This window comes from Mesorhizobium sp. LSJC285A00, from assembly GCF_000503155.1.
GTDB lineage: Bacteria > Pseudomonadota > Alphaproteobacteria > Rhizobiales > Rhizobiaceae > Mesorhizobium.
The window spans coordinates 1-56,804 of the sequence record NZ_AYVK01000002.1 but is presented as its reverse complement, the minus strand read 5'-3'; the positions used below and the strand labels follow the sequence as shown (position 1 = coordinate 56,804).

The following is a 56,804-nucleotide window of genomic DNA, read 5'->3' as shown; positions in this document are numbered from 1 at the left end:
GGCGCCCGCATTCATCGATAGCTCGCTGCACAAGCGACCGCGCGAAGATTTCGTCCGAGATGTCGCCGGGTGCGAGCACCGCCTTGCGCCCCGCTTCCTCGACCAAGCGCGCCGTCTCCTGCGCATCTTCGTCCTCTTCAAGATAGGAGATCATGACGTCGGCGCCTTCGCGTGCAAACGCGATAGCCACCGCCCGGCCGATGCCCGAGTCCGCGCCGGTGATCAGCGCGACGCGGTCCGTCAGCTTACCGCTGCCGCGATAGCTCTCCTCTCCGTGGTCGGGCCGTGGATCCATCTCGTCGGTGTAGCCGGGCATGTCCTGCTGCTGTTCGGGAAGCGGCGGCCGAGGATATTTCTGCTGGGCATCCTGCATGTCAGCTCCTTTTTTGGCTGGAGTTGCGGTTGTGTCGATCCGGTTCCGTGATCGATCCCTTGGCGGCTTTCGAGCCACCGCCCCATTCCTCGGACTCGCACGCTTGGTCGCCGCCCATGAGGTCCGGCGAACCGCGATTTGCGGTGCCGCTGTCCGTCTTCTTCAACTCGTGCTCCTTCTTGCGTGGCTCGTCATTCTTTCTCGCCAGCGGTAATCATCGACCTCAGCGGCTCTTGCGCCACATTCGCCTCGATTTCCGCGCGTCCGGGGGTATCCGGTAGCGCCTTGCGGAAATTTTTCGCATAATCCGGCGGCATCTTCGGTGGCATCATCGGTTCGTACGGGTCGACCACGGCCTCGATGACCACCGGACCCTCAGCAGCCAGGGCAGCGTCGAGAACGCCTTCCACCTCCTCGGAGCGAGAGACGCTGTAGCCAATGCCGCCCATGGCTTCGGCGGCCATGGCGAAGTCGATGGGCTGGAGTTCGCAGGCGAATTGCGGGTTACCGAGGAACATCATCTGCTCCCAGGCGATCTGATTGAGCATGCCGTTCTTGAGCACGAGCACCTTGAGTGGGACCCGGTACCGAACTGCCGTCGAGAACTCTCCGAGCTGCATCGCGAGACCGCCGTCGCCGACGACCGCAAAGACCGGCCGGCCGGGAAAGGCCAGGCCCGCGGCGATCGCGTAGGGCAGTCCGCATGCCATCGAGGCCAGCGCGCCCGAGACGCCGAAGGCCTGCCCGTCACGCAGTTCGATATGGCGGGCCGCCATCTCGGTGTTCTGGCCGGAATCGGCAACCAGGATCGCCTCATCGGGCAATCGTTTCCCAAATGCGCGTGTGACCACCTGGGGCTTGAGCGAAGTGGCGGCCTTTTGCTCCGACTGCGCCATCATCTCGCGCCAGCGTCGCATGCCCGCCTGCGCCTTCTCGAGGAAGCTGCGATCATCCTTGCGCTTCAGGCGCTTGTTCAGCAATCGCAGCGTCACGGCGGCATCGCCGGCAAGGCCGGCCTCAACGGGATAGCGCAGGCCGATGCGCTGCGGGTCGCGCTCGATCTGCACCCCGCGCGCCTGTCCCGGCTTCGGGTAGTATTCGATGTAGGGAAAGGTCGAGCCGACGACGAGCAGCGCGTCACATTCCTCCATGATTTCCTGCGACGGCAGCGTGCCGAGAATTCCGATGCCGCCAGTCGTCAGCGGGTGATCGTCGGGCAAGGCAGCCTTACCGAGTAAGGCCTTTGCGACGGGGGCACCAACCAGCTCCGCCGTCTCTTCCAACTCGTGCCTGGCACCAAGCGCGCCCCGACCGGCGAGGATCGCGACCTTCGTCGCCCCGTTCAGGATCTCGGCGGCTTTCGCAAGTTGTTCTTCGTCGGGAAGCCTGCTTCCTTCGAACCAACGATCCGGCGTATGCGACGGTTTGTTGCGCTTCGAGCGCTTGGCTTGGTAGAGCGTGTGCTCCTGCACATCGCTGGCGATCGACAGATGCGCAACGCCGCGACGTGCCAGCGCCGACCTGCAGGCGAGACCGGCCAGGCTTTCCATATGCGCCGCGTCGGAGACCTGCGCGTTGAAGACGGCGACATCGCTGAAGACGCGCGTCAAGTCGACATCCTGCTGGGTGAAGGTCTCGATGAGGTCGTGGAACTGCATGCCGGTAATGGCGAGCACCGGCGCTTGGTCGAGCTTGGCATCGTAGAGTCCAGTCAGGAGGTGTGTGCCGCCAGGGCCGGAAGTTGCGAGGCAGACACCGAGCTTGCCTGTCCATTTTGAATAGGCGCACGCCATGAACGCCGCGGATTCCTCGTGCCGCACCTGAATGAAGCGGATGCGGTCCTGCCGCTTGCGCAGCGCCTCCATGATGCCATTGATGCCGTCGCCCGGCAGGCCAAAGATGATATCGACGTTCCAGTCGATCAGCGTCTCGATGAGGATGTCCGCGGCGGTCGGCATGTCTCAGTCCTTACCGCGATGCGGATCCCGCCGCCTGGCTGCTCTTGTTCGCGGTCTTGTCAGTCTTACGCTGGTCTTTGTTGCCGCCGCGATTGCCGCCATGCAACTCGTCGGAAGATTGAGCGGTCTTGCCGTCTTCCAAATTAGTGGCCATGCGCAAAGCTCCCTTCATCCGGCCTGCCTAACCAGAAAGTCGGTGAGATGTTCCGTGCCCGAAGGCAAGGCCGCCTACTCAGGTGCCCAAGGGAAACGTGTCAGGTATTACCACTCGATGAGGCGTGTTCGGCAGTCAGCGGCTGAACAGGCGAGGTGCGATCGAACCAGACGAAGGCATCGAACTGTTGCGAGGCCGAGGATTGCACGTAGTGGCCGAGGCTGCCTGATCGCCAAAAGCGCTCGCGGCAGAGCTGGCCGATGTTCAGGTCGCGTCTTCGCAGGTCCCTATAGCCAGAGCGCAACGCCGCCCGGACCGTCCCCATAGGCGAACTCCTCGCACCCCTCGTCGACGAATTTCCCGCGCGGGATTCCGCCTCAGTGGCGAAAGGACTCGTTCGTCGCGCACACCGCGGCGGGCGATGTGTGCCTCGACCATGCGGTGCCTGGCGTGCCGGTAGTCTGGCATGGCTCCTCGATAGCCTTGAAGACGACAGGCTTAGTCGTCCTGCCTGCGCTTGTGGTGCTCGCTCTCCTGGTTTTCGCCGCGGATCATCTGGCGATCATCCTTGTCGGTCAATTCCACGCCCTCGTCGCGCAGATTGGCGCCGTCTTGCCGCGCCTCGCGCTCCTGCTTGGTTCTCTTCAGCTCATCCTCGGCATTGAAATCGTCGCCGGCATTGCTGGTGTTCTCGCGCTTTTCGATGATGCGCAGCTGCTGCTCGTGGGTCTTCCGGCCGGCCATGGCAAGGCGCCTCCTACTTGTTCGTGCGTCCGGTCTGGTCAGGATTGATGCCGCCCTGAGGCGTCACATCGTTCTCGACATCGCCTTCGAACGTATTGTCCCCATCGAGAGCATCGTTCTCGTCGAGCATATCGCCGCCCTTGACCGCGCCCTTCGAGGTGCCGATTCCCGGGTTGTCTCGCAGATCCTTGTCCGTGGGCTGTTTAGTCTTGGGGTGTTGGTTGGTCATGGAATTTCTCAGCGCTGGTTGAGCTTGGACGAACGACGGTCCTGGCGCTGTCCAACTTCAACGTGGAGAAAATGTTCCGGAACATATTCGCTTGTCAGGTGCGCGTAAGCGGCCAGGCGGCCGCCGTCTCGGCTAGCGAAACTCCAGGCATGCCACATTACATCCCATTCCGAGGCGAATTGGCGGGCTAAAGTGAAAATCGAGACGGTCGAAAGCTTGCAAGGAGTGGGTGCTCTGTTCCGGTGGCGATCTCGGTTGCAAGCAGTTCGCCGGCAATCAAGCCAAGTGTTGCGCCGCTGTGGCTGAAGGCGACGTAATACCCCTCGATCTCCCGCAACTGGCCGAAGACCGGCTCGCCGTCTCCGGGGATCGGCTTGGGCCCGACACCGTAGCTCTCCAATTCCAATTTCGGATGACCGTCGAGAACATTCGACGCTTCGTCGAGAAGCCCCTGGATGGTCGATGCTTTTACGCGATAAGTCCCGTCCGGATTGACTACCACCTCTTCTTCCGACCAGGCAGAATCGAGCGCGAGGGCGCCATCAGGCGTCGGCCGGATGGCGACGCGCGGCGTGTTGAGCACGGCGCGTAGCGGCAAGTCGACTGGCTTGGTCCTGACCAGCAGCGCGATCGGTGTCCCATCGGCAATACGCTGACCGGCCACGGCGACCATTCGCGGCACATCCGCACCGGTCGCCAGAAGCACCGCGTTGGCGGCGAAGCTGATCCCGCTGGTGGTGGTGACGCCGGTGGCGCGGCCGTTGGCGACGGTGACGGTAGCGCGTCCGGCCTCGGTGACCACCTGGCCGCCCCGCTCCACGAATTCCGCGATCAATATTTCGATCAGCGACGGCAGGTCGACCCAGCCCTCACCCGCGTTGAAGATCGCGCCTTGAGGCGTGACAGCGCTTGCGCAGACACCCGGCGCGACCAACCTTATGGCGTCCGCGGACAGATGCTGCGCATCATAGCCGAGACGTTTTTCGTGAGCGAAGACATCGGCGATCTCGTTTGAGGCATCGTCCGCATCCCACGTCAGGCCACCGTCGAAACGCAGCCAGGCGGCATCCGGGCATCGCGCCGACAAACTGCGGTAGCGGTCGATACCGATCATGCGCAGGCGATGATATTCAGCCGAGCGCCTGCGCGCCGAATTGATCCAGGCGAGCGAGCGGCCGGAAGCTCCCTTGGCGAGCGGTCCATCATTGACCAGCACGGTCTCGATGCCGAGCCTTGCAAGATGAACGGCCGAGGAGACGCCAAAAATGCCGCCGCCGACAACAACGACCTTGGAAACCTGATGTGATGCAGCCATGAGATATCTTTCACTGGTGGAGGTTGGTTTGGGCGGCCGTCTTGAAGGGCTCATGCGTGATCAAAGCACTTCGGCAAGGAAGTGCTTCAGACGTGGGCTTTTCGGCGTGTCGAAAATCGCTGCAGGCGTGCCGGCCTCGATGATGCGGCCTTCATCCATGAAGACGACCTGATCGGCGACCTTGCGGGCGAAGCCCATTTCATGTGTCACCACGACCATTGTCATGCCGCGCCGGCCGAGATCCGCCATGAGGTTGAGCACGCCCTTCACCAGTTCGGGATCGAGTGCGCTTGTTACCTCATCGAACAAGATGACCTCCGGGTCCATCGCCAATGCACGAGCGATTGCCACACGCTGCTGCTGGCCACCGGAAAGGCTCCCTGGACGATGGTGTTTGCGGGTCGCAAGCCCGACGTCGGCAAGGCGCGCCTCGGCGATGCGCTCAGCTTCCTGTACAGGGAGCCCCTTTACCTTGGTCAGCGACAGCATGACGTTTTCGAGCGCGGTGTGGTCGGGAAACAGATTGAACTGCTGGAAAACCATCCCGACACGCCGGCGCAGTTTTTCAGGCTTCATCGCCAGGATGCTCGCACCATCGAGCAACACCTCACCGCCCTTGGGCTCGACCAGGCGGTTGAGGCAGCGCAGCAGGGTCGACTTGCCCGAACCTGATGGGCCGATCACGCATGTGACCGTGCCAGGCTTGACTGCCAGGCTGACGCCTTTGAGAACATCGAGGTCGCCATAGGCCATGTCGAGATCGGTGATGGCGAGACTGCCGCCCTTGAAGCGGGGCAGCGCTGAGCGGGCATCAGAGCCGGCCTCCGAAGGTGCACTGCCGGTGGCGCCCTCCAGTTCGCTCACTTCGGCCAGGCCGCTGATGACGAGGCCGGCCTTTTGCTTTCCGACCCGCAGCGAGTTGTCGATGTAGTTGACCACATGGGTCAACGGCACGGTGATGACGAGATAGAACACGCCGGCCAGAAGCAATGGCGAGAGGTTTCCGGTGACCACTGCCTGGTCCTGACCGACACGGAAGATCTCGCGCTCCGAGGCGAGCAGACCGAGGAAGTAGACAAGGCTTGAATCCTTGACGTTGCCGATGAACTGGTTGACGAGGGCCGGCAAGACGCGGCGGATGCCTTGCGGGATCACGATCAGGCGCATGCCTTGGCCGTAGCTCATGCTGAGCGCCCTGCAGGCCTCCATCTGCCCGCGCTCGACGCTCTGGATGCCCGAGCGGAATATTTCGCCGATATAGGCGCCGGCGATCAGGCTCAGCGCAAGAATGCCGAGCGGAAAGGGCGAAGGGCCGAAGATTTCACGGCCGATGCGGGCAAAGCCCTGGCCTATCAGCAGGATGGTGACGATCGCCGGCAGCCCACGGAATATATCCGTGTAGACCCGCGCCGGAATGCGCAGCCAGCGCGATTGCGAGATGCCCATGACCGCCAGGATCATGCCGAGAATGACACCCAGCACCGTCGACGCGGCGGCGAGGATCAACGTGTTCTTCAATCCGATGGTGATCATGCTGGGCAGCACGTCCGCCATGGCCTGCCAGTCGAGGAAACTGCGCCGCAGGTTTTCGAGCCAGTTCATTTGCCCCCCTTTCGGTTGCGCTATTCACATCGTCCGCATCAAGGACGGCTGCGTAATCCGGCCGCCGGCATGAGAGCCAGCGGCCGGGTACGGTCTACTTCTTGGGAAGATACTGGTCGGGCATCGGCGAGCCGGGGAACCACTTTTCGTAAAGCGTTTTCCAGGTGCCGTCCTGCATGGCCGCGTGAAGGGCGGTGTTCAGCGCATTGCCGAGCTTGTCGTTGCCCTTGCGCAGGACGAAGCCGGCCGGCGCGTCGAAGGAAGGAATATTGACCGCGATCTTCAGGTTCGGATAGCGAACGCCATAGTCCTTGGCAGCCTCGTAATCGAGGAAGTGGGCATCCACGGTTCCGTTGTTAAGCGCCGAAACGGCGGAGTTGTTGTCGGGGAATTTGACGAGATCGGTTCCGACAAAATTCTTCGCCGCGTAGATTTCTTGGAGCGTGCCTTGCACGACGCCGAGACGTTTGCCCTTGAGCCCGTCCGCCGACGTGATCGACTTGTCGGCGGTAAGCACGGAGAGATAGCCTGCGATATACCCGTCGGAAAAGTCGACGGTCTTCTTGCGTGCTTCAGTCGTGCCGATTGCCGCGACCGCGACATCGAAGCGCTCGTTTGCAACCGAAGGCATCAGCGCCGAGAATTCCTGGCCGGTGAAGATCACCTGGTCGGGCTTGAATCCAAGGCGGCTCGCGACGTTGCGGAACAATTCGATGTCGAAGCCGGTGAACGACCCATCGGCCTGGGTGAAAGCGTAGGGTTTGGCATCGCCCATGGTTCCGACGCTGATGACCTTCGCATCAATAAGGCCATAGGGATTGTCATCCGCGGCGGCCGCTCCTGAAACCAGCCCGGCGCCGAGGCACATCGCCATAAGAGCCATTGCGCCGGTTCTGACCGGGCACATCAACGACTTGAGAATTTCTTTGCTGCTCATGTCTTTCTCCACTCTGAAGGTCTGTTCTTCTTGGTATTTCCGTCGAGCCGCCATCTGGCGCCCCGACATGCCCTTGCCGAGATCACGGTCCGTCACGCCTCTCGGCTCCACTCCCTCTAAAGAGACCGGTCTCATATTGTGTGAGACCGGTCTCTTTGCTAAACGTTATCGCCACGTTGACCACCCGTCAACAACTCTTGTAGTCGTCATCTGATGAAAAGAACCGCCCCCAAGACCCCGTCGATAACGGTCAGCGACGTCGCCCGTGCGGCCAATGTTTCGAAAGCGACAGCCGCGCGCGTGCTCGGCGGATACGGCGTCGTCAGCGACATGATCCGCGCGGAAGTCATGGCCGCGGCCAAGGCCTTGGACTATCGTGCGAACGAGCTCGCCCGCAGCATGACGACCGGCCGCTCCGGCATCATCGGCGTGGTTGTCGGCGACATCGAGAACCCGTTCTTCAGCCTCGCGGTACGCGGCATCAGCGACGCGGCAAAGGCAGCCGGGTTCAACGTCATCCTGGCCAATTCCGGCGAGAAGATCGAGGCGGAAAAGGCGGCCGTGAAACTGCTCATCGGCAAGCGCGTCGACGGGCTGATCGTCACGCCGTCGGAATCGCGCGACATCGCGCACCTGCGCGATATCCACCGCTCGGGCCGACCGCTTGCCCTGCTGGATAGGGCGCTGGCAGATCTGGATGTCGATACGGTCACGACCGACGATCGCGGCATCGCCATGCTGGCGACCCGCTTTCTAGCCGATGCCGGCCACCGCAACATCGCCTATGTGACCGCGGTCGACGCCGAAGGGCACGAGTACCGCGATCTCGGGCAGATCTACACCTCGTCGGTCCGTGAGCGCATCGACGGTTTCCTCACCGTGTGCCGAGAGGCCGGACTTGATCGGCCAGAACGCTTTGTTCGCCTTGGCGCGACAAGCCCCACCGAAACGCGCAGGGTTGCCGGCGAGATGCTGTCGGCGCCGGATCGGCCGACGGCGATCCTCGCCTCCGACAGCGTCATTGCGCTGGAGATCTTCAAGGTGACCCGCGAGCGGGGCCTGCGGGTTCCCGACGACATTTCGCTCATCACTTTCCATGATGCGGACTGGACGAGCGTCACCACGCCGCCCATCACCGTTATCGACCAGCCCGTCTACGCGCTTGGCAAGAGCGTCGCGGAATTGCTCATCCGGCGATTGAAGGGAGATTCCCGCCCGGCGGAAAGGCTCGTTTTGCCGACCGCCATCATTGCACGCGGATCCGTTGGCCCGCCCTCGGATGGAAAGCCGCAAGTGCGCCAAGCATAGGCCTGGCGGCGGTACGGCCCACATGAATACGTTAGAACAAGGTCGACGCACTCCGCTTTAAGAATGTACGTCGATCAACCCAGCAAACACCCTGATCGCAATGCCGCGTCCACCGTCATCGGGACGGCACGTGCCGGCGCATGGTTTGAAGAGCGTGACGATGAGCCAGATGCCCGGCTACTTCTTGCGCCTGCCTGGCTTCAGGGCCGCCAAAAGACTGCTGATCCTGCCGGCCTTGCGGTTGCGGATCTCGGCCTCGTTCTTGCGGCGCACCGCGGCGCGGACAAGTCTGGCGCCGAGATAACGCAAAGGCTCGGGCGGCAGCGACATGCGCCGCTCGATGCCGACCAGACCGCTTTCGCTCCAGCGATCCTTTCGCTCGAGCACCAGGCTCGCCAGAATGCGTCCGGCTATCGGCGTCTGCGCGATGCCGGTGCCGTTAAATCCCATGCCGTAGAAGATATTGGGATGATCGCGCAGGTGGTCGAAGACAGGAACGTGTTCAGGCACGCAGTCGATCGGCCCCGACCAGTCATATTCGATCGCCACACCGCGCAGCGACGGGTAGACCCGATGCAGCTCTCGCATATTGTCGCGGCCGTGCTCCGGGCTGCGGTTGAAGCTGGCGCCGAAATTTCCACTGAAGGCGACGTTGCCGCTGCCACGACCGAAGACCACCCTGCCCCCGATGGTGCGCTGGTAGTAGAGCACCTGGGCCTGGGAATCGCAGATCGAGGCACCGTCGCGCCAGCCGATGCTGTCGAGCAGTTCGGGAACGGCGGCAGTCGCAATCACCTCGCTGCCGACCACATAAAGATGCCGCCGCAGTTCCGGCAGCGCGGAAAGCCAGGCGTTGGCGGCAAGCACGATTTTGTCAGCCCGTACCGCGCCATGCGCCGTGCGCACCGTGCATGTCATGCCGGGTTCGATGGCGAGGACCGGGCTGCGCTCGTGGATGATGACGCCGCGTGCCAGTGCCAGCTTGCGCAATCCGATGGCAAGTTTGGCGGGATGGACCGTGCCGGCAGTGGTCTCGACCACGCCGACATAGGAGGCCGATGAACCGGTGCGGCGTTGAATGTCCTCGGCTGTCAGCGGGCTGAAACGGTTTTCTCCAACAGCCGCCGTCAAGGCCACGGCGGTCTCCCAGGCGCCTTCCTGCGCCATGGAGCTTGCTGTCCACAGCCATCCGTCCAGCCTCAGGTCCATGTCTATGGTGCCGTTTTGCTGCAGCGCCTTCAGCTCCGCGATCGATGCCACCGTGTCGGCGCACAGCAGGCGCGCTTCCTCGAGACCGACGACCGCACTGATCTGGTCGATTTCGGCGAACCATGAATGGACCTGACCGCCGTTGCGCCCCGAGGCCCCCGATCCGCACAGATCGGCTTCAAGGATCACCACCCGCGTTTGCGGCGCCAGTTCAAGGATCCGCAGCGCCGTCCACAGACCGGTATAGCCGCCACCGACGATCACCACGTCGGCGCGCTCGTCGCCTCGCAATGGCTCGGTCGCAGGGGCGGCGGCAATGTCCTGCAGCCAAAACGACCGGTCAGATGCAAGCGCGACCGCAGGCTGCCGCAAACGAATTTTACTCACGCTTGGGCTCCCTGCGCATCGACAATGAAGCTGGCATATTTGGCTGGCAGCCAATCGGGTATCGGACGCGGTCTCTGGGGAAACCCGCCAAGATGGGTGCAGGTCTGCGCCGCCGCGATCGACGCCCTGTGCAATGCCTCCAGGGCGCCGAGGCCGCCGAAATGGAAGCCGGCGAGGAAAGTGGCAATGAAACTGTCGCCGGCGCCACACGTATCCACGACGTCGACAAGGGTCGCCGGCGCATGCACGACATTCGTGCTATCGTCGAAGTAGGAGCCGCGTCGACCACAGGTCAAAACTACCTGCCTTGCGCCGGCCGCCCTGAGCGCGCCCAGCGATGGCTCGATGGGAACATCGACATCGTCCGGTCCGGACGCAAACACAAGCGGGACACCGTCGAGCGGCAGCGCCATATGGGCAGTCGATAGATCGATGCTGAACGGCACATGGTCCGCCACCAATCGTTGAACAAGGTGCTTGTTGGCGTTGGTGCCGAGATGCACCCAGTCGGCCGCGGCGATGACCGCATAATGCGCGGGCGCCGGCATGTAGTTTTCGCCCACACCGAAGGATTCGTGCAGGAACTTCCGGTCGCCGGATTCATCGCGCAGCAAGGTGACGGCCGTATCGCCGCGACGCCGTTCGACGTCGTCCGGGGATAGGCCGGCACCTTGCAGTTCGGCAAGCACCACGTCGCCTTCGGGATCGTTCCCGACGGCGCCGAAATAGCGCGCGGACCAGCCGTTGCGCCGCCATTGCGCCGCGACATTCAAGGCGTTGCCGCCCACCGTCATCAAGTTGTTGGTCAAATAGGCATCAAGGCAATTGTCCCCGACCGCGATAAGCTTCTTCAACGTCATGCCGGCACCGTTGCGCGATTGAGGTATGGCGCGATGGCGCCAAGGCAGCGTGTCCAGGCTTTTACCGGATCGAGCGCGTAGGAGCCGTTGCCGAACGGCTCGAAGGTGAACTTTCCGGCATAGCCCAGGCGCGCGAGTTCGCTGACGTAGTGGCCGAGCGGCAGCGTGCCCTCCCCCCACACCAGATGCCCGCCTGGTGTGCCGTCGACCAGATGGACATGCGCCAGACGCGAGCCGAACAGGTCGACATAGCCGGCCACGGTGTCGCCGGCCGTGGCCATGGCGACAGTGTCCAGCACGACGTCGATGTTTTCAGCGCCCACCTCGTGCAGCATTTGGCGCAGGCCTGCCGCATCATTGACGAGGTTGCTCTCGAACCGCTGCAACGGCTCGAGCAGGCAGCGCACCCCGTTTGCGGCGGCGCGCCGGGCGATCTCGCCGATCGAACCGACCGCGCGGTCCCATGCCGGTTGCCGGGGTTCGCTCTCGTAGCCCCGGCCGGGCGTCAGGAAGAGATAGCGGGCGCCAAGCGCCGCGCAGATGTCGGCTGCACGGCAAAACCGCTCGATGCTGTCCTGGCGCAGTGCGGCGTCGCCGGAGGCAATGTTGATTGGATACAACACCTGCTCAGGCGTAAAGCACCAGGCCGACAGCTCGTTGTCGGCGAGTACCCGGCGAACGGATTCGACACGCGCGTCCGTGGCGTGGAACAGGTCCAGATGCTGGGCAATCCCCCACAGTTCGATCTCGCGCAGGCCAAAGCCTCGGATCGTCCTGGCGACCTCATCGAAGGGGAAGTGCTGGAAGCTGAAATTGGCTCCGATCAGCTGATGAGCAGCGAGCTGCGGCATGAAGGCTCCTTTCGGGAATTGTTATTTGCCGATGCCTTCGGCCAAGCCACGGATGAAGTAGCGTTGCGCGGCAAAGAACACGATCACGATAGGCAGCGCCGAGATCGTCATGGCCGCGAACACCACGGCATAGTTGGTCCCGTGGGTTGCCATGATCGACGTCAGTCCGACCGGCAGCGTCTGCACATCCGAGCCGCTCGTGAAGATCATGGCGAAGAGATATTCGTTCCAGGCGAACAGGACGTGCAGGATGACGCAGGAAATGATGATCGGCCGGCACAGCGGCAAGGTGATGCGCCAGAATATCTGACCCTCGCTGGCGCCATCCATCGTCGCCGCCTCGTCGATGTCTTCAGGCAGATCCAGCATGTAGGCGCGGATGAGGAAGGTGGTGAACGGCACACGGAACGCCGTGTAGAGAATGATCAGTGCCCAGTAGGTGTTGTAGAGACCGAGCGCCTGCAACATCTTCACCAGTGGAATGATCGCCACGGTGGGGCTCAGCATCAAGCCGCCCAGAACGATGGCAACAACCAGCGGCTTTGCCGGCATCTTGGTGCGGGTCAGGCCGAAGGCCGTCCAGGCGCTGATCAGCACGGTGCATATAGCCGAAGCGACGGTCACCAGCACCGAGACTGTCACGTAGCCACGCACGCCCTGGTTCCACGCTTGCAGGTAATTGTTCCACGACCAACGGGTGGGCAGGGCGAAGGGATCGCCGAAGATCTGTGCATTGTCCTTGAAGCCGCTCAGCGCCATCCAGATCAGCGGATAGATGACGACGACACCGAGGCAGACCAGGAACGAATAGAGCAATGTCCTGGCTATGACCGACCACACATTGACGTGCCGGCTGCGACCGGCTGCGACCATCGCACTCATAGCTGCACCCGGCGCCGCTTGGTGTACCAGAGCTGTGCCGCGCCTGTGAGCATGGTCAACATGAAGATGACGGCGGCGATCGCCGCGCCATAGCCGAAATTGTCCTCGATGAAGGCCTTCTGGTAGAGCCACGTGCCCAGCACCTGGCTGCTGTTGTTGGGCCCGCCCGCGGTCATCACCATGATCTCGTTGAACACCTGGAACGCGCCCGTGATGGTGACGATGATCATCAACCCCGTCATTTCCCGGGTGAGCGGAAAGGTGATGCTCCACAGGCGGCGAAGAGGACCCGCGCCGTCGATCGTTGCGGCATCGTAGAGGTCGCGCGGGATCTTCTGGATGGCGATGGCGAACAGCAGCGTCGAATAGCCAAAACCCTGCCATTGGCTCATGGCGATGATGGCATAGATGGCGGTGTGCTCATTGCCGAGCCAAGGCATAACGAGCTGGCTCAGTCCAACACGGCTGAGCGCGGCATCCAGCAAGCCGATCTGCGGCTGGTAGATGAAATAAAACAGCAGGCCGGTCACCGTGATCGAGATTGCCGACGGCACGAAATAGACGGCGCGCCACAGCCGGCGCCAGCTTTCGCTTTTCAGGTCCTCGATAATGGCCGCCAGCAGGAACGCGCCGAAGACCTGGAAGATGACGGAGATGAGAGCGTAGAGGCAGTTGTTCCACAGCGCCAGCAGCACGACCGGGTCGTGTAGCAGCAGCCGGTCGTAATTGGCGAGGCCGACATTGGTGACCTCGCCGGTGTAGATGTCCTGGTCGGTGGTGCTGACGATGAAATTGTCGACGATCGGATAATAGACGAACCAGCCGATGAGGATGAGCGCGATCGCCGCCCATCGCAATGACAACAGGTTGGCGAAGGGCGCCCGCCGGCTCTTTGGCCGTTGCGGCCTGGCGACGCCGATGTCGGCGCCGCTGTCCACTGTGTCCGAGGCCCTTGCCATGCTCGCCTGCTTTATTTGGCCGCGGATGCGGCATTGCGCACCTCGTCCATCACTTGCTCGGGCGTCATCGAGCCGCTCGCCAGCGCCTGCAGGCTGGACAGCCAGACGGCGGCGACGCGCGGTGGGTTGGCCGTATCCAGCCAGGGCATGAGGTATGAGGCGGCGTTGATATCCTTGAGGCCATCGACCACAGCCGCGCTCATGTTCGATTCCGAGGCGCCGCCGATGGTGGCGCTCGGCTGGCCATAGGGTGGCGCAGACAGCACCTGCGCATTTTCCTTGGAAGTCACGAACTTCATGAAATCGATCGCCAGCGGGATGTTCTTCGATGCCGCATTGATCATGTAGCCCTCCGGCGCGCCCTCGATCGACCTGGCGTCACCCTTTGCGCCAGCGGGCACCGGCAGCCGGAAGAATCCGAAATCGGCGGGCTTTAACGCCGACTCCGGCGTGGCGGCCTGATCGAACTCGATGATTTCCTGGTAGTACATAGCCGACTGGGCGTTGGTGAAGGCCTGGAGAGCCGAAGCATAGGATGTGCCGTTGACGCCGGCGCCATCGGTGCAGCGCTCGACAAGCTGGCTGAACTGCTTGAGTGCTGCGACGTAGCCTGGATCGCTGTATTGGGCGGTGGCCGGATCGAAGTCGCGTTCCAGCGTTGCCTGCGGCACGTTGTAGGCGAGCAGCTGGCCTGCAAAGTGGATTGCCGGCCAGGCCTCCTTGTTGCCGAAGGAGATCGGTGTCACGCCGGATTTGCGGATGGCGTCGCAGCTGGTCAGCAATTCCTCGAAAGTGGCGGGTGCCTTGAGGCTGAGCTTGGCGAAGATCTGCTTGTTGTAGCCCATGAACTTGGCATCCTGGTAAAGCGGAATGCCATAGAACTTGCCGTTGTACTGGAACGCCTTGACGGCGGCTGGAGACAGCGACTTGCCCCACTCGGTATCGGCAGCAATGACAGGCGTGAGATCAACGGCGCGATTGCCGCGCACGAAATTGCCACCCCAGCTGCCTGTCCAGGAGAAATAGATATCGGGCAGCGAGTTGGAAGCGACCAGCGTCTTGGTCTTGCCCTTCACGCTGTCGTCGCTCTCCTGGATAAGTTCGACCTTCACATCCGGATGGAGCTTCTCATAGGCCTGTGCCAGGTTGACGAAATAGGGCGACAGCTGTTGCAGCCCGAACTTCGTCAGGACCGAAAGCGTGCCGGTGTATTCCACCTTGGCGTTGGGGTCGGCCGTGACAGCCGGCGAAACGGCGGAACTGCCGCTTATCGACAACCCCAATGATGATACCGCGGCCACCGTGACCGCCACGATTTGCAGCGAACGTTTCATGGATAGCTCCTTCAGAGGTGAGAGGGGATCAATATTCCACGCGTTTGTAGTAGCGACGGGTGGTCAGCGGGTGGTTGCGCAGCACCTCGAGATGGGCGCTCAGCCGCTCGAGCAAGGTGGCGAGCAGAACCGGCGAGATCATGCCGCGGACCTTTGCGGGGATGCCCGGCAACTTGACCGAGGCCGCATCCAGCGTGCGAACGCGGTCCGTGTAGCGCTTGGCGAAGTTCTCGACCCGGTCGGCCAGGGGCCGAAGGGCATCTTCGCCCTTGAACACGAAAACGCTGACGCCCGGCTCGACCAACTCGAGCGTACCGTGGAAGAAGTCGGCGGCGTGCACCGGGCGGGTGCGAATCCACTGCATCTCTTCGAGGATGCACATGCCGTAATAGTGTGCCTCCGGCCACACCGAGCCGGCGCCGGTGAAGATGTGATAGGTATCGTCCTTGATTGTCTGGGCCAGTTCGGCCGCCCTGTCCTCAAAGGCAGCCTTGGCGTCGGCAAGCAGATCCGGCAGCAGTTTGAGTTCGGCGACAGTGCCATCAAAATCATCATATTCGCCGCGCTCTTCCAGCAGGGCCAGGACGATCAGCAGCGTCTGCAGGTAGAAGGATTCCGACGAGGTGTCGTCTTCGGCGAAGTTCGTGAAATTGTGGTCAGCCTCCCGTGCGATTGGCGTATCCGAATGGCCGGTGAGCGAAATCGTGCGCACACCACGTTTTTTCAGAAAGGCCATGAGCTCGACGCCTTCCTTGGTCGTGCCCGACAAGGACGGGATGACCACCACGGCCTTGCTGTCGAGACCGGCGGGCGGATCGATCACGACCTGCGCCGGATAGGCACCGCTCACCGGGAAGGTGGAACAGCGCTGCGCCAACTCGATCGCGGGCAAGGTTAGAAGCTGCACGCCGCCGGTGCCCATGAAAAACAGCCGCTCGACGCCATCTGCCAGCAGTGTGCGCATCAGTGAGCGAACCTCACCTGCGACGGCGACGGCCCCGCTTTGGATCTTCACGAAGCGGTCCCTATCGAAGTTCAGCATGACGTTTTCCTTGTATTTCGCATGTTACAGGCCTCTAGCCCGCCTTAGGCGTCGGTGGGCCGTCTAGCTCGTTTTCCCGATGTGAGATCGATCTCACAAGCAATAATGGGCACGCAATTTCGCCAATGGCAAGTCCTTTATACGAAATTCTCCGAAATCGAGGGGTTTGCTCTTTAGCGCACAGCGCGCCGGGCAACCGATCCGCGTACGATCAAGCGGGTCTGAAATCGGGTACGGCGCGGTGCAACCTTTTTGCCGGCAAGCCGCTCCAGCAGGTATCTGGCGGCGAGCGGTCCGATCTCGGAGATGGGTTGCGCCACGACCGTTATCTGCGGATCGGTGAACGTGGCGAGGTTGAAGTCATCGAAGCCAACCACCGACACGTCATGCGGAATCGAGAGCCCCATTGAACGCAGGCCAAGAAGCGCGCCTTGCGTCATGAGGCTGTCCACCGTGAACAGTGCGGTGGGGCGATTGCGCCGGCTGAACAGGCGGATCGTGGCTTCGATGGCGTGCTCGACGGTCGAGCGCGATACGCCGATTAGCGCTTCATCGATTGCGATCCCATGCGAGTGGAGCGAGTTTTCGTAGCCAGCCAAGCGTTCCTGTGCCGTAAAGATGCGTGACTCGTCGCGCAAAAGACCGATCCGGTGGTGACCGTTGCCAACCAGATAGTCCACTGCCTCGCGTGCCCCGCCCTCGTTGTCGACGACGACGCTGTCGCATTGCAGGTCCTTTACCACGCGGTCGATGAGCACGATCGGTGCGCCTTCGCGGGCCAGTTGCACAATATGCTGGCTGTCGGTTGCAGACGTTGGGGCAAGGATGAAGCCGCGAATGCTGAGCGAGCGAAGGCTCTCAAGCAGTTCTTTCTCCTGTTCTACATTCTCCTCGCTGCTGGCAATCAGAAGATTGTGGCGGTGCTTGCGCAGTTCCACCTCTATGTCGTGCGCGATTCGGGCGAAGAACGGATTCTGGATATCGCCGGGCACGAAGCCTATGATCGGCAATTGTCCGCTGCGCAGCGCCTGCGCGACGAGGTTGGCCCGATAGCCCAGCCTTTCGGCTGCCTCAACCACGCGGAGCGCCGTCTCGTCGCCAACGTAACCATAGCTGTTGAGCGCCCGGGCGGCCGTGGCGCGCGACACCTTAGCCGCTGCGGCAACGTCCTTTAGTGTGATTCCTTTCTGGGCCACAGGTAACCGTCCTTCTTGGATCTGAACATTGCGTCAGATCATTCTCGGCTCGTCTTGCGGGCATCGTTGTGCGGCATATCGGACGATTCTCAAACTGCGAACATAGCTTTCGCAACTCCTTGCCACCTAATCGAGATACGCGCGCTGTTTGGCTATCTGGAAATTTGATCCACGAATGCACCTACATGTTGTGCAGTCAGTTCATTGCCTTGCACTGCCAGCATACGGCAATGAGTTCACGCCATGGTCCAGGCGGCCTCCCTGGCATCGATCATAACACCGATGGAGACGACTAGCCTTGCCGCCAAACTCGTCCAGCGATTGGAGGCGAGCTTTCAAAAAGGTCGAGCCAGACGCTCAAGGCCCGCTGCACGGAGAGCCACAGGCCGGGGGACTCTGAGCAAATCGGGAATCTGGGTCGCTTGCTCTGAACCGTCGGCATCATGCTGCTAACCGGTTTTGATCCTCCGGGGCTCCGCATTGGCAATAGCGACGAAAATGCTGTCGAGCAGACCCTTGTCGCGGAAGGAACTTGCCAAGCAAGGGCACCTCGGCCAAGTACGCAAACAACGCCCGGAGACAAGGCGCATCCGGCAGCACCCTTTTGGGGCCAGATAGAGACTCAGAAACCCAAAGCTTTCATCTTCCCGCTATTGAAAACAGAGGGACTCGATCGTGACGCGTGCGCCCGGCCATCGCCAACGGTGGGCTCCAAACTGATCGAAACTTCTCGTCGACCTTTGCAAGGTGCTTGATCATCGGGGAGACCAAAGCCGAAACGCTGGGGTTGGTGTCTCCAGCGACGCTGAACGAAGCTTCAGGGAAAATCTCAAACCTGCCGATTTCCCTGGCGCTGTCATTGCAACGATCGAGACAATAAGGGAGACCGGACCGGAGGCACGAGAGGCCGCGTCCTTTTCGTGGGATCGCTCCTCCAAACCGTTTGCCGCAATTTAGAGATGTTGCCTTGACCCCGCACTAGCGTCTACTGCATCTGCTAGTAGGAGCGTCACGAATGGCGAGAAAGTCTGTCCGACGCAAGTCAACGATTTATGACATCGCGGTGGCGGCAAAGTTGTCCCCGACAGCGGTTAGTCTCGTCCTCAATGGCTCGTGGCAACAGCACCGGATCAAGGCGGAAACCGCAGCGACCATCCTCGATTGGGCTGAGCGGCTTGGCTATGCTGTCAACCTCAAGGCACGAGGATTGCGGCTTTCCCGATCCGGGCTCGCTGGAATGATCTTGCCACATTACCGCAATCGCTTCTTCGCCGGATTGGCCGAAGCCTTTGAAGCGGAATCCCGCGTCCACCGCTTGTGCCCGATCGTCGTCAGCACCCATCGCAATCCTGATAACGAGTTGAGTGTGACGGAAACCCTGCTGGCCCAGCAGGTGGAATTTCTCTTCCTTGCGGGCGTTCGTGACCCCGATCCGCTGAATGATCTGTGCCGGGCAGCGGGCGTCCGGTGCATCAACATCGATCTGCCAGGCCGCCGGGCTCCCTCAGTTGTTTCTGACAACTACGGGGGTGCCAAGGCGCTCACAGAGATCATTGTTCAGAAATTGAAAGAACGAGGGGGCTCCACCGAAGATCTCTTCTTCTTTGGCGGGGTCAGCGATGATGACGCAACACGTAGCCGTTTGCTGGGTTTTCACGATGCGCTGGCAGCGCATGGGATTGTTACGGGCCCGGGCACGATTGACTGCTGCGGCTACGCACCGACCAACGCTGCTCGGTCTCTCGCTGCACGATACGCTCAGCTTGGGCATCTGCCCTCAGGTATGTTCGTCAACGGCGTGACCGCTCTTGAAGGAACATTGCGGTTCACTTCGACACTAGCCTCAAGTGAGCTTGGACGGGTTGTTGTCGGAAGCTTCGACTGGGATCCATTCGCGGCGCATTTGCCCTTCGATGTGACCATGGTCCGACAGAATGTCGAGGTGATGATTGCTGAAGGATTTTCGCTTCTGGAGAATTATTCGATAGACCACTTTCCGCTGGTGACCGTACCGACCAGCTTTGGGCGAACCGGAGAGCATGACGGCGCCCAAGAAGATTGGGATTCGGCATCCAAATCGAGCATCGACCACTAGCAATTCTTTGTCGCAAGACATCGTTGCAGAAGTTCAACTCCGTTCATCAGCACCTCGGATCTGGGTAGCATCGCCTCCACCCAAGGCTGGCGGGGGATCGCATGTCGTTTCCACGGGTGCAGCCTGAGTGCGAAAGGGCGGATCGTTTACATCAATCGACAAATGTTTTTAGACGCCGGTGGCGTGACCGCCTTGCTAAATCTATTTAGCACCTTGACCGGCCGGCATTCAAAGTCTTTTATGGCGCGTTCTGGGAGGAATGCGGCGCCGAGTGCGTCAATGCCGTCGGGCACAAAGGGGTGGGCCAAACAAAGCCGACATGGGCAATAGGCAACCCAAAAACTCGTCAATCAGGGAGGAATTAAATGTTAGCAAAAACTATACTCGCGGCAGCGTTCGGCGCAGCCCTTTCGGTCGCCACAATGAATGCTGCGCTGGCAAAGGACGTCAAGGTTGGAGTCGTCGTGAAGATCGGCGGCATTCCCTGGTTCAATGCCATGGAAACGGGAATAAAGGAAAAGTCGAAAGAGCTTGGCGACGACGGCTTCATGGTCGGGCCGACCAGCGCCGACCCGGCACTTCAGGTCCGCGCGATCGAAGACCTGATAGCTCAGGGCGTCAGCGTAATTGGCGTCGTGCCGAATGATGCAAACGTTCTCGAGCCGGTTCTAAAAAAGGCGCGCGACACGGGCATCAAGGTCATAACTCATGAATCGCCGGACCAGGTGAACGCTGATTGGGACTTCGAAATGGTCTCGGCCGTTGGTTTCGGTGAGGCCCATGCCAAGCTATTTGCCGAGAAAATGGGCGGCAAAGGCAAGTACGTGGTGTACGTGGGTTCTCTTACCGTGCCCGCACACAATGCCTGGGCCGATGCTGCAATCGCCTACCTGAAGAAGAACTTTCCCGACATGCAGATGGTTGGCGACAGATATGGCGTGGCCGAAAGCGCCGATGACAGCCGGAAGACGGCTCTGGATGTGCTTGCCGCCAATCCTGACCTCGGCGGCTTCCTGACGTTCGGCAGTCAGGGACCGATCGGCGCCGGACGCGCGATCGAGGAGCAGAAGCTTGGTGACAAGGTGGTTCTTGTCGGTTCATTCTCGCCTAGCCAAGGCAGCGCAATGCTCAAATCCGGCATTATTGACGGCGGCTATATGTGGAATCCTCTGGAAGCGGGCAAAGTATTCGTAACGATGGCTGATTTTCTGGCGGGCGGCGGTGAAATCACCGACGGCATGACGATCGAAGGTCTGGGTGTCGTTCACCCTGACTTCAAAACCGGCACCATCATCGTGGACGCTGTGCAGCCTATCACGGTCGAAACGGTCGATGGTCTTGCAGCCCTAGGGCTTTAGATGGCGGACCATGGCTGGCGTGCCGGGGTGGCAGATCAATCCCGGCACGCCCCATCCTTGTCATTTCAGAAGGGCCCGCCGTGAACCTCGTCGCGTCTACGACGCAGGACCTCCCATCGGTTCTGTCGTTTAGCAACATAAACGTCACATTTGGTGGCGTTAGAGCCCTCCAGGATGTCGCCTTCGAGGTTCTCCCGGGTGAAGTGCAATGCATCGCCGGTGAGAACGGCAGCGGCAAGAGCACCCTGATCAAGGTAATCACCGGCGTTTGTCAGCCGCTAGCCGGCGCAAACATGTCGATCGCCGGAAAGTCTGTCGACATCATGTCGCCGGCTGCGGCGCGCAGCGCCGGGGTGGAAGTCATCTGGCAGGACCTCGCACTGTTTCCTGAAATGACAGTCGCGGAAAATATCGGGATCAGAACTGTCCTCGGCAACATGCCTCGGCTCGTCGATCATTCGCGCATTCGCGAGGTGGCGCGAGGGCTGTTGGCGCGGCTTGGCGCCGACCTCAATGTCGACGCGCCTCTGCGTAGCTTTGCAATCGCCCAACGTCAGATCGTCGCCATCGCCCGGGCGCTCGCCGGCGATGCGAAGGTTATTTTCATGGACGAGCCCACATCGTCGCTTACTCAATCGGAAACAGACCGGTTGCTCGCGATCGTTCGAACACTCTCGAATGAAGGCATGGCCATCGTCTTCGTCAGCCATCGCCTTGCGGAAGTTCTGGAGATCTCAAGTCGCGTCACCGTTCTGCGCGACGGTAAGGTCGTTGGGGTGTTCCCGACCGCCGGAATGACCCAATCACGCCTCACCGAACTGATGACCGGCAAGACGTTCGACCAAACCGTGAGCACGAGAAACCTTAGTGGATCACCCGTCGTGTTGAAGATCGACCGATTGACCCGCGCAGGCGACTATGACGACGTTTCGCTGACAATACGGCGAGGTGAAACGCTTGGCCTGACCGGGCTACTCGGCGCCGGTCGCACAGAACTCGCGCTTTCTATTTTCGGCATGCTGCGCCCAGACCGCGGCAGCATCGCACTCAACGGGACGGTTCTTCATCTGAACTCCAACCGCGACGCAATCCGCGCGGGTATTGGATATCTCTCCGAAGACCGCTTGTCCCTTGGTCTCATACAAGCTCAGTCCATCGCCGACAACGCCGTTATCCCGGTGCTCGACAAGATCCTTGATCGAGGGCTGATCTCCTCGGAGAAGAAGGACGCGCTCGTCAATCATTGGATCGAGGAATTGGCGATAAAAGTCGGGCGGCAGACCGATGCGATTTCCACGCTCTCGGGCGGCAACCAGCAAAGGGTGGCCATCGCCAAATGGCTGGCGGTCGGCCTGAAACTGATCATTCTTGATTCGCCAACCGTGGGGGTGGACGTTGGCGCGCGGGCCGGCATCTTCGAGATTGTCGCCAAGCTCGCTGCCGAAGGCCTGGCGATTCTGCTGATATCCGATGAAGTGCCGGAGGTCTATTTCAACGCCGATCGTATCCTTCATATGGCTGCGGGCAAGATAGTCGCCGAATACGATCCGCACGCCATCCCGCTCGGCGACCTGGAAGCTGCCGTCTATGCGTAACCGCGGCAAGCTCTTCCGGGCTCATCCCACCGAGACATGGCTCGTTGTGGTTCTTCTCATCATGAGCGCAGGTCTCTCCGTTGCGAGCGACAAATTCTTCACCATTGCCAATCTCTTCAATCTGCTCAACACAAGCTCGACAAATCTGATCTTCGCGGTTGGGCTGCTGGTGGTGTTGATCGCTGGGGGCATCGACATCTCCTTCGCTGTGGCCGCGTCAGTGGTTCAATACGTTGTGGCGCTGGCTCTAGCCCAAATGGGAGGTGGTGATTGGTTCATCGGCCTCACCTTGGCGGCAATTGTCGGGATCGCCCTGGGTGCGGTGAACGCCGGCCTCATCTACTATTTCCAGATCATTTCAATCGTTGTCACCATCGCCACCTTCAATATTTTTTTCGGCCTGCTGATGTTCTTCACGCACGGTGTATCGATCTACAATCTGCCTGCATGGTGGACGCATCGCACTGTGCTTTTCGAGTTCCAACAGGCGAATGGCAATTGGGCCGAGCTAACACTGCCGGTTGCGATCATGGCGGTCTGCGTCGCCGCCACCTGGGGGCTTATCCGGTATACCACCACGGGACGGCAGCTATACGCTTTTGGCGATAACCCGGAGGGCGCCCGTCGCCTCGGTATCAACATCGCGGCGATGCACTTCATTGCCTTCGGCTGGCTTGGTTTGATGGCCGGGATCGCGGGACTTGTGCAGGTGCACTATTCCCAGGAAGTCGTGCCCAACGCATTGGTGGGGCGCGAGCTGGACGTGCTGGCAGCTGTTGTCCTTGGCGGTGCCAGGCTGGGTGGCGGGCGCGGCACCGTGCTCGGTTGCATCCTTGGCGTGTTTCTTGTGTCGGTGACGCAAAACGGGCTGAACCTCCTCGGCATCTCTCCCTATGCTTTCAAGATGATCGTCGGGGCGATCATCTTGATTGCCATCACGCTGTCCAACGCGCCGCTCGGGCATATCCTCGCGGGCTTGCGGCAGAGGATGGGTACATGACGCAGCGCGTGCTCGAAACTGGAGCGCTACGGCACGGATTCTTGCGCCGTCTTGCCGGCACGTTGGGCGCCGAGAATATCGGACTTTTGCTGGCATTGATTTTGGTGATTGCATTCTTCGGATCTCTCTCGCCGCGATTCCTGTCCAAAGCTACCTTTGAATCGGTGGCCTTCCAGTTGCCTGAACTTGGACTGCTTACGCTCGCGATGTTGATGCCGATCATCTCGGGCGGCATCAATCTCGCCGTGACGTTCACGGCCAATCTCTGTGGCCTCACGCTCGCCTGGGTTCTTCAGGCCAACGGAGGACCGGACGCAAGCATCTATGCCTTTCTACTCGGTTCCGTTCTTGCGGTCGGCGTTGGCACGGCAAGCGGCTTGGTCATGGGCCCGGTGATAGCCTATACCGGCGCGCACCCCATCCTCGTTTCGCTCTCGGTGATGATTTTCCTGCGCGGCCTTGGCGAGTTTCTGACCCGCGGCGCCGATATTTCGGGCTTTCCCGAATTCATCCAGCCCCTGGGTCACGGCAGCATCGTCGGCATTCCTGTCCCGCTGCTGATACTGCTCGGCGCAGTCATCGTCTGGCATGTCTTGATGACCCGAACCAGGCTTGGCTTTTCAAACTATATGGTCGGCTCCAACATCGAGGCGACGCGCTATTCCGGCATCTCGACGCGACGCGTGATCATTCTGATCTACGCGCTGTCTGGCGCCATGTGTGCGTTGGCCGGCATTATCATGATGGCACGATTCAATTCCGTCCGTGTCGGCCATGGCGAGTCCTATGTGCTGATTACGGTGCTTGCCTGCTTCTTGGGCGGGGTGAATCCGTTTGGCGGCTTCGGCAAGGTCGTTTCGGTCTTCCTAGCCCTCATCGTTTTGCAGTTGCTTTCTTCGGGACTGAATCTCTTGGGCGCCAGCCAGCACCTGGCCACAGCCATTTGGGGCATCATGCTGATCGGCGTCATGATCTTGCGGTGGGCTGCCGGGCAGCTCAATTTCATGAGGATAACACGATGAAGGGTTTTGGCGTTCATACGAGCATGTGGACGAGTGGTTGGTCCGTAGAGGGCGCCGAGCACACTGTAGCGGCGGTGAAAAAATACGATCTCGATTTCATTGAAATTTCGCTGGCCGATCCATTTTCTTGCGATGCCGATCACACCCGCAAGCTGCTGGCGGCAAATGGCATGCAGGCGGTGTGCTCGCTAGGGTTGCCCGAATATGCGTGGGCATCGCGCCACCCACAGGAGGCGATTGACTTTCTCAAGGTGGCTATCGACAAGACGGCCGACATCGGAGCCCAGGCGCTATGCGGCGTAATCTATGGCGGCATCGGCGAGCGTACTGGCGTGCCACCTACGCAGGACGAACTTGATAACATTGCGAAAGTGATGACGTCCGCCGCCGCGCAAGCCAAGTCTCGCGGCATCGAACTCGGTGTTGAAGCCGTGAACCGCTACGAGAACCACATCATCAACACCGCGGCTCAGGCGGTGGCACTAATCGAGAGAGTCGGCGCCGACAATATGTTCGTGCACCTTGATACCTATCACATGAACATAGAGGAGAAAGGTATGGGCAACGGTATTATCGTCGCCCGCGATTACCTCAAATATATCCACCTCTCCGAGTCTGATCGCGGCACCCCAGGCGAGGGCAATTGCAATTGGGATGAGACGTTCGCAACGCTGGCCGCGATCCGCTTCAAGGGCGGGCTCGCGATGGAGAGCTTCATCAACATGGATCCGCGTCTGGCGTTTGGCCTCAGCGTGTGGCGTCCGGTGGCCGAGAGTGAAGCGGTTGTAATGGGCAACGGTCTGCCGTTCTTGCGCAACAAGGCACGGCAGTACGGGCTGATCGCATAAGTTACATCGCCATGCGAGATCGAAACTCGGCACATCATGAGCCGACTGCATCGACATTGCGGCGACTGCCTTCGAAGCAGGAGCCGCTCGAGAGGCAATATTGCGGCGTTTTAGATCCCGGCCTTCGGCTGCCCCCCCGGGCGCAAGCAGCCAACCGGTCGGCGATCGCAACTGCCGTGAACAACCTATTTCACCGGCTCGGGCATCACAGCCTACCCTCGGCGGTTGCGAGCCGGCCCCGCATCAATTCGCGGCGCTTTCGAAACTCTGTGTATTCCTGGTCGGCCAGTACCCCGATCTGGATCACCGATCCACTCACGGCAAAGTTGAGTGAGGAGGGAATGCCTAGAAGATTGACAAGGTTCTGAAGCACCTGCAGCAAGATCGTTCCAAGCACCACACCAATGATTGACCCTTCCCCGCCCCGCACGAGAACCCTCCAAGGACGGCGGCGGCGATCGCGTAGAGCTCGTAGAAATTGCCGTGCGAGCTTGGCAGGATGGAGCGTGTGTACATTGCGAGAAAGATGGATGACAGCGCCGTCAGCCCGGCGCAGATCACATAGGCGCAGATGATCACCCGGCCGGTACGGATTCCCGAAAACCGCGCGGCCTCTTCATTTTTGCCGACGGCGTAGAGGTATAGTCCGAAGGCGGTACGGTGCAGAACGACCAACATCACCGCCGCCAGGACAAGCAGGAAGACAAAAGAATGAGGAATGGGAATGGAGGTAGGCATTGTTGGTAAGAACCGAAACCAGATTCAGATCCTCGAAGCGGGTTTCGTAGGGAAAGCCTGCCGTCGCATCTTGCGTGTTGCCCTGCTGCTCGCCGGCATGAAGATCGCCCGCACCATCCTGCGTCAGCCGGCCCTGCAGGCGGTGATCGCCGAGGAGCTGTCGCCGGGCGGGGCCGCCGACCTTTCCGATCAGTCCATAACAGACCACATCCTCGAACATGCCGAGACGGTCTATCACCCCTGCGGCACCTGCCGGATGGGTAGCGATGACCAAGCGGTGGTCGACCCGCAATTGCGCGTGCGCGGCGTGCCGCGCCTACGCATCTGCGACGCCTCGATCATGCCGCGTCTCATCAGCGGCAACACCAACGCGCCGGTGATCATGATCGCCGACCGCTGCGCCGATTTCATCCTCGGCAGCGCTTAGCGAGAAACGGGCAGCCCAGAGAAATCCAGGCTGTTTTGAGACGGTGTATCTGTCCAGCGCATGCAGCGACTTGTCGCGACCGAAACCGGACAGCTTGACGCCGCCGGGCGGCACGGTGATGTCGGCGCCGCCATACATTGCATAGGTCCTATCAAATCGAGACTGGGATAGCGATGCCAACGCGCTGCTGTTGGCCGCCAGAAAGCTGGTGCGGATACGCCTGGAGAAATTCAGGCGATGCAGGCAGCTTCACCAGACGCAGCAGTTCCAGCAGCATCCATGACGGCGCCGAAGTCGCGCCCGGCTTCCAGATCATCGCTGCGCCGGCCACACGCCCGGCCACTCGGTCTACCTCGCAAACTACGGCAAGGAACAGCGCATGATTTCGGCCGACACGATGTATGTGCCAGCGCTGCTGGCGCCGCATCCGGAGTGGCAAGGCAGCTACGACCAGGACGGGCCGATGGCGATCACCACGCGGCACAAGCTGATCGATCGCGTGATCGCCGACAATATCCGGATCTCGGGCGGGGGCTCTCAGAGAGGTTCCTGCTATTGCTGCTGCAGGCCGGTGATCATGGCAATGATCTCGTTCTTATCGGTCTTCGCGGTCTCGCGAATTCCAATCTGCTTGCCACGCCTGAGAACACAGATGCGGTCGGAGAGCTTGAAGACCTGGTCGAGGCTGTGGCTGATGATCAGGATGCCGACATTGCGCTGCTTCAGCGACTGGACGATAGCCTCCACCCGGGCGGTTTCGGCAACGCCCAGCGCCGCCGTCGGCTCATCCAGCAGGATCAGCTTGCTTGCCCAATGCGTGGCGCGCGCGATCGCAACGCCCTGGCGCTGGCCGCCGGAGAGATCGCGGATAGTGGCGTGGGCGGAGGGGATGCGCACGTCCAGTTCCTTCACCAGTTTCTCGGTCTCGTCGATCATGCGGCGGCGGTCGAGCAAACCGAGGCGGTTCAGCGGCTCGCGGCCGAGGAACATGTTCATGTAGACCGTCTGCTGGTCGGCCAGCGCCAGGTCCTGGTAGACGACCTCGATGCCGTGCGCGCGCCCCATGGTGGCATTCGACATCGTCACCGGTTTTCCTTCGATGACGATGGTGCCGGACGAGGGCGGGTGGACGCCCGAGACGATCTTGACCAGCGTCGACTTTCCGGCGCCGTTGTCGCCGACAAGTGCAACGATCTCGCCCGGGAAAACCTCGAGCGAAAAACTCTCGATCGCGGTGATGCCGCCGAAATTCTTGCGAATGTCGTGCAGCTGAAGGATGGGCGCGCTCATGGTCATGTGTTTCTCCTAGACTGGCCAGGCATAGGGTTCACCGAAGCCATTCTCGATGGTTTCCACTTTCGGATTGTCCGTCGAAATGCCCGACACGCCGACAATATGGGCGCGGGTGACGAAGGCCTGGCCACGGAAGCCGAACACGGCGCTGTCGCCAGGCTTCGGCGCGTTCGCGCCGGCGGCATCGATCATGGCGTAATAGTCGATCGCCGAGGGCGGCGGCACCTCGACGCTGCGCAGTGCCGAGCCTGCCGTCGTCGGTTCAGCCGAGACGATCGCCTTGACGTCGTAGTCGGGGAAGATCGGATCGATGTAGAAGCCGCCGCCAAGGCAATAGGCCTTGCCGCCGGAGAGATGCGAGACCTCGGTGAGATAGAGCACCGCCGGCAGCTCCGGCAAATCTTCCATGACATGCAGCGCGGTGGTGCCATGTAGTCCATTGCCGGGCTCGCACTGCGTCGCGCCGGCCTCGGCGAGTGCCGCCAGCATGACGCTGGAGGTGGTGCCCGGCGCGTTGATCTCAATGTCCTTGCGGCCTGCCTTGGCCAGCGCTTCTGCAGCTTTCGCGAGCGTCGCCAGATTGGGGGTCGGCAGCACTTTCCGCGAAGCATGGTCGAACAGCAGAGCAGGGAAAGTGGTGATGCCGGCGAAACGGCCGCCTTCGACGGCATCCAGCCGGTGGGCGACATCGACTGTGTCGGCGGCATCGAAACCGCCTTCATGGCCGCGATAGAAGATATCGCCTTCGGCGGCGATGCGGGCCAGCAGATCCTGCACATAGCCGGCCGCCTTGGCGCCTGCTGCCGCTTCCCCAGCCTTGGTATCGTTGAACACGGTCCAGTAGTCCGGCTTGAAGGTTTTCGCCGCAGCCGCCGCTTCGGATTTTGCGACCTGCTGGAGATGGCCGAGATGGCCAAGCTTCATGCCTGCCTTGTGGGTGGCGCGGGCGCAAGCCATGTCGACGGCGACCGCGCGGTCAATGCCGCCGCGCGTCACAGCCCGGCAGAACGACGAGGAGCGGCCGACCTGCTTGGTCATGGCGAAGATCTTCAGGCCGTTGCGGTTGGCCTCGCTCTTGAGAACCCGCGCATTGGCCTCAACCGTGTCGAGATCGAGCACATAAGCATTGGCCGGCAGCTTACCTTGCTGGTGCAACCGGATAGCTGATTCGATGAAGGCGGGGTTGCGGCGGCGCAGAATCTCGAGAAACATGGATGGCTTCCTTCAGCGGTTCTTTTCGCGCAGCGACACGGCGACTGCGGTCAGGATAATGAGGCCGCGCACGATCATCTGGTCGGAGACCGACAGGCCCATCAGGATCAGGCCGTTGTTGAGCATGCCCATCATCAACGAGCCGACCAGCGCGCCGACCACGGAGCCCTTGCCGCCATTGAGCAGCGTGCCGCCGACGATGACGGCGGCGATGACCGTCATCAGGTCGGTTTCGCCGAGAGTATATTTCGCCGCCTGCAGGCGACCGGCATAGAGCAAGCCGGCAAGACCGGCGAGCCCGCCGCTGATGGTCAGCACGGCGAGCCTGATCCTGGGCACGCTGATGCCCGATACGCTTGCGGCGCGGGCATTGTCGCCGGTCGCCAGCACATGCGCGCCGAAACGGGTTTCGCGGAACACCAGGTGGCCGATGGCCACGGCAATCACCGACCACCAGACGAGTGAGGGGACACCGAGCAGCGAGCCGGAACCGAAGAAGCCGGTGAACGCTTCGTTGGTCACCGAGATCGAGCGAAGGTCTGTCATCGAACGCGAAACGCCGGCGAACAGGCCGAGTGTCGCCAGCGTCACCAGGAAGGAGGGCAGCCTGACATACGCCACCAGCACGCCGTTGATGACGCCGATCAGCAGGCCGGCGCCGAGGCCGGCGACTATCCCTGCCGGCATGCCGTACCCGTTGATGGTGACGGCGGCTGCAAGGGCCGCCACCGCCACGATCGAGCCGATCGACAAATCTATTTCGCCGGCCGACATGACGAAGACCAGGCCGATGGCCATGATCGTCACCGGCGTCGTCTGCAACACGATGTTCGATAAGTTTCGGACGGTGAGGAAGCCGCTGTCCCTCAGCACAATGGCGAAGAACAGGAAGATCGCCAGGAAACCGAGGTAGACGACATATTGCTGCAGATTGAAGCGGCTTGCGAAGCTGCTACCGGCGCTGGTGTTGGCACTGGACATTTTATCCCTCCGGTGGTGAGCGCTTCGCCTCGAGCCTATTTCACCGCGTCCGCGATAGCCGCCGGTACGTCCCTGTTGAGGGACTTCCTCCAACCGTCCTTCACCGTGTCCTTGGTGACGGCGATGGAATCTACGGCATAGAATGGTTCGGCCTTCTTGCCGACCAGAGAACCTGCCGAGGCGCGCGCCAGCGTCACGCCAATGCTGTAGGCCTCGTCGGCGACGAGGGCCGCGATGTTGCCGCCCTTGACCATGTCGAGCGCGGCAGGCTCATTGAGGTCGAGCGTGACAATCTTGGTGTGCGTGTTGCCGGCGCCGCGCAAGGCCGAAAGCACGCTTAGCGCCGGTTCGGCCCAGGTCACATAGATGCCGTCCAGGTCCGGATGCTGGGTGATCATCGCCTGGGCGATGTCTTCGCTGCGCGCCGGGTCGGCCATGCCGGCCTCGGCCTCGATCTTCATATCGGGATAGTCCTGCTCGATGGTCTTCTTGAAGGCCTGGTCGCGCTGGTTGGTGACGTAGAAGTCGGCATCGTGGAAGATGTAGCCGACCTTACCCTTCTTGCCGAGCGCCTCGGCCATAGCGATGCCGGCCTTCTTGCCCATCTGAAAGAGATCGTCGGAGACGATGGTGACATAGTCCCTGCCCTGCTTGTAGCCGGCCGGGGAATTGTCGACGAAGCCGAGCTTGACGCCGGCCTGGCGTGCCGGATCGTAGACCGAAGCTGCGGTCGCCGGATCGACGGGAAGCGACAGGATGATCGACGGCTTTTTGGCCATCACCGTCTCGATATCGGCCTTCTGTCGCGCGGCGTCGAAACCGGCATCGGTCTGCGCCACCACCTCGATGCCGAGGCGCTTGAATTCGTCATGGGCGCCGGCGTTGACGGCGTTGGTGTATTCGCTCATCTCGTGCCAGACGAGGGCGGCGGTGAACTTGCCGTCCTTGATCTGCTGCTCTTCGGCTGGCGTCAGCGTAAGACTGCTCGCCGGCACCGGCTTTTCACCATTCGGTCCTGTGGTGACGCCTTCAGCGGCGAAGGCGTGCATGGCTAGCAGGCTCGCCACTGTCGTTATGATTACAGATGCTTTGCGCATGTCCCGGGTTCCCTTTTTGTTGTGTCGAAAAAAAGCTCCGGTGCGGCGGGCCGCGCCGGAGCGAGAGCCTACTTGGCCGCGTCGAGCACCGGCTGCGGCGCGTCGCGGTTGAGCGAGTCCTTCCAGCCCTGCGCGACGTTCTCCTTGGTGACGGTCAGGGCCGGGGCGACGACGAAGGCTGGTGTCGGCTGGCCAAGCAGCGACTTCATGCCGGAAGCAGCCATGGCGCGGCCGAGTTCATAGGCCTTGTCGGCGACGAGGGCTGCGACATTGCCGCCCTTGACCATGTCGAGCGCGACCGGCTCGGCGAGGTCGAGCGTGACGATCTTGGTCCTGGCGTTGCCGGCGCCGCGTAGCGCCGACAGCACGCCGTCGGCCGGCTCGGCCCAGGTCACGTAGATGCCGTCGAGATCGGGATGCTGCAAAAGCATCGCGTTGGCCAGTTCCTCGGCGCGGGCCGGGTCGGATATGCCCTGTTCGGCGACGATCTTGATGTCCGGATATACCTTCTCGATGGTGGTCTTGAAGGCTTGGTCGCGCTGGTTGGTGACGTAGTAGGCAGCGTCGTGGAAAATGTAGCCGACCTTGCCCTTGCCGCCGATCGCCTTGGCCATCGCGTCCGCAGCCTGCTTGCCCATCTGGAATAGATCGTCAGTCACGATCGAAGCGTAATCGGTGCCCTGCTTGTAGCCCTTGGGCAAGTTGGACAGGAACACCAACTTGGTGCCGTCCTTGACCGCCTGGCGGAAGGCTTCTGCCGAGGTGACCGGGTCGAGCGGCAGCGCCAAGATGACGTTGGGCTTGGCGGCCAACGCCGTCTCGATGTCGCTGCGCTGGCGGGCGGAGTCGAACTGGGCATCCGTTTTGACCGCAATGGTGATGCCGGCGCGGGCGAATTCGTCGGTGGCGCCGGCGGTTACCGCATTGGTGAAATCGGACGAGGTGTGCCAGAGCAAGGCAGCCTTGTAGCCCTTGTCCTTGAGCGCGGCGATGTCGGCATCGCTTAGGATCACGTCGGCGCTCGGCGTGGCGCTCTCGCCCTGCGGGCCGACCGTCTGTGCGAAAGCTGGGTTGGCGGCAAGCATCAATCCGCCGGCAAAGGCGGCGGCGATCAGTGTCTTCATCGGCATGTCAGTTCTCCCATTTTGCTTCGTTGGTGGTTCAGTCGGCCACGCCGCAATAGCGGGCCATGAAGGCGGCGAAGCCGACTATGCCGGCGAAATATTCCTCGACATCCACGTGCTCCTCGAATGTGTGGCAATTCCTGATGTCGCCGGGCGCGCAATAGACGGCAGGAATACCGAGCTGATTGATGATGAAGGGGGACTCCGACCAGAACGGTGCGCCCTCGATGACGCCGCGTCCGCTCATTGCGCCGGCCATCGCGTCGGACAGCATGGCGACTTCCGCCCGCGTTTCGCCGATCTCGGCAGCGGTGCCGCCCAGCCTGTGGTCGCGGCCGGCGGGGTAGGCGAACTCTACCGAAATATCCGGATCGGTGATCGCGCCGCGCACGGCAGCCTCGATCTCGGCGGCGGCGGTGTCGAGGTCTTCGCCAGGCAACAGCTTACGGATCAGCGAGAGCGTGCAGCGCTCGGGAACGGCAATGTAGCCGCCGCCGGCAAGCCCGGTGATAAGCAGGAAGCCGCGCCCGACCAGTTTGTGCTCGGCGCGCGCGGCGACCTCATCCGAATGCTTCCAAAGCGCCGTCATCGCGGCATGGCTTGCACGGAGCGCATCCTTGCCGAGTTCTGGCACACCGAAATAGGCGGATTTGCCGGTAATCGAGATATCGGTGATGAAGAAGCCGATCTGCGCCGCATAAACGGCCAGGCGGGTCGGCTCGACATAGACGCTGAAATCGGGTGCTGTGACCTCGCCGGTCTCGATGCGTCCGACGAAGTGCTTGATCCCGGCGGAAATGCCGGTGCCGGGCTGGCCGCTCTCCTCGTCGCCGATGAAAGCGAAGGCGACGTCGCCCTTGAGGCGAACGCCTGCCTTGTCGAGTAGCGCGAGTGCCGCCAGCGAAGCAGTGATGCCGGCCTTGAGGTCGCCTGAGCCGCGGCCCCAGACAGCACCATCAATGATCGGGGCGGCGAACGGATCCTCACGCTCGGTGCCTGCCCAATGCTCGCGCCAGCCGTCGACATGGACGGTGTCGGTATGGCCCATGAACAGCAGGCGCTTTCCCTGGTCGGCCCCCTTGCGCTCGCCCCAGATGTTGGGCCGCCCGGGAAGAAATTCCGTCCTGGTCAGGCCGCTGAGGTCAAGGTCGCGCATCCTGGCTTCTAGGAAGTCGACGAAGTTGGCTTCGTTGCCGGTGATGCTCTCTCGGCCGATGGCGCGGCGAAACAGCGTTAGTGCGTCGTCGCGGTCGAGCGCTGCCTGCAGGCGGGCGGTAATATCGTGAGTCATATCGCGGCCTCCTTCAGGGCGGCGGCCTGGGCAGGCGGCAGCGAAATCCGGCCATCAGGCGCGTCGACGCCGAACAGCGTGTTGTGCAACTGGCCAAGGCCGATTGCCGCCGCGCCAATGAGGGCTGCGCGTGCGCCGAGTTCGCTCGCCTCGACCCTGACCGGATAGGGGAAGCATAGCGGCAGAAGCGCCTGCACCCTGGACAGGATTTCGGGCCGCAACCCAATCGAGCCGCCGAGGATAAACTTTTCTGGATTGGCGATTGCCGCGATTGCCGCAACGCCTTGCGCCAGATGGCGGGCAGTTTCGTCGAGCACGGTGAGCGCGTCCTTGTCGCCAAGCGCGGCATTCTCGAATATTGCCGGCACCGAGACCTGCCTGCCGGTGAGAGCGTGGTAGCGATCGGTCATGGCGTGGGTGGCCACCGCGCGTTCGAATGCGCCGGTGCGCAGTGATTCCTCGGTGAAGGGATCGGCCCCGATCGGCATGAAACCGATCTCGCCGGCGGCGTGCCCAGCACCCCGCACCAGATGGCCGCCCAGCATCAGCCCGCTGCCGATGCCGGTGCCGAGCGCGATGTAGGCGAGATTGTCGATGCCCTGGCCTTGGCCGAGCCAGTTCTCGCCAAGCACCGCGAGATTGACGTCGTTCTCGATCATCACCGCGACGCCGAGCGCTTCTTCGAAGGCATCCAGCACATTCATTGTGTCGAAGCCGGCAATGTTCGGCGCCATTAAAATGCGGCCGGTGGCCGGGTCAGGAGCGCCAGGCGCGCCGATGACGGCCAGGCGTATCTTCTTGCGCGCGACGTGCTGTCTGGCCGCGGCATCGAAGGCCAGCGCTGCAATCTGATCGACGACGAACTGGCCGCCGCGCGGGTCGGTCGGTGTGGCGGCTTCGGCAAAGATCTGGCAGGCAAGGTCCGTCAGCGCGACCCGCACCTTGGTGCCGCCAAGGTCGACGGCGATGATATAGGCTGCGTCGTGGACCAGTTCGTAGGTGACGGCGGTGCGCCCGACATGGCCGCTGGTGCGGCCGGTTTCCTGGACCCAGCCCTCCTGCTCGAGCCCGCGCATGATTTCGGAGATGGTCTGCTTCGACAGGCCCGTCAGCTTGGCGATCGAGGCGCGGGAGATCGGCCCGCCCTGGACGATCGCTTCCATCACGGAGCGCTGTGAGAACTGACGGGATATGCGCGGCAGGTCAGTCACATTGAACTCCCGTTAATTCGTTCTATGACCGAACTTATTATTCGGAACTGGACCTGTCAATGTATGTTCGCGAGCGGCCGTTTTTGCGCACGCGAACATTGATCCGGAGGCAGGATTCAGGCGCGGTGCTGCCGTTCGGCAGAAGATAAATGCGGTCAGGGAGTGGCTGGATCAGCTTCTTGAATCAATTGGGCGAACAGCTTCGCAGCGCATTGACAAATAACGATCATGCTAGTCTCTGAGGGGCACTGTTTTCTACAGGAGATCAATACAGCGGATGGTTCGCCGGTCCATATCTCTCGTATTCTCTCGTATGGGTCTGTCGAACCATGGGACGATGAACGAGACCAACTATTGGCTTCGAGAATATCGGTGATCTACCGCGGGTCTGCGTCCCAGTGAATGGCTCAAATGGGGCCGGCAGCGGAACGTCCGTTTGCAGTTTGCAAACGTGGATAACTACCATACCGCCTTAACTCGCAAAGACCCGTTTGACGCCAACTGGGCTGGCCCGAAGCCGACCTCTCCGTCCAGCATAGTCCGATCATATTCGGCGCAAGCTGCTCGCTTGAACCGTGGGATAGAATTCCGCCAATCTCGACCCGCCTATGCCTGGGTGGCCCCTGCTCACAATCACGAGCGTAGCGCCATCTTTCCGAATGGCCGGGTGAGGCTGGAGAAATCGCCGCTGAACCTTCTCGACCAGCCATTCTCCGGCTTTGGCAAAAAGCCGGTTCGAAGGCTTTTCCGCCATGTGCCGTTGCCTTTCGCAACGAACGGTCAACCGACTGTGAATAGCACTTGCAGGCACGTGGTTGTCAGGCGCCCACCGAACTTGACAAGCAGTCTTGCAGGAACTGCGTCGAGCACTGAACGTTTGACCAAGCGCGGGCATCTCCGCCTTGGCTAAGGACCATCAATGTTCACGTTCATGTTTGCCACCGGCATCGAGAACAGCACCCCCACCATTCGACAAGGCCGGGAGCGCGTCGACGAAATGGAAAAATGCCGCTTCTACGAACGATGGCGCACCGACTTCGAACTGGTCCAGGATCTCGGGGTGCATTTCCTCCGCTACGGACCTCCCATCCACAAAACATGGCTGGGTGACGGACGTTATGATTGGGCATTCGCCGATGAGACCTTCGCGGACCTGAAGGCGAAAGACATTCTTCCGATCGTCGACCTTTGCCATTTTGGCGTGCCGGACTGGATTGGCAACTTCCAGAACCCGGACTTTCCGACACTATTCGAGCACTACGCCAGGGATTTCGCGATGCGCTATCCGTGGATCCAGCTCTTCACCCCAATAAATGAGATGTTCATCTGCGCCACCTTTTCGGCCCGCTGGGGATGGTGGAACGAACAACTGAGCAGCGACACTGCTTTCGTCACCGCCCTCAAGCACATCGTGAAGGCGAACGTGCTTGCCATGCGGGCGATTCTCGAGGTGCGGCCGGACGCCATCTTCATTCAGAGCGAATCCTCGGAATACTTCCACGCCGATTCTCCCGAGGCGGTCGGCAGAGCGGAACGGTTCAACAGCGAGCGTTTCCTGTCGCTTGACCTCAACTACGGTCATGACGTCGACGCGCACACCTATCGCTATCTTCTCGAAAACGGGATGACGGCCGAAGAATACAGTTTCTTCCTGGAAAGCCATCTGCGCAGGCATTGCGTGATGGGCACCGACTATTACCAGACCAACGAACATCGGGTTTGGGCAGACGGAACGACGTCCGGGTCCGGCGAGGTGTTTGGCTATGACGAGATCACGCGGCAGTACTTCAACCGCTACCGGCTTCCCGTAATGCATACGGAGACCAACATCAGCGAAGGCCCCAATGGAGACGAGGCCGTCTATTGGCTGTGGAAAGAGTGGGCCAACGTGCTGCGGATCCGCAACGATGGCATCCCCATCGTAGGCTTCACCTGGTACTCGCTGACGGATCAGGTGGACTGGGACAGTGCGCTTCGGGAGAACAACGGACGGATCAATCCGCTCGGCCTCTATGACCTCGACCGAAATCCGAGGGCGGTGGGGCGCGCTTTCAAGGCGCTGATCGCGAACTGGAACAAGCTGTTGGCCACACAAAGTGTCTGCCTTGCTTTGCCGGTCTTTCTTCCCTCACAGCAAGACGATGCCATTGTTCGCGCGCAACAGGATTATGCGCGCAGCCTGCTGAGCGTGGATCGGGTCGCTGAAGGCTGGACTGAACCACTTGCTGCTCCCCAGAAAGAGGTCGAACCCGATGCGCCTGGATAACAAGACTGCATTGTAACCGGTGCTGCAAGCGGCATTGGACTGGCCATCGCCATGCGGTTGGGCACCGAAGGTGCACGGGTGAGCCGACGTGGGTGGAGGCAAGGTCGAGAAGGCGCGCATCGGTTCGACAAGGGGCGCGCCGGGGAGGCCGCTATCACGGTGCTGTCGACTTGCGCTCACGCGTTCGGCAGGTTGGTAATAATCGTCAACAACGCGCCGGCCTGATAATCTTTAACCATTGAGGCATTCACTAGAGCGGGCTGGCTGAAGGTGCTGAGCGTCGACCTGCTGGGAGCAATTTATTTCGCCGGAAAGGCATTCGCTCATATGACATCTGGGGGGCGTCATCGTAAAACATATTGAGTGTGCGCGGTCGAGACGAGCTCCGCATGTCGAGCTATACGCCGCGGCAAAGGCCACCCTCCTGTCTCTAACCGAGACCCGACGCAGTTCGCACCTTGGCCGACTGGGCATGAATCCGGACGATTACCGAACCAAATGGAACCTGCCTCGCAATTACCCGATGGTGGCACCCAACTATTCGGGAAGCGTTCCGCATATCGCCTCTAACACCCAGTAGCGGACAGCTCTCGCCTGAGGCATCAGTCGTCGTTGAAGCGCTCCGGCATCGCATTCGAGCCCAAGGCTGGTGCACAAGGATCATGACATCGAATTCCACTCTTTACAGGAACAAGTGCCTTTCCTCGGGATTAGGATTCGACGCCGCAACGGCGTCGAACCCCAAAGGAGACTCACATGAAACGTAAGATTTTGACAGCTACAGCGATCTCTCTCTGTCTCGCCACCGCGGCCTTGGCGCAGTCGTCGGGAACATCCAGCGGCACGAACGGAACGTCCGGCTCATCGGCCGGGTCCAGTATGAGCTCTACGTCCGGCTCCGGCCAAAGCGGTATCCCGAGCGGCTGGGACAGCAAGCTCTCCGGCTCATTCTTCAGCGACGCCAATTCGGGAAGACTTCTGTCGCAGGATGAGATCCGCAAGAACTGGTCGTCCCTGAGCTCTGAACAGCAGGCACAGGTTCGCTCCGACTGCTCGAGGATGACGGCCAGTAACGGCACTGGCTCTGGCACAATGACCGGCACGTCAGGTAGCTCGGCTTCGACCGGCAGTGATACAACGGCGAGTATCGGCACCGGCTCCGGCACAGCCACCGGCACTTCAGGCAGCTCTGGTTCGACCGGCAGTAACACCACGGCCAGCAACAGCACTGGTTCGGGTACAACCACCGGCACGTCGGGATCCTCGAATACAGCTGGCGATACGACCGCCAGCACCAGCACGGGTTCGGGCGCGAACTCGGCTGCTCAAATGGCTTCGATGCAGCAGCTCTGCACTCAGGTTCAAGGGATGTGAGTGAATGCGGCGCTCCGGGCCGGCTTGGCCGGATTAAGAAGAGGCCTTGAAGGCCCGGGCATCGCTTTGGTTTGGTAGCCATTTCGGCGCTGAAGTCGGCCTGAGACCGGGGTCACAACTCGGCGCTTGTCGCGCTGTTTCTCGATCGCCGGCGATCGTCCCTCGACAATAGCGCGCTTCGCGTCGAGACACTTCTCTCGGGCAAGGGTAAGTGAGATTCCGCCCCGCCCATACCTGCCTAGATAGACCGTCTCCTGGCGTCCGTTGAGCCTGTAGTCCAGCCGAACCAGATCGCACCACTGGGCATCGCGCGGACATACATGCCGTCACGGTCTGCAATCTTATAGATTTTCTCTTTTGGTTTCAGTGCCTTAAGGGCGGCATCCGTCTGAAAAGTACCGTCAGTACAATTTCGAGGCTCTTCGGCAGAAATTTTGTTTTATCTTCAATTCCTTAAGGCATAAAAAAGTACCGTCAGAGCCTCATTGGATCTGACGGTACTTCGAAAAATCTGAGCTAGCAATATGCGGAAGGTCCGTCAGCCGGTCCGTCAATCCAATCTCTGCGCACCGATTGTCGCCGAATGGGTTTATATGTGTTGTCAAATAGTTATGGCGTACAATGGCGTGTTTTCGGCGGCGTTTGAGTGGGCCTGAATCACTCCCACTCGATGGTGCCTGGCGGCTTTGACGTCACGTCGTAGACGACGCGGTTGATGCCGCGGACTTCGTTGATGATGCGGGTGGCCGCCGCGCCGAGGAAAGCCATGTCGTAGTGGTAGAAGTCGGCGGTCATGCCGTCGACGGACGTCACGGCGCGCAGGGCGCAGACGAATTCGTAGGTGCGGCCGTCGCCCATCACACCGACGGTCTGCACCGGAAGCAGCACGGCGAAACCCTGCCAGATGGCGTCGTAGAGGCCGGCCTTTCGGATCTCGTCGAGATAGATGGCGTCGGCCTCGCGCAGGATTTCGAGCTTTTCGCGGGTGATACCGCCGGGGCAGCGGATGGCAAGGCCTGGTCCGGGGAACGGATGGCGGCCAATAAAACTTTCGGGCAGGCCGAGTTCCTTGCCCAGTGCCCTCACCTCGTCCTTGAACAGTTCGCGCAGCGGCTCGACCAGCTGCATGTTCATGCGCGCCGGCAGGCCGCCGACATTGTGGTGCGACTTGATGGTCACCGACGGGCCGCCGGTGAAGGAGACGCTCTCGATGACGTCGGGATAGAGCGTGCCTTGCGCCAGGAAATCGGCGCCGCCGAGTTTCTTGGCCTCTTCCTCGAACACCTCGATGAACAGCCGGCCGATGGTCTTGCGCTTCGTCTCGGGGTCGGACTCGCCTTCCAGCGCGGAGATGAATTTTTCCGACGCGTCGACCAGGATCAGCGGCAGATTGTAGTGCTGGCGGAACATCGCCACCACGCCGGCGGCCTCGTCCTTGCGCATAAGGCCATGGTCGACAAGAATGCAGGTCAGCTGGTCGCCTACCGCTTCGTGGATCAGCAAGGCAGCGACCGATGAATCCACGCCGCCCGACAGCGCGCAGATGACCTTGCCCTTGCCGACCTGCTTGCGAATGGTTTCGACCGCATGCTCGCGATAGGCTCGCATCGTCCAGTCGCCTTCGATGCCGGCGATGTTGTGGACGAAGTTCCGGAGCAGCCTGGCGCCATCCGGCGTATGCACAACTTCCGGGTGGAACATGATGCCGTACATCTTGCGCGCGACGTTGCCGAAGATGGCGAAAGGCGAGCCTTCCGACTTGCCGAAGACTTCGAACCCCTTGGGCAGCGAGATGACGCGGTCGCCATGGCTCATCCACACCTGGTGGCGCTGGCCTGGCGCCCACAGGCCCTCGAACAGCGGGCTGTCCTTTTCGATCTCGACGAAGGCGCGGCCGAATTCGCGATGGTTCGAGCTTTCGGCGACGCCGCCCATCTGCACGCACATGGCCATCTGGCCGTAGCAGATACCGAGCACAGGTACGCCGGCATCGAAGACGATCTGCGGCGCGCGCGGGCTGCCGATGTCCGATGTCGAGGCGGGACCGCCCGACAGGATCACGGCTTTCGGATTGATGCGCTTGAAGGCAGCTTCGGCCGATTGGAACGGCACGATCTCGGAAAACACGCCAGCCTCGCGGATGCGGCGGGCGATGAGCTGCGTAAACTGGCTGCCGAAATCGACAATCAGGACTGTATCGGGATGATTGGCTGTCGTCATGGCGAGCCTTTAGAGAAAGAAACGAGTCGGCGCAATGGGGTGCGCAACCCGACTTTCAGAGCGGCGCCGACTCTTGCCCAGGCTGCTCCTTGTGTAGCGTGCCGGAGCCGATGGCCTGTTCGAGGCGCATGACCGCATCGGCCAGCTTCTCGTCGATGACATGGAGGTATTCGGTCCAGTCGCCGACATGCCTGAGGTCGGCAGCGCCGTCGGATATGCCGCGCAGGCCGATCAGAGGGACGGCGAACAGTTGGCAGGCGCGCAGGCAGGCGAAGGTTTCCATGTCGACCATATCGGCGGCGATGGCGTCGTAGGCGGCGCCGGTGATGATGGCGCCGCCGGTCGACAGGCTGGCTTCTTTAATGCCCGGTATCCTGAATGATAGCGGGACGGTCACCGGCAGGTCGAGGAACGGCGTCGCGCCTTTTTCGAAGCCTAGCGGCGAAGCGTCGATGTCGCGATAGCTGACCGAGACCGCCTGGTAGATTTCCGTCTGCTCAAGCGTGCGGCTGCCGGCGGAGCCGAGCGAGACGACGAGATCGGGCAACGCCTTCTCGGATTTCAGCCATGACAGTTCGGCGCCGAGCCGCACACCTGCCTCGACCGGGCCGACGCCCGTCATCAGCGGCGTGAACAGTTTCTGCAGATGCGGACCGTATTCCGCTTGCGCCGCCATGACGAAAAGAACGTCCTTGCCGCCAATTCGCGTAACGCTGGCCATCATCCCGCTATCCCGTCACGGCCAACCACCGTCATCATCGTGCCGGTCATGGTCGCGATCAGCTTGGCCTCGCCATCGGCGGCAAAGGCGTACGCTTGGCCATCGGCGACAATGATGGTGCGGCCGGGTTTGGTCACCGAGCCGCGGAACAGGAAGCGTTCGCCCCGGCCGGGCGCCAGGAGGTTGACCTTGAACTCGATGGTCAGCACGCCGGAATTTTCCGGCATCAGCGAGAACGCGGCATAGCCGCAGGCCGAGTCCAGCGCCGTCGAAATCACCCCGGCATGGAGGAAACCGTGCTGCTGGGTCAGTGCCTGGGAATAGGGCATTTCGATCTCGATGATGCCCGGCGTCACAAGCGTCAGCTCGGCGCCAATGGTCGCCATCGCCTGCTGGCGGGCGAACGACGCCCTGACGCGGTCCTCATAATCGGGTGCGGGTACGATCTTTGCTGCCATGGCCATCGCCCTGATTTATCTGCAAAGCTTATCGCAGACGCCTGAACGCCACGCAAATGCTTTTGCTGCACTGCAGCAAAGCACTCAGTTCAACAGGAGCAGCGACGCGTTGAGCAAGGTGGCGAAGGCCACCCATAGGGCATAGGGCGCAAACAGCCATCCGGAAACCCGGTCGCGGTTCCACACCGTGGCTATGAACAGCGCAATGCTGGCGAGAAGAGCCAGGATCACGACCAGTGCCGGCCCCACCAGTTTGGCGCCGAAGAAAGTCGGCGACCACGCGAAGTTCAGAACAAGCTGGAGGGCCCAGATCTTCATCGCGGCGCCTGCTCGTTCCCGCTCCCATGTCCGCCAGCCGGCTACGGCGATCAGGACATAAAGGAGCGTCCAGGCCGGCGCGAAGACCCAGTTGGGCGGGTTGAAGGGCGGCTTGGCGAGCGAGGCATACCATTCACCCGGCAACGTCGCATAGCCGATCAACAGGCCGCTGCCGAGCACCAGAATGAGGAAAAGCAGAGGCGACACATATCTTTGCAAGAATTCTACCCCGTCTGGCGGCCGACGCCGCGCATCTGCAACTGGCGCTATGTCAGCCTGTAAATCGCAGCGTCAATTCGCCCCACGCAGCGCACAGAAATAGAACCCGTCGGTGCCGCTGAGCGCCGGCGACAGCGAGATATCGCTTGTCTTGCCGATCCGGGCGGCCGCTGCGTGACCGGGGAAGCTGACATCCCAGAGCGCGCGATGATCGACCGGGACAAAGCCCTTGTGCCGCTCGCGGAAGGCAGCGATCTGCTCGCCATTCTCCTCGTCGAACACCGAACAGGTGATGTAGACCAGCAGGCCGCCCGGTTTGACATAGGCCTTGGCCGCGTCGAGGATCGCCGACTGCTCGCCCTTGCGGGCATCGAGCTGTCTTTGCGTCAGCCGCCATTTGGCGTCGGGACGGCGCCGCCAAGTGCCGCTGCCGGTGCAGGGCGCATCGACCAGCACAATGTCCATGTGGCCTGCGAGGGGGCTGAGTTCAGCCGGCTTGGTGACGACCTGCACGTTGCGGTTTTCCGAACGGCGGATGCGGTCGAAGATCGGCGCCAGTCGCGCCTTTTCGGTATCATGGGCGAAGACCTGGCCTTTGTTGGCCATCGCCGCAGACAGCGCCAGCGTCTTGCCGCCGGCGCCGGCGCAGAAGTCGAGCACCTGCATGCCGGCCTGCGCGCCGGCAAGGGCGGCAACGATCTGCGAACCCTCGTCCTGGACCTCGAACCAGCCTTTCTGGAAGGCCGGCTCGGCCTGTACGTTCGGGTGCCTGCCGTCGCCGTCGATGGGCGGGATGCGAATGCCTTGCGGCGCGATAGCAGCCGGTTTGGCGCCAGTGTCGGCGAGTTCGGCCAGCACTTTGGCGCGGTCGGATTGCAGCGTATTGACCCTGATGTCGAGCGGCGGGCGGGTCGCCAAAGCCGCCCCTTCCGCAACCCAGTCTGCGCCAAAGGATCGTTCGAAGAGCGGCGCGCACCAGTCGGGTATGTCCGCCCGCACCGCCTCCGGCGCGTCTTCAGGCCGGCGCTCGGCCAGCGCCTGCAACTCGGCGGCGCTGAGCAGCGGCGGCGCGAACTTGTCACCCTGGAGCGCATCGTTGAGCGATTGCGGCGTCTGGCCCCATTCGATGAGCAGCGCGCCGAAGCCGATGGTGCGGGGCGTGTCTTCACCTAAAAGCCAGCCGGCGGAACGTTTGTGGCGCAGCGCGTCGTAGACGATGTTGCCGATCGCCGCGCGGTCGCCGCCGCCCGCAAAGCGATGCGACAGGCCCCAATCTTTCAGCGCATCGGCCACCGGCCGGTGGCGCCGGCCAATGTCGTCCAGCACTTCAATGGCTGCCGCCAGCCGTCCGCCCAGTCGCATTCGTCATTCCATCTATCGAGCACAGTATCTTTCGGCCTGCTCTTAGAGCGTTTCGCGTCGAGATTGAACCCCGCTTGAATTTCGCGGCGACGAGGCCTTCCGCTCGCGGCCGACGATTTTCCCCGCCGGCAAATGTCCGCCCGCCGGCGATAACAAATCTCAAATATATGCAAGGTCTCTAATGTTGGTAACTGGCCGCCGTAAGCACGATCTGTGGCGCAATTGCTCTGCTTTCCAAGCTTTTGCGTTGGGAATACTCTTTGCGCCATGATTCGCGGCGCGGAAAAGCGGACCGACGGATCGATACGAGGAGAGGGCAATGAAAACGTATCTTGCGGAAGTTCTAGGGACATTTCTATTGGTGTTTATCGGCACGGCGTCGGTGGCGACGGGTGGCTTTCTCGCCGACTTGCCGCTGGGCCAGGAAGCCATCGGCCTGGCGTTCGGCATCGGCCTGATTGCGGCGGCTTACGCGGTGGGTCCCATCTCAGGCGCACATCTCAACCCGGCCGTCACGCTCGGCGTCTTCCTTGCCGGCCGGCTGCCGGCCAAGGGTGTGATTCCTTACTGGATCGCGCAGATCATCGGCGCCATTCTGGCCTCGCTGGCGCTGTGGATCATCGTCTCCGGCCAGACCGGCGGGCACACCACCGGTTTCGGCGCCAATGGCTGGGACGTGGCGAAATGGGGGACGAGTTCGGCCTTCCTGTGGGAGCTGATCGGCACCTTCACCTTCGTCACCGTCATCCTCGGCGTCACCGCCGAGAAGCACTCGACGGCGTTCGCCGGCCTGGTCATCGGCCTGACGCTGGCCGGACTGCACTTCGCAATGATCCCGGTGACCGGCACCTCGCTCAATCCGGCGCGTTCGATCGGCCCGGCGCTGTTTACCGGTGCCGCAGCCCTCAGCCAGCTCTGGCTGTTCATCGTTGCGCCGCTGATCGGCGGCGCAATCGCTGGCGTCGTCGCCAAGGCACGCATCTTCGAAAAGGACTGATTTCGAAGCCTGCGAAAACGAAGGGCGCGGGCCTCGGCCCGCGCCCTTCGTTTGGGAGGTTGTATCAGGCAGCGATGTCGAAACGGTCGGCGTTCATCACCTTGGTCCACGCCTTGACGAAATCGCCAACGAATTTCTGCCCGGCATCCGCCGACCCGTAGACCTCGGCCAGCGCGCGCAGCTGCGCATGCGAGCCGAAGATCAGGTCGGCGCGTGTGGCGGTCCACCTGACTGCCCTGGTCTTGCGGTCGCGTGCTTCATAGACCTCATGCGAGCCCGGCTCGGAGGCCGGATCCCAGATGGTGCTCATCGAGAGCAGGTTGACGAAGAAGTCGTTCGTCAGCGTGCCCGGCCTGTCGGTCAACACACCATGCTTCGAGCCGCCGGTGTTGGCGCCGAGCACGCGCAGGCCACCAACCAGCACCGTCATCTCCGGCGCCGTCAGGTTGAGCAGTTGCGCCCGGTCGACCAGCATGGCTTCGACCGACATCGGCGGTTTGCCCCTGACATAGTTGCGGAAGCCGTCAATTTTCGGCTCGAGCGCCGCAAAGGAATGGACGTCGGTCTGCGCCTGCGAGGCGTCGGTGCGGCCGGGCGTGAAGGGAACCTTCACCGCATTGCCGCCATCCTGCGCCGCTTTCTCGACCGCGGCGACGCCGCCGAGCACGATGAGGTCGGCCAGCGAGACCTTCTTGCCGCCTGCGTTGAACTCGTTCTGGATGGCTTCGAGCTTCGCCAGCACGGTGGCCAGTTCGACAGGCTGGTTGACCTCCCAGTCCTTCTGCGGCGCCAGACGAATGCGCGCGCCATTGGCGCCGCCGCGCTTGTCGGAGTTGCGGAAGGTCGAGGCCGAGGCCCAGGCGGTCGAGACCAATTGCGAAACGCTGAGGTCCGAAGCCAGGATCTTGGCCTTCAGCAATGCGATATCCTGGTCGCTGACCAGCTCATGGTCGACGGCCGGAACCGGATCCTGCCAGATCAGCTCTTCCTTCGGCACCAGCGGGCCGAGATACCGCACGACCGGCCCCATGTCGCGATGGGTGAGCTTGTACCAGGCACGGGCGAAGGCATCGGCGAACTGCTCCGGATGCTCGTGGAAGCGGCGCGAGATCTTCTCATAGGCCGGGTCGGCCCGCAGCGCGAGGTCGGTGGTCAGCATTGCCGGCGCATGACGCTTCGAGGGATTGTGCGCGTCCGGCACCGTAGCCGCGCCAGAGCCGCCCTTCGGCGTCCACTGATGGGCCCCGGCCGGGCTCTTGGTCAGCTCCCATTCGAAGTTGAAGAGATTGTCGAAGAAGTTGTTGCTCCACTTGGTCGGCGTCGTCGTCCAGGTAACTTCGAGGCCGGACGTGATCGCATCGCCGGCAATGCCGGTGGCATGCTTGCTCGACCAGCCGAGGCCCTGCGCCTCGATGCCCGCGCCTTCCGGCTCGGCGCCGACCAGTGTTGCATCACCGGCGCCATGGGTCTTGCCGAAGGTGTGGCCGCCGGCGATCAGCGCCACGGTTTCCTCATCGTTCATTGCCATGCGTCCGAAGGTCTCGCGGATGTCGCGGGCCGAGGCCAGCGGATCCGGCTTGCCGTTCGGCCCTTCCGGGTTGACGTAGATCAGGCCCATCTGCACCGCGCCGAGATGGCCGTGCAACTCACGGTCGCCGGAATAGCGCTTGTCGTCGAGCCACTTGGTTTCCGAACCCCAGTCGACATCCTGCTCGGGCTCCCAGACATCGGCGCGGCCACCGGCAAAGCCAAAGGTCTTGAAGCCCATCGATTCCAGCGCAACGTTGCCGGTGAGAATCAACAGGTCGGCCCAGGAGATCTTGCGGCCGTATTTCTGCTTGACCGGCCACAGCAGCCGGCGCGCCTTGTCGAGATTGGCGTTGTCCGGCCAACTGTTCAGCGGCGCGAAACGCTGCTGGCCCGCACCGGCGCCACCCCGGCCGTCGCCGATGCGATAGGTGCCGGCGCTGTGCCAGGCCATGCGGATGAACAGCGGCCCGTAATGGCCGAAATCGGCCGGCCACCAATCCTGCGAATCCGTCATCACCTTGTGCAAATCCTCGATCACCGCGTCGAGGTCGAGCGTCTTGAACTCCGCGGCGTAGTCGAAAGCTTCGCCCATCGGGTCCGAAAGGCTCGACTGCTGGTGGAGAACGCCGATGTCGAGCTGGTTCGGCCACCAGTCGCGGTTGGTCCTGGCGGAGGTTCCATGCGCGACCGGGCATTTGCCGGCGCTGTTGTCGTCGGTCATCGCGTCCATCTTGGCCTCCGAATTGCTGATTTATGTGTTGTTTTTTCCGGGCCGGCCGGGAGCCGCGCCACTCTGGAATGGTTCCAGACTAAGCCGTCTCTTCGATAAAAACAAATTGCCTTTCCTGTTTGTTGCGATAGGCTTTCCTTATGATTGGCTTGACCGTGCGGCAGATGCAATATTTCGAGGCTTTGGCGCAAACGCTGCATTTCGGCCGCGCCGCAAAACTCGCCGGCGTCAGCCAGCCGGCGCTGTCCGCGCAAATCGCCGAGATGGAGCAAAGGCTGAACTGCCGGCTGTTCGAGCGCGGCGGCAAGACGGTGCGGATGACGGAAGAGGCGCAAGCGCTGCTGCCACGCATCGAGCGCATCCTGCGCGACATCAGTGATGTCGAGACGACGGCCCGGCGCGGCCGCCCGGCCATGGAAGGCCGCTTCCGGCTGGGCATCATCCCGACCGTGGCGCCGTATCTTTTGCCGCATGTGCTCCCGGAGCTGAAGCGGCATTTTCCGTCCCTGCAGCTCGAACTGCGCGAAGCAGTGACGGCATCACTGGTCGAGGACACGGCAACCGGACGGCTCGACGCCTTCATCGCCGCGCTGCCGCTCGAGCAGCCGGGCCTGGTCACCGAGGAACTGTTCGCCGACCGCTTCTTCCTCGCCGTGCCAGCCGGAGATCCAGCCTTCGCCTCGCCACCGGTGCCGCCGGAAAGCCCGGCGCTGGAGCGGTTGATGCTTTTGGAGGAAGGCCACTGCCTGCGCGAACAGGCGCTGGCCCTGTGCGGCAGCGTGCGTCCCGTAGCGATGGCAAGCTACGGCGCCACCAGCCTGACGACGCTGCTGCAGATGGTGGCGCATGGTCTCGGCGTCACGCTCATCCCCGAAATGGCGGCAAGGCCGGCCAGCGCCATGCCGGACCTCAAGATCGTGCCGTTCCAGGAGCCAATGCCGCAACGCACGATCTGCCTCGCCTGGCGCCGCAACAAGGTGCGGCATGATGAATGCGTCGAGTTGGCGAAGATCATTCGGGGGTTGGATGCGGCGGTGCTGGGGGTGTGAGTCGTTTGGGTCTTGGATGTCGCCTTGGGAACCCCGAAAAGAAACTCAAATCAGGCGCGTTCGCGAATACCCGCATTGATGGCTGGTCGCCAGACCGCACCAAAGCCTCAAGGGATAAATACCAGAAAAACATACGTAAAAAATACAACGGCATGGACGATTCCGGTCAGGAAGGTCGTCCTTTCGTTGCTAAAGCTTACGCCGCATATGAAAAGCGCTAAAACCAAAAGTACTGCGTCAGCTTCCGGGAGCCCCAGGGTCAACCCTCGTCCCGTAAGCAGGCTGGCTGCTGCGACCGCAGGTATCGTCAAACCAATCGTGGCGCAAGCCGAACCCATTGCGACATTCAGGCCGCGCTGCAGCTCATTGTTGAGTGAAGCGCGAACCGCCGAAATGGCTTCCGGCATCAAAACCAGACCCGCGATCATTGCCCCCACAATGCTGTCAGCCTGGGTCACCTGGTAAGCAACGAGCGCATTTTCAACACTTGCGGCAGCCTGCTCGGCGAGCATGACAATTCCGATCAGTCCGATTGCCAGGAGCAGAGCGCTGGAATAGATGCTTTTGTGAGGGGCGGTTCGCGCCGAAAGGTCGTGTGCCAGTCCTTCGATGAAGTCGTCCCGGTGCCGGACGGTTTGCGCGAACACAAAACTTGCATAGAGCAGCACGGAAAGTACGCTCACAAGGCCAAGCTGAGCTGCCGAAAATGTGCCGGGATCGGTGGTCCGCGTGTAGGTCGGCAGGATAAGCGTCATGACGGTCAGTGCGGCCAGAACCGCCAGATATGCGCTTGTCCCTTGCCGGACAATTGCCTGCTTGCGATGACGCCAGCCGCCAAACGTGAGACACGTCCCCACAACGCCGGTGGAGGCAATCATCACCGTCGAGAAGACGGACTCACGTGCAAGCGTGGGGTTGTTCTCTCCATGCAGCATCATGGAAACGATGATCGACACCTCGATTGCCGTTACGGCAAAAGTCAGCACCAATGTGCCGTAGGGTTCCCCCACACGGTGGGCCACCGCCTCGGCGTGATCGAGCACCACGAAAATAGTGATGAACATGATCGCACTCGAGAGCGCTCCGACGAGAATCCTGACGCTCGGCGAACCTTCGTCCACCGGTAGCCCGCTGGCTCTGACCGCAACGGCCAGTGCCAGCGCGGCCAAAGGCATCGCATAGGAAGTCGCTGATCGTGCGAAACCAGTCATTCAAGCCCCAATGCGTTCGGCGAACCTTGCGGAAGCCTGTCGAGCACCCCAGTGTCGTTTCGAAGCCGGGCAGTCCCGTCCCCCGGCGTTCAACCCTCAAGCCGTCTTCTGCACCACCAGCCCCAGTTCCTCCACCATCGCCTCGCGCATCAGAAACTTCTGCGGTTTTCCCGTCACCGTCATCGGCAGTTCGGTGCGGAAGCGGATGTAGCGGGGGATTTTGTAGTGGGCGATCTGGCCGGCGCAGAAATTCTTGATCTCCTGCTCGGTGGCGATCTGGTTGGGCTTCAGCACGATCCAGGCGCACAGCTCCTCGCCATATTTGGCGTCGGGAATACCGAACACCTGCACCTCCTTGACCTTGGGATGGCGGTAGAGGAATTCCTCGACCTCTCTGGGATAGACGTTTTCGCCGCCGCGGATAACCATGTCCTTGACCCGGCCGACAATGTTGCAATAGCCCTCGGCATCTATGGTGGCGAGGTCGCCGGTGTGCATCCAGCCATCGGCGTCGATCGCCTCGCGGGTTTTTTCCGCGTCGTCCCAATAACCCTTCATCACGGAATAGCCGCGTGTGCAAAGCTCCCCGGGCGTGCCGATTGCGACGGTGGCGCCATCGGCGTCGATGGCCTTGACCTCGACATGCGGGTGGATGCGGCCGACCGTGGAGACGCGCTTTTCCAGCGGGTCGTCAACGCTGCTCTGGAACGACACCGGGCTGGTCTCGGTCATGCCATAGGCGATGGTCACCTCTTCCATATGCATCAGCGACACCACCTTCTTCATCACCTCGATCGGGCATGGCGAGCCCGCCATGATGCCGGTGCGCAGGCTGGAGAGATCGAAGCCGGCGAAGTCGGTGTGGTCGAGCATGGCGACGAACATTGTGGGAACACCGTAGAGGCCGGTGCAGCGTTCCTGCGCCACCGCTTTCAGTGTGGCGCCCGCGTCAAAACCCTCGCCCGGAAAGACCATCGTCGCGCCCTTGGTGACGCAGCCCATCGTGCCCATCGACATGCCGAAGCAGTGGTAGAGCGGCACCGGGATGCAGAGCCGGTCGTCGACGGTGAGCTTGGTTGCCGCGGTGACGAAATTGCCGTTGTTGACGATGTTGGTGTGGGTCAGCGTCGCGCCCTTGGGCGCGCCCGTCGTGCCCGAAGTGAACTGGATGTTGATGGGTTCGCCCGGCTTCAGCCCTTCGGAGATGCGGTCGAGGCTGTCATGCTCGTCGCGGCCGGCCATCGACAGCACATCGGCGAAATTGAACATGCCGGGCGAGTTGTCATCGCCCATGCGGATGACAATCTTCAGCGTCGGCAATTTCTGCGCCTTGAGCTTGCCGGGGGTGGCCTTGGCGAGCTCCGGCGCCAGCGTCTCGATCATGCCGAGATAGTCGGAGGTCTTGAAACTGGCGGCGGTGACCAGCGCCTTGCAGCCGACCTTGTTGAGGGCATACTCGAGCTCCGTCAGCCGGTAGGCCGGGTTGATGTTGACCAGGATCAGGCCGATGCGAGCGGTGGCGAATTGGGTGACCAGCCATTCCCAGCGGTTGGGCGACCAGATGCCGACACGGTCGCCTTTTTCGAGGCCGAGCGCCAGGAAGCCGGCGGCGAGCGTATCGACCGTGTCCGACAGTTCGCTCCAGGTGAAGCGCTTGTCCTGGCCGACGAAGACGGCAGCATCCTGCGTGGCGTATTTGCTGACCGTGCCGGAGAAAAGCTGAGGGATCGTCTTGTCGAGCAGCGGCACCGAACGGTCGCCCGACACATGTGCCCGGCCGTCGAGCGGAGCGATGAAAGCCCTGCCGCGCCCGCGCAGATTGGTGGCGTTCTTAAGCTCGTCGAGATTGATCGCCATCGCCGTTTCCTCCCGGGATATGGCGAGCCTATCAGCCTGATTGGATGGTGGAAAGTAGAGGCGGTTCCCCTCCCCCTCGCGGGGAGGGTGCCTCGCGAAGCGAGGCGGGTGGGACCCTCGGCGAAGTGCTCGACTTCCTTGCTCACGGTCGACCCGGCTTGGGTCGTCTCGCGTCGAGCACTGCCGGAGCGACCCCACCCGTCCATCCGCCTTTGGCGGCTGTCCTCCCTCCCCTCAAGGGGGAGGGAGCGCGCTCATCTTCGCGGCTATTTCCCGCACTAGCGCCTCATCCGCAGCAGCACGATCTTTCCGGGCAGCCACGAGGCAGGCCTGCGACTTCAGCACAACCCCATCGGCCAGCACCTTGAGATGGTTGGCGCGCAGGGTCGAGCCGGTGGTGGTGATGTCGACGATGACATCGGCAAGGCCTGCCGCCGGCGCGCCTTCGGTGGCGCCGAGGCTTTCGACGATGCGGTAGACCTGGATGCCGTGCTTTTGCGAGAAGAACTGCTGCGTGAGCCGCCAGTATTTGGTTGCGATCCTCAGCCGCCTGCCGTGGCGCTGGCGGAAATCGGCGGCGACATCGTCGAGATCGGCCATAGTATCGACGTCGAGCCAGATGCCGGGCACCGCGACCACGACATCGGCGTGGCCGAAGCCGAGGCGAGCGACGATTTCGGCGCGCGCCTCCCAGTCGGCGAGGTTTTCGCGCAGCAGATCCTCGCCGGTAATGCCGAGGTCGACCGAACCTTGGCCGATCTCGCCGGCAATTTCGGACGCCGACAGAAACGCCACCTCGATACCTTCGGCATTGTCGATGCGGGCGCGGTACTGGCGCTCGTCACCGGGCAGACTGACGGCAAGCCCGGCTCTGGCCAGAACCTCCAGCGCCTGCTCCTTGAGCCGGCCTTTCGACGGGATCGCCAGCGTGATCATTTGGGCTCCCCCCGCAGCGCTTCGATGCGGTCGAGCCAGACGGAAAAGCCGACGCCGGGGATCGGCGTCTTGGCGCCGAGCAGCGTGAGCAGCCGGTCGTAACGGCCGCCGCCGGCCAACGGCCGCTCGCCGTTCTCAGCCGCGATCTCGAAGACGATGCCGGTGTAATAATCCAGCGGACGGCCAAAGGCGGCGTCGTAGCGGATTGTCCTGGTCGGCAGGCCATGCGCCTCGATGGCCTTGGCGCGGGCGGCGAATTTTTCCAGCGCCGCGCCCAGCGAAAGCCCGGCAGAGGCCGCAAAGCTTTCGAGCGCAGCGCTGGCGCCGTCGAGCGGCACGTCGATGGCGAGAAAATCCCTGAGTGCTGCAAAGGCCTCGTTCGACAGCCGCACGCTGCGCAGTTCGCCCTTTTCGATCAGCCGTCGGGCAATGTCGACCGGCGCGCGTCCGCCGGATGCCAGCAGGCCGGCCTCTTCCATGCCGCCGGCAATGTGGGCGGAAAGCGCTTCGAGATCGCCATCTAGGACAAGGGCCGCGACTTCGCCGTCAAGCTGACCGTTGCGTGGCGGGTTGGCGAGATCGGACAACGCTGCCTGCAGCATCGGCGCCGAACCGAAGGCGCGCGCAAGTCGCATGCGCCAGCCGCGCGGCAGGCCGAGGGCCGCCAGCACCGCCTCGAAGATGGTCTGGTCGCCGAGCGTGATCGCCAGAGGTTGCGCCGGCAGAACCAGCTCAAGCAGCGCATGCGCATCAGCCAGCGAACGGGCATCGGCCTCAGCCATGTCGCGGTCGCCGAGATCCTCGATGCCGGCCTGAAAGAACTCGTTGCCGCCCTCGCGGCGCTGGCGGAACACTTCGCCGAGATAGGAATAGCGGCGCGGCGTGCCGGCCTGCGAGGCGATGTGGTCGAGGCAGACGGGGATGGTGAATTCGGGCCGCAGACACAGCGTCTTGCCGGTCTCGCTTTCCGTGAGAAAGATGCGGCGGCGCAGATCCTCGCCGGCCATATCGAGGAATGGGTCGGCCGGCTGCAGCACCGCGACCTCGACCGCATGGGTGTTGCGGGTGGCGAAGAGCTTGGTGATTTCCGTCGCGATTGCGGGGCGGGAGGTCATGGGCGGCGCGAGGCACCCCCCTCTGGCCTGCCGGCCATCTCCCCCTCAAGGGGGGAGATTGGCAGCTTGCGGCGCAGCGCCTCTTCTTCACCGGCGGAGATTGGCGAAAGCCTACGCAACATCCAATCTCCCCCCTTGAGGGGGAGATGGCCGGCAGGCCAGAGGGGGGCGTTCAAGCGCCACCCTTCGCACGGTCAGCGGCCTGCGCAGCCAAAATCTTCTTCACCTCGGCGACCAGCTCAGCCTCCGGCACCGTGACCTGTGCCGGTCNAGCTTGGTGATTTCCGTCGCGATTGCGGGGCGGGAGGTCATGGGCGGCGCGAGGCACCCCCCTCTGGCCTGCGCAGCCAAAATCTTCTTCACCTCGGCGACCAGCTCAGCCTCCGGCACCGTGACCTGTGCCGGTCTTGCGGCGCGCCATTCGGCGTTGTCGGCGATTTCAGCGGACATGCGCGCGCCTTCGATCAGATCCTTGATCTGCAGCTCGCCCTTGGCGCGCTCGTCGCCGCCCTGGATAACGGCGACCGGGCTGCCGCGGCGGTCGGCATATTTCAGCTGCGCCTTCATGCCGGCGCCGCCGAGATACATTTCGGAGCGGATGCCGGCCGCGCGCAGATCGGCCACCATCTTCTGGTAGCGACCGAGGCTTTCCGTATCCTTGTCCATCACCAGCACGACGACCGGCGCGATGACATCGGTGGTGTCCAGCTTGCCGAGGTTCTTCAGCGCCGTCATCAGGCGGGAGACGCCGATCGAAAAGCCGGTCGCCGGCACCGGCTCGCCACGGAAGCGCGAGACCAGCCCGTCATAGCGGCCGCCACCACCGACCGAACCGAAGCGCACGATCTGGCCGTCTTCGTTGGGGATTTCGGCCAGAAGCTCGGCCTCGAAAACCGGGCCGGTGTAGTATTCGAGGCCACGAACGACGGAGCGGTCCATGGCGATGCGATCTTCGCCATATCCGGCCGCCCTGACCAGGGCTTCAATCGTCGCGAGCTCGCCGACGCCTTCTTGGTAAGTCGGGTTCGAGCTCACTATGGAAACCTGGTCGACCTGTGCGTTCCTTGCCGTGGCGAGGAGAACTGCTTCAGCTTGCCCGTCGTCCAAACCAGCGCCCTTGGCGAAGTCGCCCTCGCCTTCCTTGCCGCCATCCCATCGGCCCGGCCCAAGCAGAAGCTTCACGCCTTCCGGCCCGAGCTTGTCCAGCTTGTCGATGGCGCGCAGCACGGTCAGCCGGCGGCCGGCATTGTTGTCACCGCCAAGGCCGATCGCCTCCAGCACGCCATCCAGCACCTTGCGGTTGTTGACCCGGATGACGTAGTCGCCACGCTTGATGCCAAGCGCTTCCATCACGTCGGCCATCATCATGGCCATCTCGGCGTCGGCTGCGACGCCCGGCGTACCGATCGTGTCGGCGTCGAACTGCATGAACTGGCGGAAGCGGCCCGGGCCGGGCTTTTCGTTGCGGAACACCCAGCCGGAGCGGTAGCTGCGATAGGGTTTCGGCAGCTTCTCAAAATTCTCGGCGACGTAGCGCGCCGTCGGCGCGGTCAGGTCGTAGCGCAGCGACAGCCACTGCTCATCATCGTCCTGGAAAGAAAATACGCCCTCATTAGGCCGGTCCTGGTCGGGCAGGAACTTGCCCAGCGCATCGGTGTATTCGATCAGCGGCTGGTCGGCCGGCTCGAAACCGTAGAGCTCATAGACCGAACGGATCGTCGCCATCATCTTCTCGACGGCGCGGATATCGTCGGCGCTGCGGTCGGCAAAGCCGCGCGGCAGCCGCGCTTTCGTCTTTTCCGATTTGTCGGCCATGGGATGGGTCTTTTCGCTAAGTAATCGATAACTTATTTGGAGTCGGCGTGTCCTAACCGAAGCGGCTTGGTGCGGCAAGGGTTTGCGCTCTTTCCTTCTCATTCGAAACAAAACGCACCAAAAGGAAACAATTCCGCCATCGGCGCGGCATCGTGCCGACACAATCAGAGCCGATAAGCGCGCCGAAACAAGGGGGTGGGCCCATGACCACGGCGGAACGCAAATTCGATATTGGAGACGAGGGCTCGTATGAAGTCCGGCTGCGGCCGGCCGAGAGCCGTGCGCAGGTGACGGCGAGCCTCGGTCCGTTTGAGGTCACTGCCGACGAGCGCAAGGGCTCCACCGTGCGCGAGGCGCTGATGACTGGATTGCTGGTGATTTATCCGGCCTTTGCGGCACTGGCGGCGATTGTCGCCGGGCTTTTTCTGACGGGCGCCAGCGGGACGTGAGTTCCTTACCCTCCCCCTTTTGGGCATAGGCGCTAAGATAGCTTTGGCATGGACTGAAACTTGCGCTTTCGTGGTGGTTCGCGCCAGCGATATCGCAAGGCATGGAGATTNAGCGGGCGCCCGTCGCTCAAGGGGGAGAGACACCCAACTCCTGCGAGAGGGGTTCGGTCACAAGCGCGATGAGGAAGTGTGCAAGGATCCAAGGCTTTGCGATCCTTGGGTCTTTGGCGGGAGGAGAGCGCAGCCCGATCAGGCTCTTCAGGCGCTTGAAGGCGAGCTCGATGCGCCAGCGCATGCGGNGCGCGCCACAGCAGCGGGCGCCCGTCGCTCAAGGGGGAGAGACACCCAACTCCTGCGAGAGGGGTTCGGTCACGAGCGCGATGAGGAAGTGTGCAAGGATCCAAGGCTTTGCGATCCTTGGGTCTTTGGCGGGAGGAGAGCGCAGCCCGATCAGGCTCTTCAGGCGCTTGAAGGCGAGTTCGATGCGCCAGCGCATGCGGTAGAGCTTGAGGACCGTATCGGCGGGAAACTCCTCCCGGTCAAGCGAGGTCACAAGCAGGACGAAGCCGGCCGCAATCAGCGTCTGCGGTTGAACCTTGTTGCCCTTGGCCCTGGCTTCCTTGTTGATTTTGCGCCGCGCTTCTTGTGCCGCGGCCTCGGATTTGCGCAAGGCGATCAGGCGCATCTTCACAGGCTCGCCCTTCTTGAGTGCCAGCCGGGCAGGCGTTTCGCAGACTTCCTCCCGGCAGCTCTCCAGGTAGCCGATGAGATCGAACGCCCTGCCATTGGCGTCGAGCCATCGCGCGTTTTTCCACGACGCGCGCACAACAACATCGCCGCCTTGCGCCATCACCTTGGCGATCCGCTCGGCCTGCAGATAGGCGCGGTCACCGATGCGGATCTCGCCCGGCACCACCGGCACGCGGTCGATCAACTCGGCCTCGCTCTGATCGGTGATCTCGATGAAGTCGAACTGCTCGCGCTCAAGCTCGAAGGCGCAGTGCATGCGCCAAAGACCATTGTTCTTCTTCTCATACGCACCGGCCTTGGCAACCGCTGTCGCATCGAGGATGCGAACCAGTCGGCCTTTGGCCAAACCTGCATCCTCGCGCTTCAAAAGGTGCCCAATNCGCTGTCGCATCGAGGATGCGAACCAGTCGGCCTTTGGCCAAACCTGCATCCTCGCGCTTCAAAAGGTGCCCAATCAACTGCTGCAGCCATGGTCCTGCATTGCGCAGCCGGCCAAGCAACGCCACGTCCGAAATGTCGGCAATCCCGCTCGCCGCCGCCCAGGCCACGACGCCCCGCATGCCAACCTTGCCAAGGCAGTAAGCCAGTGTCAGGCGCAACAGGTCGCTCGCCGACCTGACGCCGCGCGGGCGCAGGAACGCCTTCGTCTCGCGGGCACTTGCTGCGATCAACTCTTCGCCGCCCAGAAGCTCAATCGTCTCGGCCCAGCCGTCATCAACAAGCGATTCGTGTGTCATCGCAGCGTAGAATCACACCCGATTCCGCAAGGCAATACCTATCTTAGCGCCTATGCCC

At 62.1% G+C, this 56,804-nt stretch carries 51 protein-coding genes and 6 pseudogenes (1 of these 57 running past the window's edge); 15 read left to right on the top strand and 42 right to left on the bottom strand.

What is annotated here, in order from left to right; translation table 11 throughout:
• The 10 genes from X726_RS164915 to X726_RS164950 form a co-directional block, all read right to left on the bottom strand.
• A protein-coding gene (locus X726_RS164915) for an SDR family oxidoreductase (RefSeq protein WP_280940448.1) crosses the window boundary here: on the bottom strand, window positions 1-316 show its beginning. 497 nt of this gene lie to the left of the window's left edge; the window shows 316 of its 813 coding nt (coding positions 1-316); its start codon is at window positions 314-316; its stop codon lies beyond the left edge, outside the window.
• Window positions 317-374: 58 nt separating this feature from the next.
• Window positions 375-539, bottom strand: a complete 165-nt coding sequence (locus X726_RS1000000171010) for a hypothetical protein (protein WP_023667762.1) — start codon at window positions 537-539, stop codon at window positions 375-377.
• 25 nt (window positions 540-564) lie between these two features.
• Window positions 565-2,331, bottom strand: a complete 1,767-nt coding sequence (locus X726_RS164920) for a thiamine pyrophosphate-dependent enzyme (RefSeq protein WP_023667761.1) — start codon at window positions 2,329-2,331, stop codon at window positions 565-567.
• A gap of 10 nt (window positions 2,332-2,341) precedes the next feature.
• The gene (locus X726_RS1000000170345; RefSeq protein WP_023667760.1) at window positions 2,342-2,503 is read right to left on the bottom strand and encodes a hypothetical protein; all 162 of its coding nucleotides are present in this window, start codon (window positions 2,501-2,503) and stop codon (window positions 2,342-2,344) included.
• Window positions 2,504-2,585: 82 nt separating this feature from the next.
• On the bottom strand, window positions 2,586-2,810 hold the full coding sequence (locus tag X726_RS1000000170340) for a hypothetical protein (RefSeq protein WP_023667759.1): 225 nt from the start codon (window positions 2,808-2,810) through the stop codon (window positions 2,586-2,588).
• Between the two features lie 173 nt (window positions 2,811-2,983).
• Window positions 2,984-3,229, bottom strand: coding sequence for a hypothetical protein (locus X726_RS164930; RefSeq protein ID WP_023667758.1), 246 nt, complete (start codon window positions 3,227-3,229; stop codon window positions 2,984-2,986).
• Between the two features lie 13 nt (window positions 3,230-3,242).
• The gene (locus X726_RS164935) at window positions 3,243-3,458 is read right to left on the bottom strand and encodes a hypothetical protein (protein ID WP_023667757.1); all 216 of its coding nucleotides are present in this window, start codon (window positions 3,456-3,458) and stop codon (window positions 3,243-3,245) included.
• Between the two features lie 187 nt (window positions 3,459-3,645).
• On the bottom strand, window positions 3,646-4,773 hold the full coding sequence (locus X726_RS164940) for an FAD-binding oxidoreductase (protein WP_023667756.1): 1,128 nt from the start codon (window positions 4,771-4,773) through the stop codon (window positions 3,646-3,648).
• Window positions 4,774-4,833: 60 nt separating this feature from the next.
• Entirely contained in the window at window positions 4,834-6,375 is a 1,542-nt protein-coding gene (locus tag X726_RS1000000172185; RefSeq protein WP_023667755.1) for an amino acid ABC transporter permease/ATP-binding protein, read from the bottom strand.
• Between the two features lie 94 nt (window positions 6,376-6,469).
• Complete coding sequence (locus X726_RS164950; protein ID WP_031214528.1) at window positions 6,470-7,312, bottom strand: ABC transporter substrate-binding protein; 843 nt, start codon at window positions 7,310-7,312, stop codon at window positions 6,470-6,472.
• A gap of 213 nt (window positions 7,313-7,525) precedes the next feature.
• Here X726_RS164950 and X726_RS164955 point away from each other — a divergent pair, with 213 nt between their 5' ends.
• Entirely contained in the window at window positions 7,526-8,620 is a 1,095-nt protein-coding gene (locus X726_RS164955) for a LacI family DNA-binding transcriptional regulator (RefSeq protein WP_023667753.1), read from the top strand.
• Window positions 8,621-8,797: 177 nt separating this feature from the next.
• Here the strand turns inward: X726_RS164955 and X726_RS164960 are convergent, their stop codons facing one another.
• From X726_RS164960 to X726_RS164995, 8 genes are all read right to left on the bottom strand, one after another.
• On the bottom strand, window positions 8,798-10,216 hold the full coding sequence (locus tag X726_RS164960; protein WP_031214527.1) for an FAD-binding oxidoreductase: 1,419 nt from the start codon (window positions 10,214-10,216) through the stop codon (window positions 8,798-8,800).
• Window positions 10,213-11,076 carry a PfkB family carbohydrate kinase gene (locus tag X726_RS164965; RefSeq protein WP_023667751.1) on the bottom strand — a complete coding sequence of 288 codons (864 nt, stop codon included), beginning with the start codon at window positions 11,074-11,076 and terminating at the stop codon, window positions 10,213-10,215. Before X726_RS164965 ends, X726_RS164960 begins: the two co-directional genes overlap by 4 nt.
• Window positions 11,073-11,927, bottom strand: a complete 855-nt coding sequence (locus X726_RS164970) for a sugar phosphate isomerase/epimerase family protein (protein WP_023667750.1) — start codon at window positions 11,925-11,927, stop codon at window positions 11,073-11,075. The genes X726_RS164965 and X726_RS164970 overlap by 4 nt, the downstream gene beginning before the upstream one ends.
• A 21-nt stretch (window positions 11,928-11,948) precedes the next feature.
• A complete protein-coding gene (locus tag X726_RS164975; protein WP_023667749.1) occupies window positions 11,949-12,809 on the bottom strand; it encodes a carbohydrate ABC transporter permease in 861 nt (286 codons plus the stop codon).
• Window positions 12,806-13,768 carry a sugar ABC transporter permease gene (locus tag X726_RS164980; protein WP_023667748.1) on the bottom strand — a complete coding sequence of 321 codons (963 nt, stop codon included), beginning with the start codon at window positions 13,766-13,768 and terminating at the stop codon, window positions 12,806-12,808. Before X726_RS164980 ends, X726_RS164975 begins: the two co-directional genes overlap by 4 nt.
• Before the next feature lie 11 nt (window positions 13,769-13,779).
• Window positions 13,780-15,102, bottom strand: a complete 1,323-nt coding sequence (locus tag X726_RS164985) for an extracellular solute-binding protein (protein ID WP_023667747.1) — start codon at window positions 15,100-15,102, stop codon at window positions 13,780-13,782.
• A gap of 28 nt (window positions 15,103-15,130) precedes the next feature.
• On the bottom strand, window positions 15,131-16,144 hold the full coding sequence (locus X726_RS164990; protein ID WP_023667746.1) for an SIS domain-containing protein: 1,014 nt from the start codon (window positions 16,142-16,144) through the stop codon (window positions 15,131-15,133).
• A 173-nt stretch (window positions 16,145-16,317) separates the two neighbouring features.
• Window positions 16,318-17,340, bottom strand: a complete 1,023-nt coding sequence (locus tag X726_RS164995; protein WP_023667745.1) for a LacI family DNA-binding transcriptional regulator — start codon at window positions 17,338-17,340, stop codon at window positions 16,318-16,320.
• A gap of 1,015 nt (window positions 17,341-18,355) precedes the next feature.
• Here X726_RS164995 and X726_RS165000 point away from each other — a divergent pair.
• From X726_RS165000 to X726_RS165025, 6 genes are all read left to right on the top strand, one after another.
• A complete protein-coding gene (locus tag X726_RS165000; protein WP_023667744.1) occupies window positions 18,356-19,435 on the top strand; it encodes a LacI family DNA-binding transcriptional regulator in 1,080 nt (359 codons plus the stop codon).
• A 365-nt stretch (window positions 19,436-19,800) separates the two neighbouring features.
• Window positions 19,801-20,793 carry a substrate-binding domain-containing protein gene (locus X726_RS165005; RefSeq protein WP_023704355.1) on the top strand — a complete coding sequence of 331 codons (993 nt, stop codon included), beginning with the start codon at window positions 19,801-19,803 and terminating at the stop codon, window positions 20,791-20,793.
• Between the two features lie 80 nt (window positions 20,794-20,873).
• Entirely contained in the window at window positions 20,874-22,388 is a 1,515-nt protein-coding gene (locus X726_RS165010) for a sugar ABC transporter ATP-binding protein (RefSeq protein WP_050588498.1), read from the top strand.
• Window positions 22,381-23,388, top strand: coding sequence for an ABC transporter permease (locus X726_RS165015; RefSeq protein WP_023667741.1), 1,008 nt, complete (start codon window positions 22,381-22,383; stop codon window positions 23,386-23,388). The genes X726_RS165010 and X726_RS165015 overlap by 8 nt, the downstream gene beginning before the upstream one ends.
• Complete coding sequence (locus X726_RS165020) at window positions 23,385-24,410, top strand: ABC transporter permease (RefSeq protein ID WP_023667740.1); 1,026 nt, start codon at window positions 23,385-23,387, stop codon at window positions 24,408-24,410. Before X726_RS165015 ends, X726_RS165020 begins: the two co-directional genes overlap by 4 nt.
• On the top strand, window positions 24,407-25,258 hold the full coding sequence (locus X726_RS165025; RefSeq protein WP_023667739.1) for a sugar phosphate isomerase/epimerase family protein: 852 nt from the start codon (window positions 24,407-24,409) through the stop codon (window positions 25,256-25,258). Before X726_RS165020 ends, X726_RS165025 begins: the two co-directional genes overlap by 4 nt.
• A gap of 205 nt (window positions 25,259-25,463) precedes the next feature.
• On the opposite strand, the pseudogene X726_RS01000000166590 reads toward X726_RS165025, so the two are convergent.
• Window positions 25,464-25,978 (bottom strand): annotated as a pseudogene (locus X726_RS01000000166590) (ABC transporter permease); the annotation flags it as partial.
• Window positions 25,979-25,982: 4 nt separating this feature from the next.
• Between X726_RS01000000166590 and X726_RS165030 the strand changes: the two are divergent.
• Window positions 25,983-26,423: a GMC oxidoreductase gene (locus X726_RS165030; RefSeq protein ID WP_245272033.1), complete on the top strand. Its 441-nt coding sequence runs from the start codon at window positions 25,983-25,985 to the stop codon at window positions 26,421-26,423.
• Between the two features lie 157 nt (window positions 26,424-26,580).
• Here X726_RS165030 and X726_RS1000000170335 read toward each other — a convergent pair.
• Window positions 26,581-26,694: pseudogene (locus X726_RS1000000170335) on the bottom strand (peptide ABC transporter ATP-binding protein); the annotation flags it as partial.
• Window positions 26,695-26,698: 4 nt separating this feature from the next.
• On the opposite strand from X726_RS1000000170335, the pseudogene X726_RS1000000171440 reads away from it, so the two are divergent.
• Window positions 26,699-26,952, top strand: a pseudogene (locus X726_RS1000000171440) (MBL fold metallo-hydrolase); the annotation flags it as partial.
• Between the two features lie 23 nt (window positions 26,953-26,975).
• Here the strand turns inward: X726_RS1000000171440 and X726_RS165040 are convergent.
• From X726_RS165040 to X726_RS165070, 7 genes are all read right to left on the bottom strand, one after another.
• Window positions 26,976-27,719 (bottom strand): ATP-binding cassette domain-containing protein, encoded by a 744-nt coding sequence (locus tag X726_RS165040; protein WP_023667735.1) that lies wholly within the window; start codon window positions 27,717-27,719, stop codon window positions 26,976-26,978.
• A gap of 9 nt (window positions 27,720-27,728) precedes the next feature.
• Window positions 27,729-28,928, bottom strand: coding sequence for an alanine racemase (locus X726_RS165045; protein ID WP_023667734.1), 1,200 nt, complete (start codon window positions 28,926-28,928; stop codon window positions 27,729-27,731).
• A 12-nt stretch (window positions 28,929-28,940) separates the two neighbouring features.
• Entirely contained in the window at window positions 28,941-29,909 is a 969-nt protein-coding gene (locus X726_RS165050) for an ABC transporter permease (protein WP_023667733.1), read from the bottom strand.
• A gap of 35 nt (window positions 29,910-29,944) precedes the next feature.
• Window positions 29,945-31,006 carry a substrate-binding domain-containing protein gene (locus tag X726_RS165055; protein ID WP_031214519.1) on the bottom strand — a complete coding sequence of 354 codons (1,062 nt, stop codon included), beginning with the start codon at window positions 31,004-31,006 and terminating at the stop codon, window positions 29,945-29,947.
• Window positions 31,007-31,074: 68 nt separating this feature from the next.
• Window positions 31,075-32,136 carry a substrate-binding domain-containing protein gene (locus X726_RS165060; protein ID WP_023667731.1) on the bottom strand — a complete coding sequence of 354 codons (1,062 nt, stop codon included), beginning with the start codon at window positions 32,134-32,136 and terminating at the stop codon, window positions 31,075-31,077.
• Window positions 32,137-32,167: 31 nt separating this feature from the next.
• On the bottom strand, window positions 32,168-33,421 hold the full coding sequence (locus tag X726_RS165065) for a M20/M25/M40 family metallo-hydrolase (RefSeq protein ID WP_023667730.1): 1,254 nt from the start codon (window positions 33,419-33,421) through the stop codon (window positions 32,168-32,170).
• Complete coding sequence (locus X726_RS165070) at window positions 33,418-34,632, bottom strand: ROK family transcriptional regulator (protein WP_023681814.1); 1,215 nt, start codon at window positions 34,630-34,632, stop codon at window positions 33,418-33,420. Before X726_RS165070 ends, X726_RS165065 begins: the two co-directional genes overlap by 4 nt.
• Window positions 34,633-35,551: 919 nt before the next feature.
• Between X726_RS165070 and X726_RS165075 the strand changes: the two genes are divergently transcribed.
• Together X726_RS165075 and X726_RS1000000168405 are read left to right on the top strand one after the other, a co-directional pair.
• A complete protein-coding gene (locus X726_RS165075; RefSeq protein ID WP_023667728.1) occupies window positions 35,552-36,898 on the top strand; it encodes a family 1 glycosylhydrolase in 1,347 nt (448 codons plus the stop codon).
• A 454-nt stretch (window positions 36,899-37,352) separates the two neighbouring features.
• Window positions 37,353-37,478, top strand: a pseudogene (locus X726_RS1000000168405) (MucR family transcriptional regulator); the annotation flags it as partial.
• 172 nt (window positions 37,479-37,650) lie between these two features.
• Here the strand turns inward: X726_RS1000000168405 and X726_RS165080 are convergent.
• The 7 genes and pseudogenes from X726_RS165080 to X726_RS165105 all read right to left on the bottom strand — a co-directional run bounded on the left by X726_RS165080 (window position 37,651) and on the right by X726_RS165105 (window position 43,570).
• Entirely contained in the window at window positions 37,651-38,199 is a 549-nt protein-coding gene (locus tag X726_RS165080) for a hypothetical protein (protein WP_023667727.1), read from the bottom strand.
• 189 nt (window positions 38,200-38,388) lie between these two features.
• Window positions 38,389-38,705, bottom strand: a pseudogene (locus X726_RS1000000171435) (Arm DNA-binding domain-containing protein); the annotation flags it as partial.
• 224 nt (window positions 38,706-38,929) lie between these two features.
• The gene (guaA, locus tag X726_RS165085; protein ID WP_023667726.1) at window positions 38,930-40,492 is read right to left on the bottom strand and encodes a glutamine-hydrolyzing GMP synthase; all 1,563 of its coding nucleotides are present in this window, start codon (window positions 40,490-40,492) and stop codon (window positions 38,930-38,932) included.
• Between the two features lie 55 nt (window positions 40,493-40,547).
• Window positions 40,548-41,216 (bottom strand): 5'-methylthioadenosine/S-adenosylhomocysteine nucleosidase, encoded by a 669-nt coding sequence (locus X726_RS165090; protein ID WP_023667725.1) that lies wholly within the window; start codon window positions 41,214-41,216, stop codon window positions 40,548-40,550.
• The gene (locus X726_RS165095) at window positions 41,213-41,671 is read right to left on the bottom strand and encodes a PaaI family thioesterase (protein WP_023701303.1); all 459 of its coding nucleotides are present in this window, start codon (window positions 41,669-41,671) and stop codon (window positions 41,213-41,215) included. Before X726_RS165095 ends, X726_RS165090 begins: the two co-directional genes overlap by 4 nt.
• 84 nt (window positions 41,672-41,755) lie before the next feature.
• Window positions 41,756-42,196, bottom strand: coding sequence for a TspO/MBR family protein (locus tag X726_RS165100; RefSeq protein WP_023667723.1), 441 nt, complete (start codon window positions 42,194-42,196; stop codon window positions 41,756-41,758).
• A gap of 84 nt (window positions 42,197-42,280) precedes the next feature.
• Window positions 42,281-43,570: an RsmB/NOP family class I SAM-dependent RNA methyltransferase gene (locus X726_RS165105; RefSeq protein WP_023667722.1), complete on the bottom strand. Its 1,290-nt coding sequence runs from the start codon at window positions 43,568-43,570 to the stop codon at window positions 42,281-42,283.
• 319 nt (window positions 43,571-43,889) lie between these two features.
• On the opposite strand from X726_RS165105, the gene X726_RS165110 reads away from it, so the two are divergent.
• Window positions 43,890-44,567: an MIP family channel protein gene (locus X726_RS165110; RefSeq protein WP_023686840.1), complete on the top strand. Its 678-nt coding sequence runs from the start codon at window positions 43,890-43,892 to the stop codon at window positions 44,565-44,567.
• A gap of 64 nt (window positions 44,568-44,631) precedes the next feature.
• On the opposite strand, the gene katG is transcribed toward X726_RS165110, so the two are convergent.
• On the bottom strand, window positions 44,632-46,827 hold the full coding sequence (gene katG, locus X726_RS165115; protein ID WP_023667720.1) for a catalase/peroxidase HPI: 2,196 nt from the start codon (window positions 46,825-46,827) through the stop codon (window positions 44,632-44,634).
• A gap of 140 nt (window positions 46,828-46,967) precedes the next feature.
• Between katG and X726_RS165120 the strand changes: the two genes are divergently transcribed.
• Window positions 46,968-47,876: a hydrogen peroxide-inducible genes activator gene (locus X726_RS165120; RefSeq protein ID WP_023667719.1), complete on the top strand. Its 909-nt coding sequence runs from the start codon at window positions 46,968-46,970 to the stop codon at window positions 47,874-47,876.
• 107 nt (window positions 47,877-47,983) lie between these two features.
• On the opposite strand, the gene X726_RS165125 is transcribed toward X726_RS165120, so the two are convergent.
• From X726_RS165125 to hisS, 5 genes and pseudogenes are all read right to left on the bottom strand, one after another.
• A complete protein-coding gene (locus X726_RS165125; RefSeq protein WP_031214513.1) occupies window positions 47,984-49,087 on the bottom strand; it encodes a calcium:proton antiporter in 1,104 nt (367 codons plus the stop codon).
• Window positions 49,088-49,183: 96 nt separating this feature from the next.
• Entirely contained in the window at window positions 49,184-50,944 is a 1,761-nt protein-coding gene (locus X726_RS165130) for an AMP-binding protein (RefSeq protein ID WP_023667717.1), read from the bottom strand.
• A 234-nt stretch (window positions 50,945-51,178) separates the two neighbouring features.
• Window positions 51,179-51,880 (bottom strand): ATP phosphoribosyltransferase, encoded by a 702-nt coding sequence (gene hisG / locus X726_RS165135; RefSeq protein ID WP_023667716.1) that lies wholly within the window; start codon window positions 51,878-51,880, stop codon window positions 51,179-51,181.
• Window positions 51,877-52,995 (bottom strand): ATP phosphoribosyltransferase regulatory subunit, encoded by a 1,119-nt coding sequence (locus X726_RS165140; RefSeq protein ID WP_023667715.1) that lies wholly within the window; start codon window positions 52,993-52,995, stop codon window positions 51,877-51,879. Before X726_RS165140 ends, hisG begins: the two co-directional genes overlap by 4 nt.
• 339 nt (window positions 52,996-53,334) lie before the next feature.
• A pseudogene (gene hisS, locus X726_RS165145) lies at window positions 53,335-54,810 on the bottom strand (histidine--tRNA ligase); the annotation flags it as partial.
• A gap of 203 nt (window positions 54,811-55,013) precedes the next feature.
• Between hisS and X726_RS165150 the strand changes: the two are divergent.
• Window positions 55,014-55,259 (top strand): hypothetical protein, encoded by a 246-nt coding sequence (locus X726_RS165150; RefSeq protein WP_023667713.1) that lies wholly within the window; start codon window positions 55,014-55,016, stop codon window positions 55,257-55,259.
• A 127-nt stretch (window positions 55,260-55,386) separates the two neighbouring features.
• On the opposite strand, the gene X726_RS1000000170325 is transcribed toward X726_RS165150, so the two are convergent.
• Window positions 55,387-55,554 carry a hypothetical protein gene (locus tag X726_RS1000000170325; RefSeq protein ID WP_023667712.1) on the bottom strand — a complete coding sequence of 56 codons (168 nt, stop codon included), beginning with the start codon at window positions 55,552-55,554 and terminating at the stop codon, window positions 55,387-55,389.
• Between the two features lie 33 nt (window positions 55,555-55,587).
• A complete protein-coding gene (locus X726_RS1000000167905; protein ID WP_348626745.1) occupies window positions 55,588-56,400 on the bottom strand; it encodes a transposase in 813 nt (270 codons plus the stop codon).
• Window positions 56,401-56,455: 55 nt separating this feature from the next.
• Here X726_RS1000000167905 and X726_RS1000000172335 point away from each other — a divergent pair.
• A partial coding sequence (locus X726_RS1000000172335) for a hypothetical protein (protein ID WP_348626744.1) occupies window positions 56,456-56,804 on the top strand: 349 nt, incomplete at its 3' end.

What these genes read in the sequence shown, in the direction of transcription:
- X726_RS164920 (WP_023667761.1), bottom strand. Translation starts at nt 2,331, where the DNA reads ATGCCGACCGCCGCGGACATCCTCATCGAGACGCTGATCGACTGGAAC.
- X726_RS1000000170345 (WP_023667760.1), bottom strand. Translation starts at nt 2,503, where the DNA reads ATGAAGGGAGCTTTGCGCATGGCCACTAATTTGGAAGACGGCAAGACC.
- X726_RS1000000170340 (WP_023667759.1), bottom strand. Translation starts at nt 2,810, where the DNA reads ATGGGGACGGTCCGGGCGGCGTTGCGCTCTGGCTATAGGGACCTGCGA.
- X726_RS164930 (WP_023667758.1), bottom strand. Translation starts at nt 3,229, where the DNA reads ATGGCCGGCCGGAAGACCCACGAGCAGCAGCTGCGCATCATCGAAAAG.
- X726_RS164935 (WP_023667757.1), bottom strand. Translation starts at nt 3,458, where the DNA reads ATGACCAACCAACACCCCAAGACTAAACAGCCCACGGACAAGGATCTG.
- X726_RS164940 (WP_023667756.1), bottom strand. Translation starts at nt 4,773, where the DNA reads ATGGCTGCATCACATCAGGTTTCCAAGGTCGTTGTTGTCGGCGGCGGC.
- X726_RS1000000172185 (WP_023667755.1), bottom strand. Translation starts at nt 6,375, where the DNA reads ATGAACTGGCTCGAAAACCTGCGGCGCAGTTTCCTCGACTGGCAGGCC.
- X726_RS164950 (WP_031214528.1), bottom strand. Translation starts at nt 7,312, where the DNA reads ATGAGCAGCAAAGAAATTCTCAAGTCGTTGATGTGCCCGGTCAGAACC.
- X726_RS164955 (WP_023667753.1), top strand. Translation starts at nt 7,526, where the DNA reads ATGAAAAGAACCGCCCCCAAGACCCCGTCGATAACGGTCAGCGACGTC.
- X726_RS164965 (WP_023667751.1), bottom strand. Translation starts at nt 11,076, where the DNA reads ATGACGTTGAAGAAGCTTATCGCGGTCGGGGACAATTGCCTTGATGCC.
- X726_RS164970 (WP_023667750.1), bottom strand. Translation starts at nt 11,927, where the DNA reads ATGCCGCAGCTCGCTGCTCATCAGCTGATCGGAGCCAATTTCAGCTTC.
- X726_RS164975 (WP_023667749.1), bottom strand. Translation starts at nt 12,809, where the DNA reads ATGAGTGCGATGGTCGCAGCCGGTCGCAGCCGGCACGTCAATGTGTGG.
- X726_RS164980 (WP_023667748.1), bottom strand. Translation starts at nt 13,768, where the DNA reads ATGGCAAGGGCCTCGGACACAGTGGACAGCGGCGCCGACATCGGCGTC.
- X726_RS164985 (WP_023667747.1), bottom strand. Translation starts at nt 15,102, where the DNA reads ATGAAACGTTCGCTGCAAATCGTGGCGGTCACGGTGGCCGCGGTATCA.
- X726_RS164990 (WP_023667746.1), bottom strand. Translation starts at nt 16,144, where the DNA reads ATGCTGAACTTCGATAGGGACCGCTTCGTGAAGATCCAAAGCGGGGCC.
- X726_RS165000 (WP_023667744.1), top strand. Translation starts at nt 18,356, where the DNA reads ATGGCGAGAAAGTCTGTCCGACGCAAGTCAACGATTTATGACATCGCG.
- X726_RS165005 (WP_023704355.1), top strand. Translation starts at nt 19,801, where the DNA reads ATGTTAGCAAAAACTATACTCGCGGCAGCGTTCGGCGCAGCCCTTTCG.
- X726_RS165015 (WP_023667741.1), top strand. Translation starts at nt 22,381, where the DNA reads ATGCGTAACCGCGGCAAGCTCTTCCGGGCTCATCCCACCGAGACATGG.
- X726_RS165020 (WP_023667740.1), top strand. Translation starts at nt 23,385, where the DNA reads ATGACGCAGCGCGTGCTCGAAACTGGAGCGCTACGGCACGGATTCTTG.
- X726_RS165025 (WP_023667739.1), top strand. Translation starts at nt 24,407, where the DNA reads ATGAAGGGTTTTGGCGTTCATACGAGCATGTGGACGAGTGGTTGGTCC.
- X726_RS165030 (WP_245272033.1), top strand. Translation starts at nt 25,983, where the DNA reads ATGGAGGTAGGCATTGTTGGTAAGAACCGAAACCAGATTCAGATCCTC.
- X726_RS165040 (WP_023667735.1), bottom strand. Translation starts at nt 27,719, where the DNA reads ATGACCATGAGCGCGCCCATCCTTCAGCTGCACGACATTCGCAAGAAT.
- X726_RS165045 (WP_023667734.1), bottom strand. Translation starts at nt 28,928, where the DNA reads ATGTTTCTCGAGATTCTGCGCCGCCGCAACCCCGCCTTCATCGAATCA.
- X726_RS165050 (WP_023667733.1), bottom strand. Translation starts at nt 29,909, where the DNA reads ATGTCCAGTGCCAACACCAGCGCCGGTAGCAGCTTCGCAAGCCGCTTC.
- X726_RS165055 (WP_031214519.1), bottom strand. Translation starts at nt 31,006, where the DNA reads ATGCGCAAAGCATCTGTAATCATAACGACAGTGGCGAGCCTGCTAGCC.
- X726_RS165060 (WP_023667731.1), bottom strand. Translation starts at nt 32,136, where the DNA reads ATGCCGATGAAGACACTGATCGCCGCCGCCTTTGCCGGCGGATTGATG.
- X726_RS165065 (WP_023667730.1), bottom strand. Translation starts at nt 33,421, where the DNA reads ATGACTCACGATATTACCGCCCGCCTGCAGGCAGCGCTCGACCGCGAC.
- X726_RS165075 (WP_023667728.1), top strand. Translation starts at nt 35,552, where the DNA reads ATGTTCACGTTCATGTTTGCCACCGGCATCGAGAACAGCACCCCCACC.
- guaA (WP_023667726.1), bottom strand. Translation starts at nt 40,492, where the DNA reads ATGACGACAGCCAATCATCCCGATACAGTCCTGATTGTCGATTTCGGC.
- X726_RS165090 (WP_023667725.1), bottom strand. Translation starts at nt 41,216, where the DNA reads ATGATGGCCAGCGTTACGCGAATTGGCGGCAAGGACGTTCTTTTCGTC.
- X726_RS165095 (WP_023701303.1), bottom strand. Translation starts at nt 41,671, where the DNA reads ATGGCAGCAAAGATCGTACCCGCACCCGATTATGAGGACCGCGTCAGG.
- X726_RS165105 (WP_023667722.1), bottom strand. Translation starts at nt 43,570, where the DNA reads ATGCGACTGGGCGGACGGCTGGCGGCAGCCATTGAAGTGCTGGACGAC.
- X726_RS165110 (WP_023686840.1), top strand. Translation starts at nt 43,890, where the DNA reads ATGAAAACGTATCTTGCGGAAGTTCTAGGGACATTTCTATTGGTGTTT.
- katG (WP_023667720.1), bottom strand. Translation starts at nt 46,827, where the DNA reads ATGGACGCGATGACCGACGACAACAGCGCCGGCAAATGCCCGGTCGCG.
- X726_RS165120 (WP_023667719.1), top strand. Translation starts at nt 46,968, where the DNA reads ATGATTGGCTTGACCGTGCGGCAGATGCAATATTTCGAGGCTTTGGCG.
- X726_RS165125 (WP_031214513.1), bottom strand. Translation starts at nt 49,087, where the DNA reads ATGACTGGTTTCGCACGATCAGCGACTTCCTATGCGATGCCTTTGGCC.
- X726_RS165130 (WP_023667717.1), bottom strand. Translation starts at nt 50,944, where the DNA reads ATGGCGATCAATCTCGACGAGCTTAAGAACGCCACCAATCTGCGCGGG.
- hisG (WP_023667716.1), bottom strand. Translation starts at nt 51,880, where the DNA reads ATGATCACGCTGGCGATCCCGTCGAAAGGCCGGCTCAAGGAGCAGGCG.
- X726_RS165140 (WP_023667715.1), bottom strand. Translation starts at nt 52,995, where the DNA reads ATGACCTCCCGCCCCGCAATCGCGACGGAAATCACCAAGCTCTTCGCC.
- X726_RS165150 (WP_023667713.1), top strand. Translation starts at nt 55,014, where the DNA reads ATGACCACGGCGGAACGCAAATTCGATATTGGAGACGAGGGCTCGTAT.
- X726_RS1000000170325 (WP_023667712.1), bottom strand. Translation starts at nt 55,554, where the DNA reads ATGCGCTGGCGCATCGAGCTCGCCTTCAAGCGCCTGAAGAGCCTGATC.